A 56,963-nucleotide genomic window follows, 5' to 3' on the forward strand; every position below is an offset into this window, starting at 1 on the left:
GGTGAGACCTCCCCGCCGGGGCAACCGTCCCCGCACAGCTGACCGGTCCGCCGCCCTCACGATCCATCAAATCGTGACGGCGGCAGCCGTGTCGCCAGTAGCGTCTCGGTTACCGATATCCGGCGACAGTGGAGAACCGTATGACCTCGGACAACATCGGAACCCGCCGCTTCCCCGCCGGCGTCGCAATCGTTGCCGGGTTGGCCGGCCTGGTGCTCGGCGCGCTCGCGGCCTTCGCGATCACCGGGTTGGTCTGGACGGTGCGGGTTCAGCTTCCGCCGCCGCCCTACCCGCCGCCGCTGTCGTCCCAGTCGGGCGGCGGGTGCGTCTACTCGTCCCCGCCCCCACCGACGCCCGCGCCGGGCGTCGTCCCCGCGCCCCCGCTGCCGCCGGCACCGCACGCCTGAGGTCAGGGCGGCGGCTGGCCAGCGATGTAAACGATCGTTTACAATAGTAAACGTGCATTCACCACCACTGCCGGACGACCGCACTGCCAGAGCGCGGATCCGCGACGAAGCGCTGCGACTGATCGCCGAGCGTGGCCCCGACGCGGTCACCCTGCGCGACATCGCGACCGCGGCGGGCGTCTCACCGGCCCTGCTCATCAGGCACTATGGCTCGAAGGACGGGCTGATCGAGGTCGTCGACAGTCACGTCGTCGCGACCTTCGAAGCGTTGCTGACCCGGATGACCGAGCAGACCGCCATGGTTGGGCTCGAGCCCACCGCGGTGCCGAGCCTGCTCGACGGCCTGGCCACCTACCTGCCCCCGGACTCGGCGATCCCGGCGTACCTGAGCCGACTGTTGATCACCGGGGGCCGCGCGGGCTCGGCATTGTTCGACCGGCTCTTCCGGCTCAGCCGCGCCACTCTGGACGCGATGGTTGCGGCCGGAACGGCCAGCCCCGGCGCGGACGCCGAGGTGCGCGCGGCGTTCCTACTCGTCAATGACCTCGCGGTGCTTACGCTGCGCCCCCGCCTGGCCGAAGTCCTCGGCACGGATCCGCTCTCGGATGCGGGAATGCGGCGGTGGGCCGGCGAGGTGTTTGCGATCTATCGCGACGGACTCAGCAGCGGTTGACCGAGAAATGGAGGTAAAGGTGTCCAGCACAACATTTTTCGCCAGCGCCGGCGCGCACCTGCTGCGCTCGCGTCGACTCATGCGCGCACCCGTCTGGCTCTATAAGGCCCGCGCCGGCGCGCTGTTCGGCTCGCGCTTGCTGATGCTCGAGCACATTGGCCGCAAATCGGGCGCGCCGCGCTATGTGGTGCTGGAGGTGGTCGGTCACCCCGCACCGGAGACCTACGTCGTCGCCTCCGGTTTCGGCCGAAAGGCGCAGTGGTTCCGCAACATCGAGGCCAACCCGCGGGTCCGTGTCTACGCCGGCAGCCGCGCGCCCCGGCGCGCCATCGCGCGCATCCTCGACCAACAGGAGGCCGACCGCGCGCTGGCCGCCTACGTCAGCCGTCATCGCAAGGCCTGGGAACAGATGCGGCCGGTCCTGGAGGAAACGCTCGGGCTTCCGATCACCGAGACCGACACACCGCTGCCGCTGGTCGAGTTGCGCCTCGACTAGTTGCGGTCGGGCCCCTTCGCCGTCATCACGGCGAACGTGGCCAGGAACATCGCCGCGGGGAGGGCGTTGACGACCTTGTCGCGCACCCGGATGTGCGCGCCGAGCGCCAAGACGAAATAGACCGTCAGCATCAACGTCGTCACCCGCGCCAGGACGGGGAACCGGGTGACCGACAGCAGGCCCACGGCGGCTGCCCCCTTCACCGCCGGCAGCACCGGCCGAACGTTCTCCGGCAACCCGACGTCATCGAGAACCTTCCTGATGGGCGCCACCTGGACGCCGCACAAGACGGCGTCCACGGCGTGGAAGGCGCCGAGCGCCACGTAGGTCTTCGGCGAAGTGAAAAGGCTCATCGGGCAATCCTATTGGGCCAGTTGCGGCGGCGTGCCGTCCACCGGTTGGCGGGCGCTCGCTTCGGCCTTGGCCACCGCCTGGGCGATCGCGGGATCGGTCTCGGTGGAGAACCAGTCGGCGATCTCCGCGTCATCCGATTCGGCGGCGTGTTGAGGTGTGTCGTCGACCGGGGAGGGCTCGAACCGGAACACTCCGTCCTGACCCGGGGTGCCCAGCATTCTGGTGAACCCCTGCAGCGCCGCGTTGAAGTCGCTCGGCACCACCCACACCTTGTTGGCGTCACCGCGCGCCATCTCCGGGAGGGTCTGCAGGTACTGGTAGGCCAGCATCTCCGGGGTGGGCCTGCCGGCCTTGATCGCGGCGAACGTCTTCTCGATGGCCTTGGCCTGCCCCTGTGCCCGCAGGTACGCCGCGGCGCGCTCACCCTGCGCGCGCAGCATGCGGGACTGCCGGTCGGCCTCGGCGGCCAGGATCGCGGCCTGCTTGGCACCCTCGGCGGCCAGGATCTGCGCCTGCTTGGCGCCTTCGGCCTGTGTGATCGCGGCCTGCCGGTTCCCTTCGGCGGTGAGGATCATCGCCCGCTTCTCGCGGTCGGCCTTCATCTGCTTTTCCATCGACGCCTGGATGGACGGCGGCGGGTCGATGCTGCGCAACTCGACCCGGGCGACCCGCAGGCCCCACCGGCCGGTCGCCTCGTCGAGCACGCCGCGCAATTGACCGTTGATCTGATCGCGTGAGGTCAGCGTCTGCTCGAGCGTCATGCCGCCCACCACGTTGCGCAGAGTCGTGGTGGTGAGCTGCTCGACGCCGACGATGTAGTTGCTGATCTCGTAGACGGCCGCCTGCGGGACGGTGACCTGGAAGTAGACCACGGTGTCGATGTTGAGGGTCAGGTTGTCCTCGGTGATCACCGGCTGCGGCGGGAATGACACCACCCGCTCACGGAGGTCCACCCGCGCGCGGACCCGGTCGATGAACGGCACCAACAACGTCAACTGACCACTGACCGTCCGGCTGTATCGACCCAGCCGCTCGATCACCGCGGCCTCCGCCTGCGGTATCAGGGCCACCGACTTGGCGACCACGACAATGGCGAATATCACCAGGACGACCAACAACACCAAACCAGCAACCGCACCTTGCACGGCAGTTCCTTTCTCTACCAGGGTCTCTGGCGACGTCCTCGCACGGCCGTTATGGACCGCTCTTGAAGACCACCGCCGTGGCGCCGTCGATCTGCAAGACGGTCACCGACTCCCCCGGTTCGTAGACATCCCCCTCGTTGAGCGGACGCGCGGTCCACACCTCGCCGTCGAGCTTCACCCGCCCATCGTCGCGGGAGATCCGCTCGAGCACCAGCGCGTTTTTACCCTGCAGCGCCTCGATGCCCAGTTGCGTCGCGGGCGGGGGTGTCAGTCGTCGCCGCAGCGCGGGCCGGACCAGCACCAGCAACAGGACGGAGACGACGAGGAACACGATCCCGTCCGCCCAGCCGGGCCAGTCCGTCAGCCAGCTTGTGATTGCGGCGGCCAGCGCACCGCCGCCGAGCATCACCAAAAACATATGGCCGGTGAGCGCCTCCGCACCGGCAAGCACCAGCGCGAATATTAGCCAAAGCACCGCGGCGTGCATGCGGCCAGAATACGCGTGATCCGCCTTTGCCGGGCAAAACAACTACACTGCGGAATCGTGTGGTGTCCCAGTGTCTCGCTGTCCTTGTGGGCCAACGCCTGGCTCGCAGGCAAGGCCGCGCCCGACGACGTCTTGGACGCGTTATCGGTATGGGCGCCAAAGCAATCGGTCACCGCGTATGATGCGGTCGCCGCCGGTCACACCGGGCTGCCGTGGCCCGATGTGCACGACGCCGGAACGGTGACGCTGCTGCAGACGCTGCGCGCCGCGGTCGGCCGGTCGGCGCCCACTCCGGACGGCCCGGGCCGGTTGCGCGGGACGATCAACATGCTTTTGCCCGTGCCCGGCGACGTGCGCGGGCTTGCCCCGGGAACACAGTTCGAGCGCGACGCCCTGGCCGCGGGTGAGGCGATCATCATCGCCAACCCACACGATCCCGCCACCGCCGTCGGGCTGGTCCCCGAGTTCTCCTACGACGAAGAGCCGGAGGACTTCCCTGAACTGTGCGCATTGTCCTGGACGGTGTACTCGCTGCCGGGCGCGCCGGTTCTCGACCACTACGAGCTCGGCGACGCGGAATACCAACTGCGGTCGGCCGTGCGGTCGGCCGCCGACGCGCTTGGCGCCATCGGGCTGGGAACGGCCGCGGCCGACATCGACGATCCGCGGGGACTCGTCGAGCAATTGCTGGAATCCACACGGCAGCACCGGGTTCCCGAACACGCGCCGACCCGGGCGCTGCGGGTGCTGGAGAACGCGGCGCACGTCGACGCCATCATCGCGGTCAGCGCCGGACTCAGTCGATCACCCGACTCCCCCGAGCGGTTCACCGCTCCGGTCGTCGCCGGTCCGGAGCCGTTTGGCACCCAATCCTCTTCCGAGGCCCAAATCGCCAGCGACGCGCTGCGGCCGCTGACCGGAGTGGTGCGTTCGGCGCGGATGGCGGCCGTCACCGCGATCTTGCACTCGGCGTGGGGCTGACTAGCCGAATTCGGACGCGACGCAATGCGGCGGACGGCACGGCGCGCCGTCGACGCTGGCCAGACAACCGGGCACCGGGTCGGGGCCGGCCACCCGGGCCGGCTCCCGGCCGGTGCGCAGTTCATCGATGAGATCGGCGGCCAGCCGGGCGAATCGGCGATCGGCATTGGGTGTGGCGGCCCTGGCGAACACCAGCCCCGCCGCGTCGGCTTGGGCGCGCAACTCCTCGTCGAGATCCCAGACCACCTCGATGTGGTCGGCGACGAACCCGATCGGGCAGACGATGACGGCCTCGGTGCCCGCCGCAGCCAGCGCCGTGAGATGGTCCTCGACGCTGGGCTCCAGCCACGGCACCTGCGGTGGGCCCGAACGCGACTGCCAGGCCAGATCGAAATCGGAATAACCCGCCGCGGCCGCGACAAGCCTTGTGGCATAGGCGACTTGACGGCTGTAGAGCCTCGGGCCGAGGCGCTGGTCAGCGGCCACCGGAACCGAATGGGCGGTGAACACCAGGCGTGCGCCATCGGGCACGCTCCGCGCCGCGTCCGCGACAGCACCGGCGAACATCTCGACGAAGAGCGGGTGGTCGAAATATCGCCGCAGCTTGACCAGCTCGGGCGCGCCGGGTCCGGCGGCGCTGCGCGCCCGGGCGATGTCTTCGGTGTACTGCGTGCAGCCGGAGTAGCCGCTCCACGCCGACGTGGTGAACACCGCGGCCCGCCGAACACCGTTGTCGCGCATGGCCGCAACCGCGTCTTCGACGTAGGGATCCCAGTTGCGGTTGCCGAAGTAGATCGGTAGATCCAGTTCCGCCCGGAGCTCGGTGATCAGGGCGCGGTTGATCCCATTGATCGGTGACACCCCACCGAAATGCAGGTAGTGCTCTGCGACCTCGTCCAGGCGTTCGGGCGGCACGTTGCGCCCGCGGGTGACGTTCTCCAGGAACGGCCGCACCTGCTCGGGCCCCTCCGGCCCGCCGAAGGACAGCAGCAGGACGGCATCGAAATCCATTGCAGCCTAGAGTAACTGGGTGCTGGCGCCGCCGTCGGCGAAAATGATGGTGCCGGTGGTGGCCGGCAGCCAGTCCGAGAGCAGGGCGCACACCGTCTTGGCGACCGGCGTGGGGTCTTTCATGTTCCAGCCGATCGGGGCGCGCTGGTCCCAGCCCTCTTCCAGCAGCTGCATCTGGGCGCCGGCCTCCTCACCGAGCGCACCGCCGACGATCGCGCTCATCGCCAGCGTCCGGATGGGGCCCGCCGCAACGAGATTCGAGCGCACCCCGAACTTGCCCGCCTCGCGGGCGACGAACCGGTTGACCGATTCGAGCGCGCTCTTGGCCACCGTCATCCAGTTGTAGGCCGGCATGGCCCGGCTGGGGTCGAAGTCCATGCCGACGATGGACCCGCCGGGGTTCATGATCGGCAACAGCGCCTTGGCCAGCGACGCATACGAATACGCGGAGATGTGGATGCCCTTGGAGACGTCCTCATACGGCGCGTCGAAGAACGGGTTGATGCCCATCCCGGTCTGCGGCATGAAGCCGATCGAGTGCACCACGCCGTCCAGCTTGTTGCCCTCACCGATCTCGGCGGTGACCCGCTCGGCGAGGCTGTTGAGGTGCTCCTCGTTCTGCACGTCGAGTTCGATCAGCGGGGCCTTCTCCGGCAGCCGGTCGGCGATGCGCTGAATCAGGCGCAACCGGTCGAACCCGGTCAGCACCAACTGCGCCCCCGCCTCCTGGGCCGCCTTGGCGATGTGAAACGCGATCGACGAGTCGGTGATGATCCCGGAGACCAGAATCCGTTTGCCGTCGAGCAGTCCTGCCATGTCCGTCCTTAATGTCTTCGTGGTTGAACTCAGTGGCCCATGCCCATGCCGCCGTCGACCGGGATGACCGCGCCGGCGATGTAACCCGCATCCTCGGATGCCAGGAAGCTGACCGCCCCGGCGACGTCCTCGGCGGTGCCGACCCGCTTGGCCGGGATGAATTCCAGTGCGCCCGCCTGGATCCGCTCGTCCAGCGCGCGGGTCATCTCGGTGTCGATGTAGCCCGGGGCCACCACGTTGGCGGTCACCCCGGCCTTGGACAGCTCGCGGGAGATCGAGCGGGCCATGCCGATCAGGCCGGCTTTGGCGGCCGCGTAGTTGGACTGGTTGCCGATGCCCCACATCCCGGACACCGACCCGATGAAGATGATGCGGCCGAACCGCTTGCGCTGCATGCTGCGCGACGCCCGCTGGGCCACGCGGAACGCCCCGGTGAGGTTGGCGTTGATGACCTCCTCGAAGCGATCCTCAGTCATTCGGATGAGGAAGGCGTCCTTGGAGATGCCGGCGTTGGACACCAGCACCTCGACCGGACCCTGGTGCTCCTCGACCTCTTTGAACGCGCGGTCGACCGCGTCGTTGTCGGTGACGTCGCACACCACGCCGAACAGCCCCTCGGGCACCCCGGATCCGCGATGCGTGACGGCGACCTTGTGGCCGTCGGCCGCCAGCCGCCGCGCGATCGCCAGACCGATTCCCCGGTTTCCGCCCGTCACCAGGACCGAACGGGATACGAATGCGGGTTTGCCGCCGTCGGCGGCACTTTCGGTGGTGTTCTCGGTGGCCGTGTCAGTCACCCCGCCAACCTAGCGCCTGGGCTTCGCGTGGTTGAAATCGCCTCGTCCGCGAGCGCAATGACACTGCGAAATTCTGGGCCGAAAAGAGCAGTCTGACTACTCTCGCGCGCCGGGGCCGACGAGCAAGACAACTACGTCGGCAGGCGGCGGTTGATGAGCAGCGCCGCCAGCGCCGCCAACGCCAACACCAACGCACCCAACCGCACCCAGCCCACGCTGGCGTCGCCTTTGATCGTCTCGTAGCCGATCTGCTGCTGCAGCGTCGCGTACACGTTTTTCAGCTCGGCCAAACTACCGGCGCTGTACCAGCTCCCGCCGGAGAGCTCGGCGACCTTCTTCATCGTGGAATCGTCGACGGGCACCGGCTGGCGCTGGTCATTGATCTCGACGAAGCCATACGGGGTGCCGAACGAAATCGTCGAGATGGGCACACCCTGGTCTTTGGCCGTGCGCGCGGCCGTGAACGCGCCCTTCGGGTTGTCCGGGTTGGTCGGCATCGTCTCCTTGCCGTCGGAGAACAACACGATGCGCGCCGGCGGCGGCTTGTCGCCTCCCCCGATCACCGCGCCCACCGTCGCGATGGCCTGCAAAGCGGTGAAGATGCCCTCGCCCGTGGCGGTGCGGTCGGCGAACTGCAGCTTGTCCAGCCCGTTCTTGGTCGCGTCCCGGTTGGTCGTCGGTTGCACCAGCACGGTGGCGGTCCCCGCATACTCGATCAGCCCCAGGTTGATGCCCGGGGTCAGCTCGTCGGCGAACTGCTTGGCCGCCTCCTGTGCGGCCGCCATCCGATTGGGCTGCACGTCGGTGGCTCGCATCGACTGCGACACGTCGATCACCAGCATCACCACCGCGCGGTTGCGCGGAATGCGGACGTCGTGCGTCGGCCCGGCCATCGCGATGGTGAACAGCACCAGCGACGCCACCAGCAGCATCGCCGGGACATGCCGCCAGCGCGAAGGCCGTTGGGGCGCAACGCTTTCCAACAGCTCCATGTTGGCGAATCGCAGCATCCGGCGCTGTCGCGCCAGCTGCATGAGGACGTACATCGCGGCGAGCCCGGCGACGACGAGCAGGAACAGAAAGAACCACGAGTGTTCGAAGCCCGACAAGGACATCGGGCCGAGGAGCGGCAATGTCACTGCCGCCCCGCCAATGCACCGCGCCGGCGGGACTCGACGAAGCGGACGATGTCGGCGATCCAATCGCGGTCGGTGCGCAGCGTCAGCACCGGGGCCCCGCAGCTGCGGATGGTGCGGGCCACCTCGGCGCGGTGCGCCGCGGCCGCCTTGGCGAAATCGTCACGCAGCTGCGCGTCGATGGTGAATTCGCGGGTCACGCCGGACTCGGCGTCCTGCAGCACGACGTCGCCGATGTCGGGCAGTTCGACGTCGCGCGGGTCGAGCACCTCGATGGCAAGCACCTCGTGCCGGGCCGCGATCGCCCGCAGCGGGCGCATCCAGTTGATCGGACCGAGGAAGTCGCTGATGATCACCGCCATGCCGCGACGGCGTTCCGGGCGGCGCAACGCGTCGATGGCCATCGCCAGGTCGCCGCGCACCCCGACCGGGGCCCTGGGGGTGGTGGCGATGGTGCGCAGCAGCGTCTGCTCGTGCTGACGCCCGGAGCGCGCCGGAACCCGGACCATCGTCTCGCCGTTGGCGATCAGCGCGCCGAGCCGGTTGCCGCCACCACTGTTGAGGAACGTGATCGCGGCCGCGGCCGCCACCGCCAGGTCCCGCTTCTCGCACCCGACGGTGCCGAAGTCCAGGCTGGCCGACATGTCGACCACCATCCAGGTCTCCAGCTCGCGGTCGGCGATCATCTGCCGGACGTGGGGGTGCATGGTGCGCGCGGTCACGGCCCAGTCCATCCGCCGTACGTCGTCGCCGGGCTGGTACTCGCGCGACTCCCCCGGCTCGGAACCCGGTCCCGGGATCAGGCCGAGGTGGTCGCCGTGCAGGACACCGTCGAGCTTGCGCTTGACCGTCAGCTCGAGTTGCCGCAGCGCCGCCGCCAGCTTCGGGTCGACGATCTGCCCGCGCTGCATCGACGGCGGGTGTGGCACCGCCGGCTGCTGGGGGTCCGTCACCGACCGCTGGCCGCGCCGGCGGCCTGCATCACCGGGGGTACCGACTGCCCCTGCTGCGGAACGGCATTGACCTGAGGCAGGGCAACCGTCTGCAGGACCCGGTTGATGACGATCTCCGGCGAGATCTCGTCGGCCAGCGCGTCGTAGGTGAGCACCAGGCGGTGCCGCAGCACGTCGGGAATGACGTCCACGACGTCCTGCGGGATCACGTAGTCGCGGCCGCGCACCAGCGCCAGCGACCGGGACGCGGCGATGATGCCCAGCGACGCACGCGGGGACGCACCGAACGAGATCCACGACTTGACGTCGTTCATCCCGAGCTGCTCGGGATGGCGGGTGGCCGTCACGACGCGCACCACGTAGTCGACCAGCGCGTGGTGGACGAAGTTGTTGGCCGCGATCTCCTGCAGGCGCAGCAGGTCGCCGGTGTTCAGGATCTGCTTGGGCTCCGGCGGCCGCACGCCCATCCGGTAGATGATCTCCCGTTCCTCTTCCGGCGACGGGTAGCCGACGTTGATCTTGAACAGGAAGCGGTCGCGCTGGGCCTCGGGCAGCGGGTACACGCCCTCGTGCTCGATCGGGTTCTGCGTTGCCATCACCAGGAACGGGTTGGGCAGGTCGAAGGTCTTGCCGCCGATCGAGACGTGGCGTTCCTGCATGACCTCCAGCAGCGCCGACTGCACCTTGGCCGGCGCGCGGTTGATCTCGTCGGCGAGCAGGAAGTTCACCACCACCGGGCCGAGCTCGGTGTCGAATTCTTCCTTGCCCTGTCGGTAGATGCGGGTACCGATGATGTCGGTGGGCACCAGGTCGGGGGTGAACTGGATGCGGGCGAATGTGCCGCCCACGACCTTGGCGAAGGTCTCGACGGCCAACGTCTTGGCCACGCCGGGGACACCCTCGAGCAACACGTGCCCCTTGGAGAGCAGACCGACCAGCATGCGCTCGACGAGCTGATCCTGACCGACGATGATGCGCTTGACCTCGAAGATGGCGCGCTCCAGGGTGTGGACCTCGGCGGCCAGGCCATTGCCGCCGCCGGACGGCGCGTCATGGGCCGGCGAGCCGGAAGGGCCACCCGGGCCCGAGTAACCGCTGGCGCCCGGAGGCGGCCCACCTGCTGCTGTCATCAATAACCCTCCACAGCTCAATCGGACACGACTGCTTGCACCACGACTGTCGTGGGGCCGCGACGTGCCCGCGTCCAACTATTCCAGGCCCGCCGGATTCCGTCGACGCTGGTGGTTCGCCCCCGGGATCCCGCCGGGCGAACACACCTGGATCAGTACTCGATGATCCTAGTCAGGAACGGCGTCATGCCGGGCTTGCGAACCGGGCTGATGGTCACCTTGCCGGCGAGGCTGGACGCCTCCAGCATCTGGCCGTTGCCCAGATACATCGTGACGTGCTGGCCGCCGTTCGGCCCGTAGAAGATCAGGTCACCGCGCCTGGCCTGGTCCTGCGGGATGTGCCGGCCCGCGTTGTATTGGTCGCCGGAGAACCGCGGGATCAGCACGCCGACCCCGGCGAAGCCGTAGCGCATCAGCCCCGAGCAGTCGAAGCCGTTGATGTTGGCGCCGTCGCCGACGCCCTTGCTGGGACCGTCCAGCGAGCCACCACCCCACGAGTACGGCACGCCCATCTGGGAGCCCATCCGCTTGATCACGTACTCGATGGCCTGCCGGCCGTAGACCCGCGGGATCTTGCCGCCGGGATTGGTGGGGGTGGCCGCGGCCGGAGCCGGATCCCCCAGGATGTTGATTCCGAGGCCGCCCAGGAATTGCCTGCCCAGGTCCATCGTCGTTTGGGTGGCCTGCGCGGTGGCCTGCAGCGACGCATTGGCGACGGCGAGCGGATCACCAGGGGCGCCCGCGCTGATCGTCGCCGGCAGAGTCGGATCCCACGCGCCGCCGGGGTCGGCCGTGGCGGGGGTGGCCCCGGAAATGGCCGAAGACAACATCAGCCCGGTCACCACGGTGGTGATCCAGGCGAAGTTGATCAGACGAATCCGCTTGCGGCGCATGGCTCCCCGTTCAGTTCTCATTCGTTCACCACTCGATGTAGCGGACCACGTAGGGCGTCATACCGCTGGTGCGCACCGGCGCGACGCGGACTTTCAGACCGATGTCCGGAGCCTCGAGCATTTGGCCGTCACCGAGGTAGATCGTCACGTGCTGGCTGCCGCCGGGGCCGTAGAAGATGACGTCGCCGCGGCGCATCTGCGACGACGGGATCTTGCGGCCCAGGTTGTACTGCGAGCCCGAGTAGTGCGGCAGCTTGATGCCCACTCCGGCGAACGAATAGAGGACCAGGCCCGAACAGTCGAAGCCGGTGATGCCGGCCCCGGAGTCGATGCCCTTGCTCGGCCCGGCCGCGTTGCCGCCGCCCCAGGAGTAGGGCACGCCGATCTGCGACATCCCGCGCCGGATCACGTACTCGGTGGCCTGGCGCCCGTAGACCCGGGGGATCCGCCCGGACGTCCCGCCCGGGGCCGCGTTGGTGATGCCGGTGTCGTCGGGCTTGAGAATGCCGAGCTGCTGCAGGAAGTTGCGGCCCAGCCCGGCGGTGACCTGCGTCGAGGTCGCCGAGATGCCCAGCACCTGGTTGATGACCGCGATCGGGTCACCCGGGACGTTCGCGCTGGGAATCATCGGCAGGGTGGGGTCCCAGGCGCCGTCCCAGCGGCGGGCCCCGGCCTGCGGCGCGGGCGCGCCCGCTGAGCCGGTCTCCCACCGGTCGCCCGACGCCGGCGCAGCGGGTCCGCCGCCCGGACCGGAAGCCCACTGCCGTTTGGCCGCTTCGAGCTTGGCCTGAGCCTCGTCGCGTTCGGCGGCCAGGCCGGCGATTTGGTCGCGCTGTTCGTCGAACTTGCGCTTGGAGTCGGTCAGCGCAGCCACCGCGGCGTCCTGGCTGCCCTTGGCGTCGGCCGCGGCCTTGTCGGCCTTCTGCTTGGCCAGCCGCGCCGCCGATTCCTTGTTCACCTGTTCGGTCCGCGCCCGCTGCAGCTTGGCCATCACCGTCCGGGAACTCGACGACAGCGTCTGGGCGGCGGCCTCGGTGGCGATGATGTCGTCCGGGCTGCTGGCGGTCAGGTAACCGCTCGACGGGCCATTCATATAGGTGGCCGCCGCGAATGTGTCGAAGCGCTGCTGCGCCGCGGCGATCGCGGCGTTGGCGTCCTTGACCGACTGCTGGCTGGTCTCGAGGTCGTGTTGGGCGGCGGCGGCGTTGTCCCGGGCGGTCTCGACGTCGACCAGGGCCTTGTTGACGCTTTCCTGTTCCGTCTGAATCTCGGCGCTCAGATTTTCCAGGCGTTGGTTGGCCTTGGCGACGTTGGCGATCAACCCGGCCAAGCTGTCCGCGGCGGGGTCACCGTGTGCCAGCCCGGGCGTGCAGAGCAGCAGGGCCACGCTCACGACCGACGGCACGACAGGCCGGGCCAGCCTTGAGGCCGGCCGCGCAGTGGAGCCCCGGCGTATGCGTCTCATTCGACTCAGGTCTCCTACGGCTCAACGCGACGGGCGGCGCCGACCACAGAGTTCGTCAAGGGCGCCAAAGACAACACCAGCATCATTTGCACCGTACGTCACACTATTAGGCGTGCAAACGCTCCACAGAAATCGCACTCTCTACGTGCGTTTAATGTGACCGAACGGTTATCTACCGGGTTTGCCGGGACGATGCCCCAGAGCCCGACCGACGGAGCCGGCCGGGGCGGATACGGGTGGCTAGGCCGTGTTGGTGGGCGTCACTTCCTGCGCCCCCGCCGATTCCTCCGGGGTTGCTGAGCGGCGGCTGCGCACCTGCAGCATTCGGGTCCCGACGGCCGCCGCGAACACGGCGAGCAACAGGAAGATGGTCAGGCCCGTCCAGGGAAATTCCGGGGTGCTCAGCTCGTTGACGAAGTGTTGCGCCGAGACCACCGGGTTACCCGTCTTGGCGATGTCCTCGCCGGCCTCCAGCGTGACGCGCGGGAACTGGGTGCTGTAGCTGCCGACGTAGCTGGGGCTCAGCGTCAAGACCGTCGAGTCGTGGTAGTCGGCGCCGACCACTGTGGAGATGTCGCGCAGCGGGGTGTCGTTCGGAGGGTTGTGATCGAGCAGCACGATCTTGAGGTTGATCCCCTTGGCATGGGCCTCGTCGACGATGTGCAGCAGGCCGGGCATGTCCGCCGCCGGCGCGCTGACGCCGGTGGCGGCGACCTGCGCCTTGACCGCGGTCATGTCGACGTCTTGCGGGATGTAGACGGGTAGGACCGGATGCAAGGTCATGATGTCCCTCCTGCCCTCTGACGGCGAATGCGCTACAGGCACCGTACGCGACTTCGTTTCGGGGGGTTTAAACCGTCGACTTACGCGACAAGACTGGGACTACGGGCGCCCCGCCGTAATGCAGGACAAGCGTACTGTTAAAGTAACATCGCACCGCCGGCACGGCCCGTCGGCGGAAGAACTTAATCCCGGGAGTTGAAGTGACTAAAGAAGATTCTGTGAACTCATTCGGAGCACGCGACACCCTGAAGGTCGGCGACAAGAGTTATCAGATCTATCGTCTCGACGCCGTTCCCAACACCGAGAAACTCCCCTACAGCCTCAAAGTCCTCGCCGAGAACTTGCTGCGCAACGAGGACGGCAGCAACATCACCAAGGACCACATCGAGGCCATCGCGAACTGGGATCCCAAGGCGGAGCCCAGCATTGAGATCCAGTACACGCCCGCCCGCGTCGTGATGCAGGACTTCACCGGGGTGCCGTGCATCGTCGACTTGGCCACCATGCGCGAGGCCATCGGCGACCTGGGCGGCAAGGCGGAGAAGGTGAACCCGCTGGCGCCGGCCGACCTGGTGATCGACCACTCGGTGATCGCCGACCTGTTCGGCACCGCCGACGCCTTCGAGCGCAACGTCGAAATCGAGTACCAGCGCAACGGGGAGCGCTACCAGTTCTTGCGTTGGGGCCAAGGCGCTTTCCGCGACTTCAAGGTGGTGCCGCCGGGCACCGGCATCGTCCACCAGGTGAACATCGAATACCTGGCCAGCGTGGTGATGGACCGCGACGGCGTGGCCTACCCCGACACCTGCGTGGGCACCGACTCGCACACCACGATGGTCAACGGCCTGGGCGTGCTGGGCTGGGGCGTGGGCGGCATCGAGGCCGAGGCCGCGATGCTCGGTCAGCCGGTGTCGATGCTGATCCCGCGGGTCGTCGGGTTCAAGCTGACCGGTGAGATCCAGGCGGGCGTCACCGCCACCGACGTCGTGCTGACCGTCACCGAGATGCTCCGCAAGCACGGCGTGGTCGGCAAGTTCGTCGAGTTCTACGGCGAGGGCGTGGCCGAGGTGCCACTGGCCAACCGCGCCACCCTGGGCAACATGAGCCCCGAATTCGGCTCCACCGCAGCGATTTTCCCGATCGACGAGGAGACCATCTCCTACCTGCGGTTCACCGGCCGCAACGAAGAGCAACTCGCGCTGGTTGAGGCGTACGCCAAAGAGCAGGGCATGTGGCACGACCCCAAGCACGAGCCGGCCTTCTCCGAATACCTCGAACTCAACCTGTCCGACGTGGTGCCCTCGATCGCCGGGCCGAAGCGTCCGCAGGACCGGATCGCGTTGTCGGAGGCCAAGTCCACCTTCCGCGGGCAGATCGGCGACTACGTCGGCGACGACCCCGACAAGAAGGAGTACTCCAAGCTCGACGAGGCGGTCGACGAGTCCTTCCCGGCCAGCGACCCCGGCGCGCTGGAGAACGGTCATGCCGACGACGCCCCGAAGTTCGAATCGGCTGCGGCACATGCCAAGGGCCGGGTGAGCAACCCGGTGCGGGTGCGCTCCGAAGACCGCGGCGAGTTCGAGCTCGACCACGGCGCGGTGGTGATCGCGGCCATCACGTCGTGCACCAACACCTCCAACCCCGAGGTGATGCTGGGTGCGGCGCTGCTGGCCCGCAACGCCGTAGAGAAGGGCCTGACGTCCAAGCCGTGGGTGAAGACGACCATGGCGCCAGGCTCGCAGGTGGTCCACGACTACTACGACAAGGCCGGCCTGTGGCCGTATTTGGAGAAGCTCGGCTTCTACCTCGTCGGCTACGGCTGCACCACGTGCATCGGTAATTCCGGTCCGCTGCCCGAGGAGATTTCCAAGGCGATCAACGACAACGACCTGTCGGTGTCGGCGGTGCTGTCCGGTAACCGCAACTTCGAGGGGCGCATCAACCCCGACGTGAAGATGAACTACCTGGCGTCCCCGCCGCTGGTGGTCGCCTACGCGTTGGCCGGGACCATGGACTTCGACTTCGAAAAGCAGCCGCTGGGCACCGACAAGGACGGCAACGACGTCTTCCTCAAAGACATCTGGCCGTCGCAGAAGGACGTGTCGGACACCATCGCCTCGGCGATCAGCCAGGAGATGTTCACCAAGAACTACGCCGACGTGTTCAAGGGCGACGAGCGCTGGCGCAACCTGCCCACCCCGAGCGGCAATACCTTTGAGTGGAACCAGGATTCGACCTACGTGCGCAAGCCCCCTTACTTCGAGGGGATGTCCGCCGACCCGGAACCGGTGAAAGACATCACCGGCGCCCGGGTGCTGGCGCTGCTCGGCGACTCGGTGACCACCGACCACATCTCCCCCGCCGGTGCCATCAAGCCGGGGACGCCCGCGGCGCAGTACCTCGACGAGCACGGCGTCGATCGCAAGGACTACAACTCCTTCGGCTCCCGGCGCGGCAACCACGAGGTGATGATTCGCGGCACCTTCGCCAACATCCGGCTGCGTAACCAACTGCTCGACGACGTTTCCGGCGGCTACACCCGCGACTTCACCCAGGACGGTGCCCCGCAGGCGTTCATCTATGACGCCGCGCAAAACTATGCGGCGCAGGACATTCCGCTGGTGGTGCTGGGCGGTAAAGAATACGGGTCCGGCTCCTCACGCGACTGGGCGGCCAAGGGCACGCTGCTGTTGGGCGTGCGGGCGGTGATCGCCGAGTCGTTCGAGCGCATCCACCGCTCCAACCTGATCGGCATGGGCGTGATCCCGCTGCAGTTCCCCGAAGGCAAGTCCGCCAAGGAGCTGGGGCTGGACGGCACCGAGGTGTTCGACATCACCGGCATCGAGGCGCTCAACGACGGCAAGACGCCAAAGACGGTGCGCGTCAAGGCCAGCAAGGACTCGGGCGACCCGGTCGAGTTCGACGCGGTGGTGCGCATCGACACGCCGGGAGAAGCCGACTACTACCGCAACGGCGGCATCCTGCAGTACGTGCTGCGCAACATGCTGAAGTCCGGCTAGTCCCCAGTCGTGCCCAAGGTAAGCGAGGGCCATCTGGCGGCACGCCGCCGCCAGATCCTCGACGGTGCCCGCCGCTGCTTCGCCGAATACGGCTACGACAAGGCCACGGTGCGCCGGCTGGAACAGGCGATCGGGATGTCGCGCGGTGCGATCTTCCACCACTTCCGCGACAAGGACGCGCTGTTCTTCGCGCTGGCGCACGAGGATGCCGAGCGGATGGCCGACGTGGCGTCGCGCGCGGGCCTCATCCAGGTGATGCGCGACATGCTCGCCGCGCCCGACCAGTTCGACTGGCTGGCGACCAGGTTGGAGATCGCGCGCAAGCTGCGCAACGACCCGGAGTTCAGCCGCGGCTGGGCGGAGCGGTCCGCGGAATTGGCGGCGGCGACGACCGATCGGTTGCGCCGGCAGAAGGAGGCGCACCGGGTGCGCGACGACGTTCCCGGGGACGTTTTGCAGTGCTACCTGGAGTTGGTGCTCGACGGCCTGGTGGCCCGGCTGGCGTCAGGCGAAGACCCGCGCCGGTTGTCCGCCGTGCTCGACCTGGTGGAGAATTCGGTGCGCCGCAACGACTCTGGGCCGCAGGCGTAGCGCCACTGCGAACAAGGGGACGTGATTTCGCAGTGACGCTATACCCGCGAGGATCGCGAGGTGTGGTTGGGCCCGCCCCGGCCGCGCATCGTGGCACCGGCCTGCAGCAGCATGCTGTGTACCGATCCGTACGACCTGCCGGTGGACGCGGCCAGCGTGCGGATGCTGGCCCCGCCCTCATAGGCGCTGCGCAGCTCGAACAGCAACTGTTCGCGGGTCTGCTTCGACCTTTGCGGTGTCCTTTTCATGGATGCCCTCCGCGCCCGAACACGATCGACAAGCACCCAGAGTAAGAACCCGCCGTCGGCCGCGGGCGGAATTGGCGAAAAGCACCCAGAAGTCAGGCGAGCTCGATCAGGTCCCGGTATTCGTCGGACCAGAAATCCTCGGTGCCGTCGGGCAGCAGCACAACGCGCTGCGGGTCGAGGGCTTCGGCGGCACCGGGGTCGTGCGTTACCAGCACCACCGCACCCTGGTAGCTGCGCAGCGCGTCCAGCACCTGTTCGCGCGAGGCGGGATCGAGGTTGTTCGTCGGCTCGTCGAGCAGCAGGACGTTCGCCGTGGACGCCACCAGGCCCGCGAGCGCGAGCCGGGTTTTCTCACCGCCCGACAGGGTGCCCGCCGGCTGATCGAGTTGGGGCCCGCTGAACATGAACGCGCCGAGCAGGCCGCGCAGGTCCTGCTCGCCCGTGTCGGGAGCGGCGTGCCGGATGTTCTCCCAGACGCTCGCGTCGTTGTCGAGCGTGTCGTGCTCCTGCGCGAAATAACCCATGCGCAAACCGTGTCCGGGCTCCAGCCCGCCGGTGTCGGGCTTCTCGGTGCCGGCCAGCAGCCGCAGCAGAGTGGTCTTGCCAGCGCCGTTGAGCCCCAGCACCACCACCCGCGAGCCGCGGTCGATGGCCAAATCGACACCGCTGAACACCTCCAGCGACCCGTATGACTTGCTCAGTCCCTTGGCGACCAGCGGGGTGCGCCCGCACGGGGCGGGGGTGGGGAACTTGATGCGGGCCACCTTGTCGGCGACCCGCTCCTCGTCGAGCGCGGCCATCATCCGGTCCGCCCGACGCAGCATATTCTGTGCCGCAACGGCTTTGGTGGCCTTGGCGCCCAGCTTGGCGGCTTGCGTGCGCAAGGCGGCGGCCTTGCGTTCGGCGTTGGCGCGTTCGCGACGGCGCCGCTGTTCGTCCGTGGCCCGGGCGTCCAGGTACTTCTGCCAGCCCATGTTGTAGACGTCGACCTCTCCCCGCACGGCGTCCAGGAACCACACCCGGTTCACCACATCGGCGAGCAACTCGACGTTGTGGCTGATGATGACCAGGCCGCCCGTGTGCGACCGCAGGAAATCGCGCAGCCAGCCAACCGAATCCGCGTCCAGGTGGTTGGTCGGCTCGTCGAGCAGCAGCGTGGTCGACGAGCCCGCCCCGGTGTCGGACGCGGCGAACAGGATGCGCGCGAGCTCCACCCGGCGGCGCTGCCCGCCGGACAGCGTACGCAGCTTCTGCGTCAGCACCCGGTCCGGCAGCCCGAGGCTGGCGCAGATGCGGCTCGCCTCGCTCTCGGCGCCGTAGCCGCCCAACGCTACGAACCGCTCCTCCAGCTGTCCGTAGCGGCGGATGGCGCGGTCCCGGGCGTCGTCGTCGGCGACCTCGGCCATCAACGCCTGCTGCTTTTCCAGATCGGTGAGCAGGACATCCAGGCCGCGGGCCGACAGGACGCGGTCGCGGGCCAGCACCTCGAGATCGCCTTCTTTGGGATCCTGTGGCAGATAACCGATTTCACCGGCGCGTGCGACCGCTCCTGCGTACGGCTCGGTCTCCCCCGCCAGGATGCGCAGCGTCGTCGTCTTGCCCGCACCGTTGCGGCCGACCAGCCCGATGCGGTCGCCGGGCTGCACGCGCAGGTCCGGGCCGTCGGGTGAGAGCAGGATGCGCGCCCCAGCGCGGACCTCGAGGTCCGTGGCCGTGATCACATCTTCTCCCTAATGCTTGCGGCTATTTGTCGTCGGTGAATACCGGCGGGCGTCGTTCGGCGCGCGCGGCAACCGCTTCTTCGAAGTTGGCGGTGAGCAAACGAACGAACAGCTGACCCAAGCCTTCGGCTTGCATGTGCCCTTCCAGGCTACCGGCGTCTAGTCCACTCCACAGTGTGCGCTTGGTCAACTCGATTCCCGGCCGTGAGAACGCCGCTATGCGTGCGGCGATCGCGTAGCAGGTGTCGAGCAGCTGCTCGTCGGGCACCTGGCACGACACCAGCCCGATGCGCTCGGCCTCCTCCGCGGTGATGTCGCGGCCGGTCAGCATGATTTCGAACGCCCGCGACGAGCCGATGGCCCGGGGCAACAGGTAGCTCAGCCCCAGCTCGCTGGCGGTCAGGCCGTTGTTGATGCCGGCGGCGCGAAAGTACGCGCCGGTCGAGGCGACCCGGATGTCGGCGGCCAGCGCCAGGCACAGGCCGCCGCCGATGGCCGGGCCGTTCACCGCGGCGATCACCGGCTGATGCAGGCGCCGCAGCCCCAGGATGACCTCGTCGAGGATCTCCATCGAACGCAGCGCGTAGGTCGGACGGGTCAGCCCCTCGACGTGGGGCACCGAGCCCGCGGACTTGTGGTCGGCGCCCGAGGAGAACCCCCGGCCCGCCCCGGTCAGCACGACCACGCGCACCGAATTGTCGTACCTGACCTTCTCCAGGGCCTCTTTGAGCGGCACCATGACGTCGAACGCCATGGAGTTCATCCGCTCGGGCCGATTGAGGGTTATCAGCGCGACGCCGGGCCGCGGGTGCTCTACCAGTACCAGACTCACCCAAGCAACCTAGCGCGTAGGCGGGCGCCACCCTGCCTGCGCCGCGATGTGGGGGCTATTCGCCTTGACCGGCCTGGGCCGCGTCGACGTCGAACGCCTTGATTTGCTGCACCAGGTCTTCGAGAGCGGCCGGCGGCAGCGCCCCGGCCTGGTTGAAGAGCAGCTTGCCCTTCTTGAAGGCCATCAGCGTGGGGATGGAGCGGATCTGGGCGGCCGCGGCCAGCTGCTGCTCGGCCTCGGTGTCGACCTTGGCGTGCACGATGTCGGGGTGCTTCTCCGCGGACGCCTGGAAGGTGGGTCCGAACTGGCGGCACGGCCCGCACCAGGACGCCCAGAAATCGACGAGCACGATGTCGTTGCCCTCGATGGTTTCGTTGAACTTCTCAGCGGTGAGATCCAGTGTTGTCACATTTGCTCCAACGCCGGACCGCGACGTGGTGTTCCCGGGCTACCGCAGGGCCGGGGTTCGTCCCGACGACATCGACGCGTTACCGGGCCGCGGCCCACCGTAGGTTACGGTTGCGTACGTTTTCCCACGTCGGACACACTGATGCGGACGATTCGCCGCCTCAGGGACCAGTGAGGAAATCGCGTTGGGCCACTACATCGCTAACGTCCGTGATCTCGAGTTCAATCTGTTCGAAGTGCTCGACGTGGGAGCGGTGCTGGGCTCCGGAAGCTATAGCGACCTCGACGTGGAAACGGCGCGAACGATCCTGGCCGAAGCCGCCCGCCTGGCGGAGGGCCCGGTGGCCGAATCCTTCGCGTTCGCCGACCGCAACCCGCCGGTCTTCGACCCCGCCGAGCACACGATCAGCGTGCCGGACGAGTTGGTGAAGACCGTGCAGGTCATCAAGGAGGCCGGCTGGTGGCGGCTGATGCTCGACGAAGAGATCGGCGGCATGGCCGCACCCCCACCGCTGGCGTGGGCGGTCAACGAAATGATCATCTGCGCGAACCCTTCCGCCAACTTCTTCTGCCTCGGCCCGTTGATGGCCCAGGCGCTGTACGTCGAGGGCAACGAGGAACAGCGGCGCTGGGCGGCGGAGGGCGTCGAGCGCGGCTGGGCGGCCACCATGGTGCTCACCGAGCCCGACGCGGGCTCCGACGTCGGCGCCGGTCGGGCCAAGGCCATCGCACAGCCCGACGGCACGTGGCACATCGAGGGCGTCAAGCGGTTCATCTCCGGCGGAGACGTGGGCGGCACCGCCGAAAACATCTTCCACCTGGTACTGGCCCGGCCGGAGGGTGCCGGCCCCGGCACCAAGGGGCTCAGCCTGTTCTACGTCCCGCAATTCCTGTTCGACCCGGAAACGTTCGAGATCGGCGCGCGCAACGGGGTCTTCGCCACCGGGCTGGAACACAAGATGGGGATCAAGTCCTCCCCGACATGCGAATTGACCTTCGGCGCAACGGATTTGCCCGCTGTCGGGTACCTGGTCGGCGACGTGCACAACGGGATCGCGCAGATGTTCACCGTGATCGAGCACGCGCGCATGACGATCGGAGTGAAGGCCGCCGGCACCCTGTCCACGGGCTACCTCAACGCGCTGGCGTTCGCCAAGGAGCGGGTGCAGGGCGCGGATCTGACGCAGATGTCCGACAAGACCGCGCCGCGAGTCACCATCATCCATCACCCCGACGTGCGCCGCAGCCTGATGACGCAGAAGGCCTACGCCGAGGGTCTGCGGGCGCTGTACCTGTATGCCGCCGCGCATCAGGATGATGCTGTCGCGCAGCATGTTTCGGGAGCGGACCACCAGATGGCGCACCGCGTCGACGACTTACTGCTGCCGATCGTGAAGGGCGTGAGCTCCGAACGGGCCTACGAAGTGCTGACCGAGTCACTGCAGACGCTGGGCGGTTCGGGCTTCCTGCAGGACTATCCCCTCGAGCAATACATCCGCGACTCCAAGATCGATTCGCTCTACGAGGGCACCACCGCAATCCAGGCGCTGGACTTCTTCTTTCGCAAGATCGTTCGCGACCGCGGCGAGGCCCTGCAGTTCGTGACGGCTCAGATCACCGAGACCATCGACGGCTGCGACGAGGCCCTCGAGCCGCAGGCCCAACTGCTGCAGACCGCGCTCGACGAGGTGATGGCGATGACGGGCGCGTTGACCGGATACCTGATGTCCGCCGCCCAACATCCGGCCGAGATCTACAAAGTGGGCCTCGGATCGGTGCGCTACCTGCTCGCGGTGGGTGATCTGCTCATCGGCTGGCGATTGCTGGTGCAGGCGGGTGTCGCGCACGCGGCGTTGGCCGACGCGGCGCCGACCGACGCCGCCTTCTATCGGGGCAAGGTGGCGACCGCGGCGTTCTTCGCCAAGAACATGCTTCCGAAGCTCACGTCCCTGCGCAAAGTCATCGAGTCCATTGACGGCGAGATCATGCGCGTTCCGGAACAGGCGTTCTGACCGCCCCGGATTACACACAGGTTAGCTACAGCTTCGACGGGTAATACCCATTCCGTTGCGTCCAAACACGATTGGAGAACGTTGATGTCCGCCAGCTGTCCAACCTCCCGGCGTACCCGGTTCGCCGTCCTCGCGGTCACCGGGGTCGCCGCGTTGTCCGTCGCCGCGTGCAGCTCGTCCAACAAAGCGGGCCCGAGCACGTCGACCTCGACGTCCACCTCGGTGGTGACCTCGACGACCACGTCGCCCGCCCCGGCCAGCGGCGAAGCCCGGCTCAGCGGCCTGATCGCGTCGGTCGCGGGCAACTCCATCCAGGTCACCAAGGAAGACAAGTCCACCGCCGCCGTCAACTTCACCTCGACCACCAAGATCACCGAGACGACGCCCGCCGCGCTGACCGACGTCACCTCCGGCAGCTGCGTCACCGTGCGGCCGACCCAGCCGGCCCAGGGCGGGCAGCCCGTCACCGCGGCGTCCGTGAAGGTCAGCCCCTCGGTCAACGGCGCCTGCCCGGCCAAGCCGGCGGGGCAGGGTTCGGGACCGAGCTCGACCACCCCGCCGCCCCCGGGCTCACCCGCGCCGGCCCCCAAGCCGGCCCCGGTCCGCGGCTCGGTGGCGTCGGTGTCGGGTAACACCATCAATGTCACCGGCACCGACCCCAGCGGCAACACCACGCAAACCGCGGTGACGGTCGACGACAAGACCAAGTACAGCAAGCAGGCCACCGCGACCACCGACGCGATTGCGCAGGGTAAGTGCCTGTGGGCGCGCGGAACGATGGACAACGGCACGCTGCAGGCGACCAGCATCAACGTGCGGCAGGCCAATGACGGCAAGTGCGGCAAACCCAAGTAGCCCGGCCAGGGAGGCTGAGCGCGGCTGAGGCCGGCTGAGATTACCGTCACTCCAGGCGAGCGCGGCCGTGATAACCGCGCTCGCCTGGGTATTCGGTGGCGACGGCTTACCGCGCGATCGGAGATGTGACGATGTCCGCCACCTGGGTCAAACCCCGGCTCGCCCGGCTCGCGCTCGTCGCCGTCGTCGCCGTGATCCTGCTGTTGGTCGCCATGTGCCGTTCGAGCGACACGAAATCCAGCAGCCCCGCGGCGCCCTCGGTGCCGGCGGCCGCCGCACGCAGCGCGCCGCCGAGCGCGGCCCCGCCACCGCCACCCCCGCCGCCCGCGCCGAAGGACTACGTCGAGGGCATGGTCCAGTCGGTGGCCGGCGACAAGATTCAGCTCAGAACACGCGGCGGTTCGGCGACCGTCGACTTTGCCCCTGCGACACCCGTCTTCCAGGTTGCCCCGGCCACGCTGCCTGATGTCACCCCGGGCAGCTGCGTCAACGTACGAGCCACCCCGCAAAGTTCACCCGCGGCTGGCGTCACCGCGCAGACCGTCATGATCACGGCGGCCGTTGACGGCAAGTGCCCACCACCCGCCGGCTTCTATGGCACGGTCGCATCGGTGTCGGGAAACACCATCGCCGTCAACGGGATTGGGCCCGGCGGCCCCACCACGGTGACGGTCACCGACGTGACGTCCTACAAGAAGCAGACGATCAGCAACCCTCAGGCGATCACGAACGGCACGTGCATGGGGGCTCAGGGAACGAACGACGGCGGGGCGCTGCAGGCGATGACCATCAGTCTGGAACAATGCCCGCCGATGGGGCACCCGCACCACCACCTGCACCTGCCGCACCTGCCCTTCCACCTCTAGCGGCGATCGCAAGCGCGGCGAAGCCGGGCGCGGCGGGTCGCCGCCATAGGGCTAGCGGCGATCGCAAGCGCGGCGAAGCCGGGCGCGGCGGGTCGCCGCCGTAGGGCTAGCGGTGGGTGGCCTTGGCCGAGTCAGACAGTGAAACCAAGGGCACGCAGCTGTTCGCGCCCGTCTTCGGTGATCTTGTCGGGCCCCCACGGCGGGTTCCACACCCAGTTGATGCGCAGCTCGTCGACCAGTCCGCTGCTGACGAGCGCGCTGCGGGACTGGTCCTCGATGACGTCCGTCAGCGGGCAGGCCGCCGAGGTCAACGTCATGTCGATCAGGGCGACGGTTCCCTCGTCGCCCTCTTCCACGTTGAGGCCGTAGACCAGTCCGAGATCGACGACGTTGATACCCAATTCGGGGTCGACGACGTCGCGCATCGCCTCCTCGAGATCGGCAAGGAATTCGTCATCCGGTGCGGCGGTCTCGCTCATTTTCTTCCTCCTCGAAGTCCGCGCCCCTGTCAGTGCAAGCCTGGGCCAGTGCGTCCTTGAACGCCATCCATCCCAGCAGTGCGCATTTCACCCGGGCCGGGTATTTGGCCACTCCGGCGAACGCGATCCCGTCGCCGAGGATGTCCTCGTCGCCCTCGATGGTGCCGCGCGAAGACACCATTTCGGTGAACGCGGCGACGGTCTGCAGCGCCTCGGGCACCGTCTGACCGATCACCTGCTGGGTGAGCACCGAGGTGGCCGCCTGGCTGATCGAACAGCCCTGCCCGTCATACGAGACGTCCGCGATGCGCCGGCCGTCGTCGGACAGCGTGACCCGCAGCGTCACCTCGTCGCCGCAGACCGGGTTGACGTGAGAGACCTGCGCGCCGAAAGGCTCCCGCAGCCCGCGGTGCTGCGGATGCTTGTAGTGGTCGAGGATCACGTCCTGATACATCTGCTCCAGGCGCACGGTCATTGTCTCCCAAAGAATTCCAGCGCGCGCCGCACTCCGGCGACCAGCCGCTCGACCTCGTCGGGGGTGTTGTACACGGCGAATGATGCCCGGGCGGTGGCCGCCACGCCGAATCGGCGGTGCAGCGGCATCGCGCAGTGATGCCCCACGCGCACCGCGACGCCCTCGTCGTCGAGCACCTGGCCGACGTCGTGCGCGTGCACGCCGTCGACGACGAAGGAGACGGGCGAGCCCCGGTTTTCCATGGTGGCCGGCCCGACGATCCGCACGCCGTCGATGCCCGACAGGCCCTCGAGGGCCACAGTGACCAGCTCACGCTCGTGCGCCTCGACGGCGTCCATGCCGACGGCGCCCAGATAACGCGCGGCCGCGCCCAGCCCGACCACCTGTGAGGTCATCGGCGTGCCGGCCTCGAACCGTTGCGGCGCAGGCGCGTAGGTCGACGCCTCCATCGTCACCGTCTCGATCATCGACCCACCGGTGAGGAACGGCGGCAGCTGCGACAACACCTCGCGACGGGCGTAGAGCGCGCCGACCCCGTTGGGGGCCAACATCTTATGGCCGGAGAAGGCGGCGAAGTCGACTCCGAGCGCGTGCAGGTCGACCGGCTCGTGGGGCACCGACTGGCAGGCGTCCAGCACCGTCACCGCGCCCACCGCGTGAGCGCGGCCGACCAGTTCGGCCACCGGCGAAACCGCGCCGGTCACGTTCGAATGATGGCTGAAGGCAACAACTTTCACACGCTCGCTGAGCTCCAGCGAGTCGAGGTCGATGCGCCCGTCGTCGGTCACGCCGTACCAGCGCAGGGTGGCGCCGCTGCGGCGGGCAAGCTCCTGCCACGGGACGATGTTGGCGTGGTGCTCCAACTCGGTGGTGACGATGACGTCACCCTCGCCCACGGCCCGGTCGAACCGCTTGTCGCCCAGCACGTATGACGCCAGGTTCAGCGCCTCGGTGGCGTTGCGGGTGAACACCAGCTCGTCGGCATCGGCGCCGACGAACGCGGCGATGTCCGCGCGGCCCTGCTCGTAGGCGTCGGTCGCCTCCTCCATCAGCTGGTGCGCACCGCGATGCACCGCGCCGTTGGAGGTGATCAGGAACTCACGTTCGGCATCGAGCACCTGCAGCGGGCGCTGGGACGTCGCGCCGGAATCCAGGTACGCCAACTGCTTCCCGCCGCGCATCACGCGCTTCAAGATCGGGAAGTCGGCGCGGATCGCGTCGACGTCCAGTGCTGTCCGCGTCATGCTTACGCCCCTGCGGCCGCCGCTCGCGGTGATCGCAAGCTCGGCGAAGCCGGGCGCGGCGGGTCGCCGCCATCGGTCTGCGTGAAGCGCACGTAGCCGCTCTCCTCGAGTTCGTCGGCCAGCTCCGGCCCACCCGATTCGACGATCCGGCCGCCGACGAACACGTGCACGAACTGCGGCCGAATGTAACGCAGGATCCGGGTGTAGTGGGTGATCAGCAGGATGCCGCCGTGCTCTGCCTCGGCGTAGCGATTCACGCCCTCGCTGACCACGCGCAGCGCGTCCACGTCCAGACCGGAGTCGGTCTCGTCGAGGATGGCGATCTTGGGCTTGAGCAATCCCAGCTGCAGGATCTCGTGGCGCTTCTTCTCGCCGCCGGAAAACCCTTCGTTCACACTGCGTTCGGCGAAAGCCGGGTCGATGTCGAGGTCACTCATGGCGGCCTTGACCTCCTTGACCCAGTGCCGCAGTTTCGGCGGCTCGCCGCGAACGGCGGTCGCCGCGCTGCGCAGGAAGTTCGACATCGACACGCCCGGCACCTCGACGGGGTACTGCATGGCCAGGAACAGTCCGGCGCGGGCGCGCTCGTCGACGCTCATGTCCAGAACGTTCTGGCCGTCCAGCGTGATCGACCCGGACGTCACCCGGTACTTCGGGTGACCGGCGATCGCGTAGGACAGCGTGGACTTGCCCGAGCCGTTGGGGCCCATCACCGCATGCGTCTCACCGGAATTCACCGTCAGGTTTACGCCGTTGAGGATAGGGATCTCGCGGCTTCCCTCGGGCGCGTTCGGGTCTTCGACGCTGACGTGCAGGTCTTTGATTTCCAATGTCGTCATGACGCTGTTGTCTTCTCCGTGATTTCCAGTTCGTGTTCGATGGCGGCGGTCAGGCGCTCCCGGATGTCGGGCACGGCGATCTTCGAGATGATCTCCCCGAAGAAGCCGCGCACGACCAGCCGGCGCGCCTGGTCTTCGGGGATGCCGCGGGCACGCAGGTAGAACAGTTGCTCGTCGTCGAATCGTCCGGTGGCGCTGGCGTGCCCGGCGCCGACGATTTCGCCGGTCTCGATCTCCAGGTTGGGCACCGAGTCGGCGCGCGCCCCGTCGGTGAGCACCAGGTTTCGGTTCACCTCGAAGGTGTCGGTGTCGGTGGCTTCCGCGCGGATCAGCACGTCGCCCACCCAGACGGTGTGGGCGTCGGGCCGCTGCGATGCCGGGTCCCCTTGCAGCGCACCCTTATACAGCACGTTCGACTTGCAATTGGGTTGCGCGTGGTCGACCAGCAGCCGCGACTCCAGGTGCTGCCCGTCGTCGGCGAAGTACAGCCCCAGCAATTCCGCGTCCCCGCCCGGGGCGGTGTACCGCACGTTGGCCGACATCCGCACCACTTCGCCGCCCAGGGTGACGGCGACGTGCCGCAGCACCGCGTCCTTACCCAGCCTGGCGTGCTGCGCGGACAGGTGAACCATGTCGTCGGCCCAGTCCGCGATCCACACAACGGTGAGGCGGGCGGCATCGCCGACGATGAATTCGACGTTGTCGGCGTAGGTTCCGCTGCCCTGGTGGTCGATCACCACGACCGCCTCGCCCAGTTCGGACACGTTGACCTGCAGGTGCCCGTACGCGACCGCGCCGGCGCCGGGGCCCGTCACGGTGATGTTGATCGGCTCGGCGATCTGCGTGTCGCGCCCGATGCTCACCAGCGTCGCGGAGTTGAACGACGAAAACGCTTGCGCCGCAACGCGGTCGGTGGGTACACCGGCACGGCCGAGCCGTTCGTCGCCCCGGCGGACCGTCTCGACCTGCACGCCCGGCTGTTCGCTGACGCTGATCTGCGCCTTGCCGGTCGTTTGCGCCGAGCCGTCGTGCAGGCCGCGCAGCCGACGCAGCGGGGTGAACCGCCAGATTTCGTCGCGCCCGCTGGGCACCTCGAACGCGTCCACGTCGAAGGACGCGAACAACTCGCCCTTGTTCAGCGCAGCAGCAGCAGAAGAAGCGGTCATCCGACCGCGCCCTCCATCTGCAATTCGATGAGCCGGTTGAGCTCCAGGGCGTACTCCATAGGCAGTTCCTTGGCGATCGGCTCGACGAAGCCGCGCACCACCATCGCCATCGCCTCGTCCTCGGTAAGTCCGCGGCTCATCAGGTAGAACAGCTGGTTGTCGCTGACCTTGGACACGGTGGCCTCGTGGCCCATCGTGACGTCGTCCTCGCGGATGTCGACGTAGGGGTAGGTGTCGCTGCGGCTGATCGTATCGACCAGCAGCGCATCACATTTCACGCTGGAGCGCGAGCCGTGGGCACCCTTGTTCACCTGCACCAGGCCGCGGTAGGAGGTACGGCCGCCGCCGCGGGCCACCGACTTGGACACGATGTTGCTCGACGTGTTCGGCGCCAGGTGCAGCATCTTGGCGCCGGCGTCCTGGTGCTGGCCCTCCCCGGCGAAGGCGACCGACAAGACCTCACCCTTGGCGTGCTCTCCGGTCATCCACACCGCCGGGTACTTCATGGTCACCTTGGACCCGATGTTGCCGTCGACCCACTCCATGGTGGCGCCGGCCTCCGCGCGGGCGCGCTTGGTGACCAGGTTGTAGACGTTGTTCGACCAGTTCTGGATGGTGGTGTAACGGCAACGGCCACCGGGCTTCACGATGATTTCCACCACCGCCGAGTGCAACGAGTCCGACGTGTAGATGGGCGCGGTGCAGCCCTCGACGTAATGCACGTAGGCGTTTTCGTCGACGATGATCAGCGTCCGCTCGAACTGGCCCATGTTCTCGGTATTGATGCGGAAGTAGGCCTGCAGCGGGATGTCGACGTGCACGCCCGGCGGGACGTAGATGAACGAACCGCCACTCCACACCGCGGTGTTGAGCGCGGAGAACTTGTTGTCGCCGGCCGGGATCACGGTGCCGAAGTACTGCTTGAAGAGGTCCTCGTGCTGACGCAGGCCGGTGTCGGTGTCGACGAAGATGACACCCTGAGACTCCAGGTCCTCGCGAATCTGGTGATAGACAACCTCGGACTCGTACTGGGCGGCCACACCTGCGACCAGGCGCTGCTTCTCGGCCTCCGGGATACCCAGCCTGTCGTAGGTGTTCCGGATGTCCTCGGGCAGGTCATCCCAAGAGGCGGCCTGCTTTTCGGTGGAGCGCACGAAGTACTTGATGTTGTCGAAGTCGATGCCCCCGAGGTCCGAACCCCACGTCGGCATCGGCTTGCGCTCGAAGATGCGCAACGCCTTCAGCCGCGTCTGCAGCATCCAGTCGGACTCGTTCTTCTTCGCCGAGATGTCGCGGACCACCGCCTCGGACAGCCCGCGCTGGGCGCTGGCCCCCGCGACGTCGGTGTCCGCCCAGCCATAGCCGTAGCGGCCCAGCGAGGCGATCGTCTGCTCCTGGGTCAACGGCTCGGCTTCTCCCGCTTTAAAGGCCTTTTGGGCCTCTGGCGTGAGGGTCATAACGACGCTCCTTCGATGCTCGTGGTGTCGCGACGCGGGCTGGGCGCCGGGGTCAGTGGTACGTGGGTGGTGCAGGCGCAGTCCCCGTTGACGATGGTCGCCAACCGCTGCACGTGGGTCCCGAGCACCTCGGCCATGGCCTGCTGCTCGGCCTCGCACAGCTCCGGGAATTCCTCGGCGACGTGCGAAACGGGGCAGTGGTGCTGGCAGATCTGCACGCCGTGGATCGGTCCCCCGACCCGTGTCGTGGTGGCGACGTAGCCGGCTTTGGTCAGCGCGCCGGCAACCCGTTCGGCGGCCGCCTCGACCTCGGCGTCGTCGTCGCTGTCCGCCGCGGGCACGCCGGCCAGGATCGCGTCGATCCGCTGCCGGGCGAAGGTGCGGACGGCGTCCTCCCCGCCGATCTCCCGTAGCTGGCGCATGGCCGCCGACGCGAGGTCGTCGTAGGCGTGCTCGAGCTTGGCGCGGCCCGCCGCGGTGAGCCGGAAGCGCTTGGCGGGGCGCCCGCGCCCCACCTGCTGCCAGGACGCGGCGGGCACCGACTCGGCGTCGCCCGCCTCGATCAGGGCGTCGAGATGGCGCCGCACACCGGCGGCCGCCAACCCGAGCCGGTCGCCGATCTCGCCGGCGGTGATCGATCCGGACTCCACCAGCAGGCGCACGATGGCGCGCCGGGTGTGGCCGTCCCGAACCGCGGCGGCCGCTGCACCCACGGCAGCGTCGTCGAGATCGGTTCGGATTTTCACAACACCAGTGTGACGCAATTCCAGGGATCGGTCTACCAAGGGTGCCCTGAGCGGGCGTTGCGCTGGTCACACTCGCACATTGGGCGGCACATCCCCCGCAAGCGGGTGGGGTGCCGGGACGCCCCGGCGGCTACGCTGCTCTGATGGCAGCCCGCCACCACGTGCTGAGCTCGTCGATCGCCAGCTTGCATGGCGACGAGCAGGCGGTGGGCACGCCGCTGAACGATACCGAGCTCACCGCGCTGCAACGCACCCGCCTGTTCGGGGCCACCGGCACCGTCCTGATGGCGATCGGCGCGCTGGGCGCCGGGGCCCGGCCCGTCGTGCAGGACCCCACGTTCGGGGTGCGGTTGCTCAACCTGCCGTCGCGGATCCAGACGGTGTCGTTGACGATGACCACGACCGGCGCGGTGATGATGGCGCTGGCCTGGCTGATGCTCGGCCGGTTCGCGTTGGCCAGCAGGCGGATGTCGCGCGGCGACCTGGACCGCACCTTGCTGCTGTGGACGCTGCCGCTGCTGATCGCGCCGCCGATGTACAGCAAGGACGTCTACTCCTACCTGGCCCAGAGCCAGATCTCCCTGGAAGGACTCGACCCCTACCGGGTCGGTCCGGCGTCCGGACTAGGCCTGTCCCACGTCTTCACGCTGTCGGTCCCCACCCTGTGGCGGGAGACCCCGGCGCCCTACGGCCCGCTCTTTCTGTGGATCGGGCGCGGCATCTCGGCGATCACCGGCGAGAACATCGTCGCCGCCGTGCTGTGTCACCGGCTGGTGGAGCTGATCGGCGTGGGCTTGATCGTGTGGGCGACCCCGCGGCTGGCCCGGCGCTGCGGCGTCGCCGAGGTCAGCGCGCTGTGGCTGGGCGCGGCCAATCCGCTGCTGATCATGCATCTGGTCGCCGGCGTGCACAACGAGGCGTTGATGCTCGGGCTGATGCTCGCGGGGGCCGAGTTCGCCCTGCGGGGCATCGATTCTCCGCGACTGTTCCCGGCCTCATGGCGGCCCGGCCCCGACTGGGAGCCGTTGGGCATGCTGCTGGCTGGCGCGATCCTGATCACCTTGTCGTCGCAGGTGAAATTGCCGTCGCTGCTGGCGCTCGGGTTCGTCACTATGGCGCTGGCCTACCGCTGCGGGGGCAACCTGCGGGCGCTGCTGCTCGCGGGCGGCGCGATGACGACGTTGTCGCTGGCGGTGATGGCGGCGGTCGGCTGGGCCAGCGGCCTCGGGTTCGGCTGGATCTACACGCTCGGCACCGCCAACGTCGTGCGCAGCTGGATGTCGCCGCCCACCCTGCTCGCACTGGGCACCGGGCAGGTGGGGATCCTGCTGGGACTCGGCGATCACACCACCGCGGTGCTGGGGCTCACCCGCGCCATCGGCGTGCTGATCATCATGGTCATGGTGGGCTGGCTGCTGCTGGCCGTCTTCCGCGGCCGGTTGCACCCGATCGGTGGCCTGGGCGTGGCGCTGGGCGTCACTGTGCTGCTGTTTCCCGTCGTGCAGCCCTGGTATCTGTTGTGGGCGATCATTCCGCTGGCCGCCTGGGCGACCCGCAGCGGATTCCGGGTGGCGGTCATCGTCATCACCCTCGTCGTCGGCATCTTCGGCCCGACCGCCAACGGGGACCGCTTCGCGCTGTTCCAGATCGTGGACGCCACGCTGGCCAGCACCGTCATCGTGGCGGCGCTCATCGCGCTGACGTACACCCGCCTGCCCTGGCGGCGGCTCCCGGGCGAGGACGCCGGAACGCCCGAAGCGGTCGTTGAAACCGCACCCACACCCGAGACGCCCCAGACCCCCCTGGCCACCCCGCGTTCCGAGGCGGTGCCCGACGCCTACGCTGATTCCACGTGAGCTCGGACGTTCCTGAAACAGTCGTGCGACTTCGCGGGGTGAGCAAGCACTACGGATCCACCACGGCCGTCGCCGATCTCGACCTCGAGGTGCACGCCGCCGAAGTGCTCGCCCTGCTGGGCCCCAACGGCGCCGGCAAGACCACGACGGTCGAAATGTGCGAGGGTTTCGTGCGCCCGGACGCCGGCACCATCGAGGTGCTCGGGCTGGACCCGATCGCCGACAACGCCCGCCTGCGCACCCGCATCGGGGTGATGTTGCAGGGTGGCGGCGGCTATCCCAGCGCCCGCGCGGGGGAAATGCTCAACCTGGTCGCCTCCTACGCCGCCGACCCGCTGGACCCGGCGTGGCTGCTGGACACCCTGGGCCTCACCGATGCCGCCCGCACCACCTACCGACGCCTCTCCGGTGGGCAGCAGCAGCGGCTCGCGCTGGCGTGCGCGCTGGTCGGCCGCCCGGAACTGGTCTTCCTCGACGAACCAACCGCGGGCATGGACGCGCACGCCCGGCTGCTGGTGTGGGAACTGATCGACGCGTTGCGCCGCGACGGCGTGACGGTGCTGCTGACCACCCACCAACTCAAGGAGGCCGAGGAGCTGGCCGATCGGCTGGTCATCATCGACCACGGCGCGACCGTCGCCGCGGGTACGCCGACCGAGCTGATGCGCGCCGGCGCGAAGGACGAGCTGCGGTTCACCGCGCCGCCGCGGCTCGACCTGTCGCTGCTGACCGCCGCCCTGCCCGAGGAGTACAAGGCATCCGAGGTGACGCCGGGCGAGTATCTGGTCGAGGGCCCGGTCGACCCTCAAGTGCTGGCCACCGTGACGGCGTGGTGCGCGCGGATCGACGTGCTGGCCACCGACATGCGCGTCGAGCAGCGCAGCCTCGAGGATGTGTTCCTCGACCTCACCGGCAGGAAGTTGCGGCCTTGAATCTGGACAAGACCCAATCGAACGTCTTTCCCGCGGGGACCTTCACCCCCGACCCGCGGCCCAGCACCGTGCCGCGGATGCTGGCCGCGCAGTTCGGCCTCGAGCTCAAGCTGCTGCTGCGCAACGGCGAGCAGCTGCTGCTGACCATGTTCATCCCGATCACGCTGCTAGTCGGGTTGACGCTCTTGCCGTTTGGCTCCTTCGGGCACAACCGCGCCGCCACCTTCGTTCCGGCCATCATGGCCCTCGCGGTCATCTCGACCGCCTTCACCGGGCAGGCCATCGCGGTCGCCTTCGACCGCCGCTACGGCGCGCTCAAGCGGCTGGGGGCGACCCCGCTGCCGGTCTGGGGCATCATCGCCGGCAAGTCGCTGGCTGTGGTCACCGTGGTGTTCCTGCAGGCAATCCTGTTGGGCGCCATCGGGTTTGCGCTGGGCTGGCGACCCGCCCCCGCCGCGTTGGCGTTGGGTGCGGCGGTCATCGCTCTGGGCACCGCGGGCTTCACCGCCCTCGGGCTGTTGCTGGGGGGGACGCTGCGGGCCGAGATCGTGCTCGCGGTCGCCAACCTGCTGTGGTTCGTCTTCGCCGGCCTCGGTGCGCTGACGGTGGAATCCGGGATGATCCCGACGGGCGTCAAGTGGGCGGCCCGGCTCACCCCGTCGGGCGCGCTGACCGAGGCCCTGTCGCGGGCGATGGTCCTGTCGGTGGACTGGTTCGGTGTCGTCGTCCTGGCGGTGTGGGGCGCGGTGGCGGCGCTGGCGGCGCTGCGCTGGTTCCGGTTCACCTGACGGGCGGTTCGGCTCGGTTCGGGTTCGCGACACGTAAACCACGCACACGACACGCCGATGCGGCTGTGCGTGGTTTAAGTCTCGCGACGCGAGGGCTTACTACAGGACGTAGTTTTCCTTGGCCTACCATCGGGCCATGCCCGTGGGACGCACGCTGATGCGGTTGGTCGACCTGCTCCCCAACCCGAGCGTGCGCGTCCAGCGCCTCGTCGCCGCGGCCGTCATCCTCACCCAGGGCGGCATCGCCGTCACCGGCGCGATCGTCCGGGTCACGGCGTCGGGGCTCGGTTGTCCCACCTGGCCGCAGTGCTTTCCGGGTAGCTTCGTCCCGGTCGCGCACGCCGAGGTGCCGCGCGTCCACCAGGCGGTCGAGTTCGGCAATCGGATGATCACCTTCGCGGTGGTCGTCGCCGCGGCGCTCGCCGTGCTGGCCGTGACCCGGGCGCGCCGCCGCCGGGAAGTGCTGGTGTACGCGTGGCTGATGCCGGTGTCGACGGTGGTCCAGGCGGTCATCGGCGGCATCACCGTGCGCACCGGGCTGCTGTGGTGGACGGTGGCCATCCACCTGCTCACCTCGATGACGATGGTGTGGCTGTCGGTGCTGCTCTACGTCAAGATCGGCGAGCCCGACGACGGAGTGGTGCACCGGCGCGTGGCCCGGCCGCTACGCGCCCTGACCGCGCTGATCGGCCTGGACCTGGCCGTGGTGCTGGTCACCGGCACGCTGGTGACGGCCGCCGGCCCGCACGCGGGAGACCGCAGCCCCACCCGAACCGTCCCCCGGCTCAAGGTCGCCGTGGACACCCTGGTCCACGCCCACTCCTCGCTGCTGATCGCCTACCTCGCCCTGCTGGTCGGGCTGGGCTTCGGGCTGTTGGCGGTGGGCGCCGCCCGGCCCATCCTGCGGCGGCTGATCGTCCTGCTCGCCCTGGTGTGCGCGCAGGCCGCGGTCGGCACCGCCCAGTACTTCACTGGAGTGCCCGCCGCGCTGGTCGCCCTGCACGTGGCCGGGGCCGCGGCGTGCACCGCCGCGACCGCCGCGCTATGGGCGTCGATGCGAGAGCGGGCCGAGCCCGAGCCGCTCGCAGGCTGACTCCACGGCCAGCGCGAACTCGCGCTGTGCGCGCTCGCGGGTGGTGGCGTCCAGGTGCCGCCAGCCCAGCGAGGGCGCGACGAGGTCGAGCCGCACCAGCCGATCCCCGGCCACGTCGGCGCGCGCGTAGAGCAGGTCGCGGGCCGCGATTCCGGCGCGATCCGCGGCCGCCGCGAGCGCGGTGTAGCCGAGATCCCAAGTTTCGAACTCCGGCTCGTCCGGCCAGGCGTGCGACTGCTTGCCGGCCAGGAAGATCAACGCCGCCCCCGCCGTCCCGCCCGCCAGCGTCGGCACCCCGTGGTTCTCCAGGTCGCGCAGATACCGCTCGCCGAGGTTCCAAACGACCGCGTCGGGGGGGTTGAGCAGGTGGCGCACCCGCCGCGTCCAGGCCAGGAATTCGTCGCGCCGGTCCGGATCGTCCGCGGTCGCACGGAGGATGACCAGGTCGGCGCGCAGGGTCTCGGGGTCGTCCCAGGACCGCCAGCGGGCGTGCAGCCCACGAGTTCGCAACGCGGGCACCAGGCCGGCGTCGGCGGGGTCGCCGCCGGCGCGCCCGGGAGGACCCGCCAGCACGATGCGGGGATGGAAGATGTCCGGACGGGCGAGTTTCATGCCCGGGCATGATAAGCACATGCACGCAATCGAAGTCAGCGAAACCGGCGGCCCCGAGGTGCTGCGCTACATCGACGCGCCCCAACCCACGCCGGGGTCCGGCGAGGTGCTGATCAAGGCCGAGGCGATCGGCGTCAACTACATCGACACCTATTTCCGCTCGGGCCAGTACCCGCGTGAGCTGCCGTTCATCCTCGGTTCGGAACTGTGCGGCACCGTCGCCGCGGCGGGCGACGGCGTCGACGGGTTCCGCGTCGGCGACCGGGTGGTCAGCGCGTCGGCGTCGGGCGGTTACGCCGAATACGCCACAGCCCCAGCGACTTTGACGGCACACGTGCCGGACGGCGTGAGTTCAGACGTGGCGGCGTCGGTGCTGCTGAAAGGCTTGACCGCGCACTACCTGCTCAAGTCCGTGTATCCGGTGCAGGCCGGCGACACCATCCTGGTGCACGCCGGCGCGGGCGGGGTCGGATTGATCCTGACGCAGTGGGCCCATCTGCTGGGCGCCCGGGTCATCACCACGGTCTCCACGCCGGAGAAGGCCCGGCTGTCCCGGCGGGCCGGTGCCGACGAGGTGCTGTCCTACCCCGACGACGCGGACGAATTCGGCCGGCAGATTCGCGGGCTCACCGACGGCGCCGGCGTCGAGGCCGTGTACGACGGCGTGGGCGCCACGACGTTCGAGGCCAGCCTCGCCAGCCTGGCGGTGCGGGGAACGCTGGCGCTGTTCGGAGCGGCCAGCGGACCCGTTCCGCCGTTCGACCCGCAGCGCCTCAACGCCGCCGGCTCGGTGTTCCTGACCCGGCCGTCGCTGGCGCACTTCATCCGCACCGGCCAGGAATTCAGTTGGCGGGCAGAGGAATTGTTCGACGCGATCGCCGGCGGGGCCATCACCGTCGAGGTCGGCGGGCGCTATCCGCTGTCGGAAGCCACGCGCGCCCATCAGGACCTGCAGGGCCGCAAGACCGCCGGCTCCATCGTGCTGCTGCCCTGAGAGCGCAGCCGCGACGCGGGGCGTCAGAACAAATGCGGCAGCGCGATCACCGAGTCGACCGCCAACGCGCAGAACACCACTGCGAGGTAGTTGTTCGATTGCAGGAACAACCGCAGCGGCTTGACGGGCTCGCCGGCGCGAACCCCGGCGTGGAGCTGGTGGGCCATCGCCAGGAACCACACCCCGGCGACCACGGCGACCGCCGCGTAGAGCCAGCCGGTGGCCAGCGCCAGCGCCAGTGTCGCCGCGACCGTCAGCCAGGTGTAGATCAGGATCTGCTTGGTGACCTGACGCTCGGTCGCGACGGCGGGCAGCATCGGGACGCCGGCCGCTTTGTAGTCGTCCTTGTAACGCATCGCCAGCGCCCAGGTGTGTGGCGGCGTCCAGAAGAAGATGATCGCGAACATCACCAGCGCCGGCCAGCCGATGGTGCCGGTGACGGCCGACCAGCCGATCATCACCGGCATGCAGCCGGCGGCGCCGCCCCACACGACGTTCTGCGACGTACGCCGCTTGAGCAGCAGCGTGTAGACCAGCACATAGAAGGCGATGGTGGCGCCGGCCAGGTGTGCCGACAGCATGTTCGTCGTCCACCACAGCCAAAAGAACGACGCCACCGACAGCGCCAATCCGAACACCAGCGCGTGGCTGCGCGGGACCCTGGCGCTGGCCAGTGGCCGGCGCGCCGTGCGCTTCATCACCTTGTCGATGTCGGCGTCGGCCACGCAGTTCAGGGTGTTGGCTCCCCCGGCGGCCAGCATCCCGCCGACCAACGTGTTGAGGATCAGCAGCGGATTCACGGCGCCGCGGTGGGCAAGCAGCATGGCCGGAATGGTGGTGACGAGCAGCAGCTCGATTACCCGCGGCTTGGTCAGTGCCAGATACGCCAGCACCGTGCCCTGTATTCGGCTCGGTGCCCCTCGACTCGGGGCGACGCGCCCGCGAACGCTCACGCAATCACTCCTTGGGGTCGCAGCAGCGCGCAGCATCTACTACACACGATGGTAGACCGCGGCCCGCTTATGGCCCGCCCGCAGGGTCCATTCACCCAGACTTCTCCCAGATTTCCGAACTGAATGTTACGGGTCGACGGCCACCGCGTAATTTTCACACGGGCCGGCTGCGGGTACCCAAAACCTGCACTGCAAGAGCCGGCCCTCCCGCACTAGGGTGGGATTGATCAGCTTGATGACCCCAAGGACTGAGTCTGTGACCACACTCGAAGAGATCTCGACGCTGACCCAACCGCATCTCCCCGACGACTGGTCCGAGCTCGACTCGGCTGCCGTCGACACCGTTCGGGTGCTGGCCGCCGACGCGGTCCAGAAGGTTGGCAACGGACATCCCGGAACGGCGATGAGCCTGGCCCCGCTGGCGTACACCCTGTTCCAGCGCACGATGAAACACGATCCCAGCGACACCTATTGGCTCGGTCGCGACCGGTTCGTGTTGTCCTGCGGGCACAGCAGCCTGACGCTGTACATCCAGCTGTACTTGGGCGGGTTCGGCCTGGAGCTGTCCGACATCGAGTCGTTGCGCACATGGGGTTCCAAGACGCCCGGGCACCCGGAGTTCCGGCACACCAAGGGCGTTGAGATCACCACCGGTCCGCTCGGCCAGGGCCTGGCCTCAGCGGTGGGCATGGCCATGGCCGCGCGCTACGAGCGCGGGTTGTTCGACCCCGACGCCGCCGAGGGCACCAGCCCGTTCGACCACTTCATCTACGTGATCGCCTCCGACGGCGACATCGAGGAGGGCGTCACCTCCGAAGCCTCGTCGCTGGCCGCGGTCCAGCAGCTGGGCAACCTCATCGTGTTCTACGACCACAACCAGATCTCGATCGAGGACGACACCAACATCGCGCTGTGCGAGGACACCGCCGCGCGCTACGAGGCCTACGGCTGGCACGTGCAAAGGGTCGAAGGCGGCGAGAACGTCGTCGGCATCGAGGAGGCCATCGCCAACGCCAGGGCGGTCACCGACCGGCCGTCGTTCATCGAGTTGCGCACCATCATCGGCTTCCCGGCGCCGAAGTTGATGAACACCGGCAAGGCGCACGGCGCGGCGCTGGGCGACGAGGAAGTCGCGGCCGTCAAGGAGATTTTGGGCTTCGATCCCGAGAAGAAGTTCGAGGTGCGCGACGAGGTCATCGCCCACACCCGCAAGCTGGTGGACCGGGGCAAGGAAGCACACGAGAAGTGGCAGGCGGACTTCGACGCGTGGGCGGAGCGCGAACCCGACCGCAAGGCACTGCTGGACCGGTTGACCGCCGAGGAATTGCCCGACGGCTGGGAAGCCGACATCCCGCGCTGGGAACCCGGCGACAAGGCGCTGGCGACCCGTGCGGCGTCCGGCAAGGTGCTCAATGCCGTGGGTCCGAAGCTTCCGGAGTTGTGGGGCGGCTCGGCCGACCTGGCGGGCAGCAACAACACCACCATGGACAACGTCAAATCCTTTGGTCCGCCGTCGATTTCGACCAAGGACTACACGGCGGACTGGTACGGCCGCACGCTGCACTTCGGTGTGCGCGAGCACGCGATGGGCGCCATCCTGTCCGGCATCGTGCTGCACGGCCCGACCAGGGCCTACGGCGGCACGTTCCTGCAGTTCTCCGACTACATGCGCCCGGCGGTGCGGCTGGCCGCGCTGATGGACATCGACACCATCTACGTGTGGACGCACGACTCGATCGGGCTCGGCGAGGACGGACCGACACACCAGCCGATCGAGCACCTCGCGGCGCTGCGCGCCATCCCCAAGCTGTCGGTGGTGCGGCCCGCCGACGCCAACGAGACGGCGTACGCCTGGCGCACAATCCTCGCCCGCGGCAACGGCAGCGGCCCGGTCGGGCTGATCCTGACCCGCCAGGGCGTGCCGATCCTCGAAGGCACCAACGTCGAGGGCGTGGCGAAGGGCGGCTACATCCTCGGTGATCCCGGCGGCGACGAGCCGGACGTCGTCTTGATCGCCACCGGCTCAGAGGTTCAGCTTGCGGTTGAGGCCCAGAAGCTGTTGGCGGACAAGGACATTGTTGCACGGGTGGTGTCCATGCCGTGCGTGGAGTGGTTCGAATCCCAGCCCGAGGACTACCGCGACAGCGTGCTGCCCCCGTCGGTGTCGGCCCGGGTGGCCGTCGAGGCGGGCGTCGCGCAGCCCTGGCACAAGCTCGTCGGCGACACCGGCAAGATCGTGTCGATCGAGCACTATGGCGAATCCGCCGACTACGAGACTTTGTTCCGTGAATTCGGTTTCACCGCAGACGCCGTCGCGGCCGCTGCGGAACAAGTCGTGGATAACTGAGAAAGGGTGATTCACATGACTCAGAACCCAAACCTCGCGGCGCTGTCCGCCGCGGGCGTTTCCGTTTGGCTTGATGACCTGTCGCGCCAGCGGCTGCAGTCGGGCAATCTGCAGGAGCTGATCGACACGAAAAGCGTTGTGGGGGTGACCACGAACCCGTCGATCTTCCAGAAGGCGTTCGCTGAGGGCGACACCTACAACGATCAGATCGCCGAGCTCGCCGAGCGGGGCGCCGACGTCGACGCCACTGTCCGCACCGTCACCACCGACGATGTCCGCAACGCGTGCGACGTGCTGCGGCCGCAGTGGGAAGCTTCCGACGGCGTCGACGGCCGGGTATCCATCGAGGTGGACCCTCGCCTGGCGGCCGAGACCGACAAGACCACGGCGCAGGCCGTCGAGCTGTGGAAGATCGTCGACCGGCCGAACGCGTACATCAAGATCCCTGCGACCAAGGCCGGCATCCCGGCTATCACGGCCGTCCTGGCGGAAGGGATTTCGGTCAACGTCACGCTCATCTTCTCGGTGGAGCGGCACCGCCAGGTGATGGACGCCTACCTGGCCGGCCTGGAGAAGGCGCGCGAGGCGGGACACGACCTGTCCAAGATCCATTCCGTCGCATCGTTTTTCGTCTCCCGGGTGGACACCGAGGTCGACAAGCGGCTGGAGAAGATCGGTTCCGAGGAGGCGCTGGCGTTGCGCGGTCAGGCCGGGGTGGCGAATGCCCGGCTGGCCTACGCCGCCTACCAGGAGGTGTTCGAGGGCGGCGATCGCTACGAGGCGCTCAAGGGCGACGGCGCCCGCGTGCAGCGCCCGCTGTGGGCGTCCACCGGGGTCAAGAACCCCGACTACTCCGACACCCTCTACGTCACGGAGCTGGTCGCTCCGAACACGGTGAACACCATGCCGGAGAAGACGATTGACGCGGTCGCCGAGCACGGCGAGATCAAGGGTGACACCGTCACCGGCACCGCTTCGGGCGCCCAGGAGGTGTTCGACAAGCTGAGCTCGATCGGGATCGACTTGACCGACGTCTTCCAGGTGCTGGAGAACGAGGGCGTGGAGAAGTTCGTGGACTCGTGGACCGAGCTGCTGGAGGAGACGCAGAAACAGCTGGATTCCGCCTCGAAATGAGCCCGGCTCGTAACGCTGCACAATGGCATAACCCGTTACGGGACAAGCGCGACAAGCGGCTGCCGAGGATCGCCGGCCCATGCGGCATGGTCATTTTCGGTGTCACCGGCGACCTCGCCCGCAAGAAGGTGATGCCGGCCATCTACGACCTGGCCAACCGCGGGCTGCTGCCGCCGAGCTTCTCCCTGGTGGGCTTCGCCCGTCGGGACTGGGAGACCCAGGATTTCCGCAAGGTGGTCTATCAGGCCGTCAAGGATCACTGCCGGACGCCGTTCCGGGAGGAGAACTGGGAGCGGCTGGCCGAGGGATTCCGTTTCGTGCCAGGGTCTTTCGATGACGACACGTCGTTCGCCCGGCTGGCCGAAACCCTGGACAAACTGGACGCCGAGCGCGGCACCGGCGGCAACCACGCGTTCTACCTGGCCATCCCGCCGAAGTCCTTCCCGGTGGTGTGCGAACAGCTGCACAAGTCCGGGCTGGCCCGCCCGCAGGGCGATCGATGGAGCCGGGTGGTCATCGAGAAGCCGTTTGGGCACGACCTGGAGAGCGCGCAGGCGCTCAACCATGCGGTCAATGCCGTCTTCCCCGAGGAGGCGGTGTTCCGCATCGACCACTACCTGGGCAAGGAGACGGTCCGCAACATCCTGGCGCTGCGGTTCGCCAATCAGTTGTTCGACCCGATCTGGAACGCGCACTACGTCGATCACGTGCAGATCACCATGGCCGAGGACATCGGATTGGGCGGGCGCGCCGGTTATTACGACGGTATCGGCGCCGCCCGCGATGTCATCCAGAACCACCTGATGCAGCTGCTGGCGCTCACCGCGATGGAAGAGCCGGTCAGCTTCAATCCCGCGGCGTTGCAGACCGAGAAGATCAAGGTGCTCTCGGCGACCCAGCTGGCCGAACCGCTCGACGAGACCACCAGCCGCGGCCAGTACGCCGGCGGCTGGCAGGGCGGCGAGAAGGTCGTCGGGCTGCTCGACGAGGAAGGGTTCGCCAAGGACTCCACCACCGAGACGTTCGCCGCCATCACGCTGGAGGTCGACACCCGCCGCTGGGCCGGTGTGCCGTTCTATCTGCGCACCGGAAAACGCCTGGGCCGCAGGGTGACCGAGATCGCGCTCGTCTTCAAACGCGCGCCGCACCTGCCGTTCGACGCCACCATGACCGACGAACTGGGCACCAACGCCATGGTCATCCGGGTGCAGCCAGACGAGGGCATCACGCTGCGGTTCGGCTCCAAGGTGCCGGGAACCGCGATGGAGGTCCGCGATGTCAACATGGACTTCTCCTACGGCTCGGCGTTCGCCGAGGAGTCACCGGAAGCCTACGAACAGCTGATCCTCGACGTGCTGCTGGGCGAACCGTCCCTGTTTCCGGTCAACGAAGAGGTCGAATTGGCTTGGCAGATATTGGATCCCGTCCTCGATAATTGGGCGGCCGACGGCAAGCCCGAGCCGTACGAGGCGGGCACCTGGGGTCCGGATTCCGCGTTCGAGATGCTGCGCCGGACCGGCCGGGAATGGCGGCGGCCCTGATGATCATCGACATGCCGGACACCACCACCACCGCGGTCAACAAAAAACTCGAGGAACTGCGGGAGAAGGTCGGCGCCGTGACGATGGGCCGGGTGCTGACGCTGATCATCGCGCCCGACAGCGACGCCATCCTGGAGGAGTCGCTGGAGGCGGCCAACAACGCCAGCCACGAGCACCCCAGCCGGATCATCGTCACGATGCGGGGCGACCCGTATGCCGACGAGCCGCGCCTGGACGCGCAGCTACGCGCGGGCGGAGACACCGGGGCCACCGAGGTGGTGATCCTGAATCTGTCCGGGGCGCTTGCCGGGCACCCCGCCAGCGTGGTCACCCCGTTCCTGCTCCCCGACATCCCCGTGGTGGCATGGTGGCCCGACGTCGCGCCGGCGGTTCCGGCGCAGGACCCGTTGGGCAAGTTGGCGATTCGGCGCATCACCGATGCCACCAATGGAACCGATCCGTTGTCGGCCATCAAGGGTCGACTGCCCGGTTACACGGCCGGCGACACGGATCTGGCCTGGGCTCGCATCACCTACTGGCGGGCACTGTTGACGTCCGCGGTCGACCTGGCGCCCCACGAACCGATCGAGTCGGCCCTGGTGTCCGGATTGAAAACCGAACCGGCGCTTGACATCCTGGCGGGCTGGCTGGCCAGCTGCATCGACGGGCCGGTGCGCCGGGCGGTCGGCGAGCTCAAGGTGGAACTCGTACGCAAGAGCGAGACCATCGTCCTGAGCCGGCCCCAAGAGGGCAGAACGGCGACCCTGAGTCGCACCGCCAAGCCGGAGGCCCTGCTTCCCTTGGCCCGCAGGGAAACCGGCGAATGCCTCGCCGAAGACCTGCGGCGGCTGGATCCCGATGAGATTTATCAATTAGCGCTAGAGGGCATTGAGAAAGTGCAGTACGTGTGAGCACCATCATCGAAGTTTTTCCGGAAGCTCAGGCGCTGGTCGAGGCCGCGGCGAACCGACTGGCCGATAACATCCGCAACGCCGTGGCCGCCCGGGACCGAGCGCTCATCGTCCTGACCGGCGGTGGCAACGGCATCGGGTTGCTCAGGTCGCTGGCCGGGCAGGAGATCGCCTGGCCCAAGGTGCACCTGTTCTGGGGCGACGAGCGCTACGTCCCCGAGGACGACGACGAGCGCAACGACAAGCAGGCCAGGGAGGCATTGCTGGACCGGATCGACATCCCGTCCAGCCATGTGCACACGATGCCGGCCAGCGACGGCGAATTCGGCACCGACCTCGCCGCCGCCGCGCTGGCCTACGAACAGCTGCTGGCGGCTAACGCCGCACCCGGCCAGCCCGTACCGAATTTCGACGTGCATCTGTTGGGCATGGGGCCGGAGGGCCATATCAACTCGTTGTTCCCCGACACCCCCGCCGTGCTGGAAACGAGCCGCATGGTGGTCCCGGTGGAGGACTCCCCCAAGCCGCCTCCCCAACGAATCACTCTGACGCTGCCCGCGATCCAGCGTTCACGCGAGGTCTGGCTGATGGTGTCCGGCGCATCCAAGGCCGACGCGGTGGCCGCGGCCGTCGGCGGCGCCCCGCCGGTCTCGGTGCCGGCCGCCGGGGCGATCGGGCAGGAAACCACGCTGTGGCTGCTCGACGAGGAGGCCGCGGCCAAACTGCCCGCTCGCCCGGGTCAGCCAGGCTAACCCCCGCCCGGTTTGATCCGGGTGATAATGACGGTCATGGCAGACAGAACCGTGCGCGGTGGGCAAGAGCGAAGCCGGATCAAGACCCTCACCCAGGCTGCGCTGAACGCCGACAAGACGGTGGAGCAGGTCGAAGACGTCCTCGACGGCCTCAGCACGACCATGAAAGAGCTGAACACGTCCCTTTCCAACCTGAACGCCACGGTCGAGCGCATGGAAAGCGGCCTGGACCACCTGGACGGCACCTTGTCGCGGCTGGACGATCTGGCCAGGCGACTGATCGTGCTGGTCGAGCCCGTGGAGGCGATCGTCGGGCGGATCGACGACATGGTGAAGGTGGGCGAGACGATGATGACGCCCCTCGCGATGACCGAGCACGCCGTGCGCGGGGCACTGGACCGGCTGCGCAACCGCTGAGCTACATCTTCGTCGAGCGGGCCATCACGAAGCTGTACAGCCCGTAGGTGATGAGTCCCACGCCGGCCGCAATCAACAGCGCCGCCCCAAAGTGCTGAGCCCCGAGTGTCTTCAGTGCCCCATCGAGCCCGGTGGCCTTCTTCGGTTCCGAGCGACACGCGGCGATGATCACCAGCGCGCCCGTCAGGGTGATGACGACGCCCTTGCCGACATATCCGGCCACGCCGAGCCGTCGCACCCAGCCGCCCGACTTTCCCCGGAGGTCGTCGACGAAGTTGCGGCTGGCGCCCTTGTAGATGTGGTAGCAACCGACCACGACAATGATCAGCCCGCCCGCGATGAGCGCGATGGTGCCGGCGGTCGTCGCCATCAGGTGCGCGCTGAGGCTCGAATTCTGTTGATCCGCAGCCCTTCCGGCCCCCCGGGCGAAGCCGAACGCCGAGTACGCGAACGCGAGGTAGACCGCCGCCAGCCCAAGTGCCTTCGCCCGCGAGGCTGCATCCGACGACGAGCCCTCCGGCCCACGGTCGCATGATCGGCCAAGGGCGGTTTCGACCAGCCGCCACAGGCCCATCGCCAGCAGGGCGCCCGTAGCGATCCAGAGTGCCAGCGGTCCGCCCGGCTTGGACGCCAGCGTCGCCAGGGCGCCGGTTTGATCGGCGGTTCCTCCTTCGCCGCACGCGACCCGGATGGCGAGATAGCCGACGATCAGGTGCAGCACCCCGTTGACGACGTACCCGACGCGCGCGAGTCGTTCGAAGACGCCGTTCTGGGCCACTTGTGCCGCGGTGACGGGCGAAGCGGTATCGGACATGGCTTACTAATGCCCATCACCCGCTGTTACGTAACGCGCTGGCCAATCCATTCATCGTCAGCAGGATGCCGCGCTGCACCAGTTCGTCCTCATCGCCGGAGCGGTAGCGGCGCAGCAACTCCACCTGCAGGTGGTTCAGCGGCTCCAGGTAGGGGAAGCGGTTGAACACCGAGCGGGCCAGCGCGGGGTTGTCGGCGAGCAGGTCTTCGTGACCGGTGATGAGCTTGTGCATCGCGATGGTCCGCCGGTGCTCGTCCACGATCTTGTCGAACACCCGGTTCCGCAGTTCTTCGTCCTCGACCAGCTCCGAGTAGTGCGCCGCCAGGCCGAGGTCGCTCTTGGCGAGCACCTGAGCCATGTTGGAGAGTGCGCCCCGGAAGAACGGCCAGCGCTCGTACAGCTCGTGCAGGATCGCCACCCGCTCGGTTTCGCTTTCGGGCCCGGCCGCGATCCACTGCTCGAACGCCGACCCGGTGCCGTACCAGCCCGGAAGCATCACCCGGGACTGGCTCCACGCCAGCACCCATGGGATGGCGCGCAGGTCCGAGATCGATGAAGTGGGTTTGCGTGACGTCGGGCGGCTGCCGATGTTGAGCGAACCGATCTCGCTGACCGGCGTCGAGGCCATGAAGTAGTCGACGAAACCCGGTGTTTCGTGCACCAATTCGGCGTAGGCGCGCTGCGCCAGGGTGGCCACTTCGTCGAGCACCGCGTAGGCCGGCTCCGCAGCATCTCCCAGGCCCTCTACGTCGAGCAGCGTCGACTCCAGCGTCGCGGCCACCAAGCTCTCCAGGTTGCGCCGCGCCGCCTGCGGTTCGGCGTACTTGGCGGCGATCACCTCGCCCTGCTCGGTGAGCCGCAGCGAGCCGTTCACCGCGCCCGGGGGTTGCGCCAGGATGGCCTGATAGCTCGGCCCACCGCCGCGGCCGACGGTACCGCCGCGACCGTGGAAGAGCCGCAAGCGAATTCCGGCCTTGCGGGCCACCTCGACCAGCGCCAGCTCGGCGCGGTAGACGGCCCAGCTGGAGGCGAGGTAACCGCCGTCCTTGTTCGAGTCGGAGTAGCCGAGCATCACCTCCTGGCGCCCGTCCTGCGCGTCGACGACCGCCCGGTACAGCGGAAGCTGCAGCATCGCGTCCAGGATGGCCGCGCCGTTGTGCAGATCGTCGATCGTCTCGAAGAGCGGCGAGATGGCAACCGGGCAATACGGTTCCGGCCCGGAGGCGTCCAGCAGCCCGCCCTCTTTCAGCAGGATCGCCACCTCCAAGACGTCGGACACCGAGCGGCACATGGAGATGACGTAGTTGGGTACCGCCGCCGGGCCGTAGCGTCCGACGGCGTCCGCCGCGGCGCCGACGACCTCGAGCTCCTTGCGGGCCAACTCGGACAGGCCCCCACGGTCGCCGACCAGCGGGCGGCGGGTACTCAGTTCACCGGCCAGCAGCTCGACCCGCTCGTCCTCGGGCAGCGAAGCGTAATCTTGGTGCACCCCGGCCCAGGCCAACAGCTCCCCCACCACCTCTTCGTGGACGTCGGAGTTTTGCCGCATGTCCAGCCCGGACAAGTGAAACCCGAAGACGCTCACGCCTTCTCGCAGCAGGGCCAGGCGGTCGTCGGCCAACAGCGCACTGCCGTGTGCGCGCAGCGACTCGTCGATGGTGTCCAGGTCCGCCTGCAGTTCGGCCGGGCCGGAATACGGCGTCAGGCCGAGGTCCAGCTCGTGCTGCGGTCGGCTGTCCAGAATCTTCGCGCCCGTCGCGGTGAGCCGGGCGCGGATCACCCGCAGCGCCCGCCGGTATGGCTCGTCGGCGCGGGCCTGCTCCCCGCAGCCCTCGGCCAGCTCGGCCAGCGCCGCGGTGACGGGGACGAGCCGCGCCGACATCGACAGATCCTGCTCGAGGGCGGTGAGCTCGGCCAGGTAATGCGACAGCGCGGTGAACGCGGCGCTGCCGGTGGCCTGGCGTACCACCTCGCCGGTCACGTTCGGATTGCCGTCGCGGTCGCCGCCGATCCAGGAGCCGGGCCGCAGGATCGGTGCGGCGAGCAGGTCGGTGTCGGGCCACCGCGCCCGCAACGCATCCCGGACCTCGGCGTTGACCTGCGGAATGACCTGGAAGAACGCCGCGGAGTAATAACGCAGCCCGACCTCGATCTCGTCGGTGATCTGCAAGCGGGACAACCGGATCAGCGCGGTCTGCCACAGGGTGAGGACCTGGCGGCGCAACTCGCGCTCGATGTTGCGCCCGTCGTCGGTTTCGGTGTGCCCCTCGGCGTGCAACCGCATCAGCTGGGTGATGCGGTGCTGGGTGACGAAGACGGTGCGCCGCCGGGTTTCGGTGGGGTGGGCGGTGATCACCGGGGAGATCAAGGCACCTCGCAGCGCGTCGGCCACCGTGGCCGAATCAAGTTCGGCCCCATCGAGTTTGGCGTAGGTCGCGGCTAGGCTGCTGTCCTGCGGCGGCTCGCCGGCGGAGACGTGGATGGCGCGGCGACGCTCCCGGTGGATGTCCTCGGCCACGTTGGCCAGCAGCGCGAAGTGGCTGAACGCCCGGATGACCGGGATCGCTTGGTGAATGTCGATGCCGTCGAACATGCGCGCCAGGTCGACCCGGTCGATCTCGGAGCGGCGCACCCGAAACGACTCCACCCGCGCGCGCTCGACGAGGTCGAAAACCTCGTCCCCGCTCTGCTCGCGCACGGTGTCGCCGAGGATGGCGCCCAGCAGCCGGATGTCGGCGCGCATCGGCTCTGTCGCCTCGCGACCGACGAGCGTGCGTTGCACGGCGCCGATGGGTTCGAGCGCGATGTCGGAAACGTCAACCATGCGTCCCAGTATCGGTGCGGATCACGCGCTCCGCCCGCCGACGGGTCACCGGTACTTGATCAGCAGGGCCACCCCGATGATGGAGACCAGCCAGATGCCGGTGATGAACAGCGTCAACCGGTCCAGGTTCTTCTCCACCACGGTCGAGCCGGAGAGGCTGGACTGCACACCGCCGCCGAACAGTGTCGACAGGCCCCCACCCTTGGCGCGGTGCAGCAGCACCAGCAACACCACGAGCACGCTTGTGACCACCAGGGTGATCTGCAGGGCCAGCTCCATGACGCTAAAGCCTACCGGGTGGCGCTCGATGTGCCGCAAATGGCCCGCCGCGTGCTAGGGCAACCTTCCTTGCACTTTTTCAACATGCGTGTAACGATCAGCAATTAGATGCTCGGTGGAGAAATTCAACGTCGGCATCGAGCGATTTCTCGCAACCGTCGCTGTTTACCCTTTTGCACCTTTGCTACGTGCCAGACATTCGGACGTGGCGATGATTGCTGATTTCAGCGAAGTAAAAGACGACGATGCGGTTGTTCGGGCGTTGGCGGCCGGTTCGCCGCAGCGGATGGGAACATTCCGCTTCTATTTCGACGGGCAACGCTGGGAGTGGTGTGAGCAAGTAGCACGGCTTCATGGCTACGAACCGGGCACGGTGACGCCGACAACCGAGCTGGTGCTCGCGCACAAGCATCCCGACGATCGCAGGCAGATCGCGGCGACCCTGGATGACATCCGCCGCGACCACGGTCCGTTCAGCACGCGACATCGGATCATCGATGTGCAGGGCAACGTCCACCACGTTGTCGTGGTCGGCAACCAGCTCGTTGACGAGGCCGGCACCGTCGTTGGCACAGAAGGCTTTTACGTCGACGTGACGCCGACTGACCACATAAACCAGGAGGCCCTGACCGCCGAAGTCGAAAAGTTCAGCAAGAACCGCGCCATCATCGAGCAGGCCAAGGGCATGTTGATGGTGATCTACGGGATCGATGAAAAGACGGCATTCGCGTTGCTGACATGGCGATCCCAGGAGAACAACGTCAAGCTGCGCCCCCTGGCACGGCAAATCGTCACCGAATTTCTGGCACTCTCGCGCCGAGACGCACACCCGCTTCGAGCCGCTTACGACGACATCGTGCTGAGTGCCCATCTTCGGATCGGCACCCGACGCTGCTGACGCCCTACGGCAGGGGCCCGCCGGCGGCGATCGCCGCCAGCGTCGCGAACTGCTCACCGTCCAGGGACGCGCCGCCGACCAGGGCCCCGTCGATGTCGTCGCGGGCGATGAGGTCACCGATGTTCTTGGCGTTCACTGAGCCGCCGTAGAGCACCCGCATGGTGTCGGCGACCTGTGCCGAGGCGAGGGACCCCAGCGTCGCCCGGATCGCGGCGCACACCTCCTGGGCGTCGGCGGCGCTGGCCACCCGCCCGGTGCCGATGGCCCACACGGGCTCGTAGGCGATGACGACCTTGCCGATCTGCTCGGCGGACAGCCCGGCCAGCGAGCCGCGCAGCTGCTCCTCGCAGTGGGCGACGTGCGCGCCGGCCTCGCGGACGTCCAGGTGCTCGCCGATGCACACGATCGGGGTCAGCTCGTGCTTGAGGGCCGCGGCGGCCTTGGCGGCCGCCAGCGCGTCGTCCTCGTTGTGGTAGGTGCGCCGTTCCGAGTGGCCGACCACGACGAAGCTGCAGCCCAGCTTGGCCAGAAAGGCCCCGCTGATGTCACCGGTGTAGGCGCCCGAGTCGTGCTGAGAAAGATCCTGGCCGCCGTAGGTGAGCCGCAGCTTGTCGCCGTCGACCAGGGTCTGCACGCTGCGCAGGTCGGTGAACGGCGGCAAGACCGTGACGTCGACCTTGTCGTAGTACTTGTCCGGCAGCGCGAACGCGATCTTCTGCACCAGCGCGATCGCCTCGAAGTGATTGAGATTCATCTTCCAGTTGCCGGCGATCAGCGGCTTGCGGCTCACGCGTCTCCTCCACTTGGTTGCGGCCGCCCGAGAACCTCGATGCCCGGCAGCGTCTTGCCCTCAAGGTATTCCAGCGACGCGCCACCGCCGGTGGAAATGTGCGAGAAGTCGCCCTCCGGGATGCCCAGGGCACGCACCGCGGCCGCGGAGTCACCGCCGCCCACCACACTGAACGCGCCCTTGCCGGTCGCCGCGGCGATGGCCTCAGCGACGCCCCGGGTGCCCGTGGCGAATGCCGGGAACTCGAACACGCCCATGGGGCCGTTCCAGAAGACCGTGCGGGCGTTGGACAGCAGGGCCGCGAAGCGCTTCACCGATTCCGGGCCGATGTCCAGCCCGATCATGTCGTCCGGGATGGCGTCGGCGGCCACCGTCTGCGGTGGCGAGTCGGCGGCGAACTGCTGGGCGACCACGACGTCCCTGGGCAGCCGCAGCACGTCGACGTAGGTGTCCAGCAGCCGGCGGCAGGTGTCGACCATCTCCTCTTCCAGAAGCGACTTCCCCACCGAAAAGCCTTGTGCCGCAAGGAAGGTGAAGCACATCCCGCCGCCGATCACGATGCTGTCGGCCTTGGTCGCCAGCGACTCGATGACGCCGAGCTTGTCGGACACCTTCGACCCGCCGAGCACCACCGCGTAGGGGCGGGTGGTCGAGCTCGTCAACTGCTCCAGCACCCGGATCTCGTCGGCCACCAGCGTGCCGGCGTAGTGCGGCAGCAGCGTGGCCACGTCGTAAACCGAGGCCTGCTTGCGGTGCACCACCCCGAACCCGTCGGAGACGAAAGCCCCTCCGGGCGAGACCAATTCGGCGAGTTCGCGGGCGAGCGCGAGTCGCTCGCCGTCGTCCTTGCTGGTTTCGCGCGGATCGAAGCGGATGTTCTCCAGCAGCAGGACGTCGCCGTCCGTGAGTCCCTCGGCCCGGGCCAGCGCGTCGCCGCCGACTACATCACCGGCCAGCTGCACGTGCCGACCGAGCTGCTCACCGAGCGCCGCGGCGACCGGCGCCAGCGACAACTTCGGGTTCGGCCCGTCTTTCGGCCGCCCCAGGTGCGCGGTGACCACCACCTTGGCGCCGGCGTCGACGAGCGCCTGCAACGTCGGCACCGACGCGGTGATGCGGCCCGGGTCGGTGATGGCGCCTTCGTCGTCGAGTGGGACGTTGAGGTCGGAGCGCACCAGCACGCCCCGACCCGAAACACCCTCGGCCAGTAGGTTTTCGAGTGTAGGAACGGCCACGGCTACAGCGACTTGCCGACCAGTGCGACGAGGTCGATGAGGCGGTTGGAGTAGCCCCACTCGTTGTCGTACCAGGACACCACCTTGGCCTGGTTATCGATCACCTTGGTCAGGCCCGAGTCGAAGATCGAGCTGTGCGGGTCGGTGACGATGTCGCTGGAGACGATCGGGGCGTCGTAGTACTTCAGGATGCCCTTCAGCTTGCCCTCCGCCGCGGCTTTGAAGGCGGCGTTGATGTCTTCGGCGCTGGCGGATTTGGACAGCTCGGCGGTGAGGTCGGTCACCGAGCCGGTGGGGATCGGCACGCGCAACGCGTAACCGTCGAGCTTGCCCTTCAGCTCCGGCAGCACCAGCCCGATGGCCTTGGCCGCGCCGGTGGAGGTCGGCACGATGTTCAGCGCGGCGGCACGCGCCCGGCGCAGGTCCTTGTGCGGCCCGTCCTGCAGGTTCTGGTCCTGGGTGTAGGCGTGGATGGTGGTCATCAGCCCCTTGACGATGCCGAACTCGTCGTTGAGGACCTTGGCCAGCGGCCCGAGGCAGTTCGTGGTGCACGACGCGTTGGAGATGATGTTCTGGCTGCCGTCGTACTTGTCGTCGTTGACGCCCAGGACGATGGTGATGTCCTCGTCGGTGGCGGGCGCCGAGATGATCACCTTCTTGGCGCCGGCGTCCAGGTGGCCCTTGGCCTTGGCGGCGTTGGTGAACAGGCCGGTGGATTCCACCACGACGTCGACGCCCAGGTCGCCCCACGGCAACGCTGCCGGACCCTCCCGGACCTCGAGCGCCTTGATCTTGTGCGGGCCCACCACGATGGTGTCCTGGCCTTCCAGGCTGACGTCGTAGGGCAGCCGGCCCAGGATCGAGTCGAATTTGAGCAGGTGCGCCAGAGTGTGGTTGTCGGTGATGTCGTTGACCGCCACCACCTCGATGTCGGCGGTGCCCTGCTCCTGTTGGGCCAGTAGGGCCCGGTAGAAGTTGCGTCCGATTCGACCGAAGCCGTTGATGCCTACTCGGACCGTCACTTGATCTCTCCCTGTCTTGGCGATGTCTTTACTGAGTCCGCTGAATACGCGCTCGTGGTCAGCCTAGATGAGCAACATGCGCGGTTGCCGCCCCGGTTCCCGCGGACAATGTGACCTCAGTCGCGGCGGGTCTTCTTCAGCCATTTCAGCGCCGACTCGGCGGCGTGGTAACCACACAGGCCATGGATGCCGGCCCCCGGCGGCGTGGACTGAGAACACAGGTAGACGCCCGGAACGCCGGTGGCGTAGGGATCGACGGCGATGCGGGGGCGGAAGATCACCTGCAGCCCGTCGTTGGCGCCGCCGATGATGTCGCCGCCGATGAAGTTCGCGTTGTAGGCCTGCAGCTCGGCGGGCCCCTTGCTGACCGTCGCCAGGACGCGGTCGGAGAACCCGGGCGCAAACCGCTCGATCTGGCCGACGACGGCGGCGGTGGCGTCGCCGTCGTAGCCGAACGGCACGTGTGCGTACGCCCAGATCGGGTTGACGTTGCCGGCCGAGCGGGACGGGTCGCTCAGGTACTGCTGCCCGAGAAGCACAAAGGGCCGGTCGGCCATCTTCCCTTGCGCGCGTTGGCGTTCGGTGTCCGCCATCTCGGCGAAGGTGCCGCCCAGGTGCACGGTGCCCGCCCGGGCGCAGTCGGGGTTGGTCCACGGGATGTCGCCCTCGATGGCGAAGTCGACCTTGAACGCCGACGAGCCCTCGCGGTAACGCCGATACGACCGCCGGATCCGGCTCGGCATGGCGTCGCCGTAGATGGCGAGCGCCGCGGCCGGGCTGAGGTCGAGCATGACGATGTCGGCATCCGGGATGTCCTTGCGACTGCTGACGGTGACCCCGGTGGCCACCGAGCCGCTGTACTCCTGCAGGGCCGCGGACAGCGCTTGGCTGATCGACCCGGATCCCCCTTGCGCGACGGGCCAGCCGTAGCGGTGCCCGCTGGCCAGGATCATCAACCCCAGGGACGCGGTGAGCGGCCGGTCCAGCCGGGTGTAGACGTGCGCGGCCGCGCCGCCGAACAGCGCGCGCGCCTGCTCGGTGCGGAACCAGCGGGCCATGGTGGTGGCCGGCAGCAGCGCCCGCGGGCCGAAACCGGCCAGGCGCAGCGGGTGCCGCGGGATGCCCAGCACCGGCCCCATGAGATCCTCGGCCAGCTCGTCGAATCCCTCCGCGAGGTCGCCTATCGCCCGCCGCCACCGGGCGCCGTCGGCCCCCATCCGGGCCACGGTTTCATCGAGCGACTGATAGAGCACGCCGGCGGTGCCGTCGTCGAGCGGGTGCGCGCAGTCGACCTCCGGCCACTTCCACCGCAGCCCGTAGCGCTGCAGGTCGATCTCCTTCCAGAACGGCGAACCGACGCCCAGCGGGTGAAACGCCGAGCAGTGGTCGTGGATGACGCCGGCCATCGTCAGTTCGCCGGAGCGGGCTCCGCCGCCGACGGTGTCGCACGCCTCGAGCACCTGCACGTCGACGCCGTGCCGGGCGAGGTGGATCGCCGCGGCCAGGCCGTTGGGGCCGGCGCCGACCACCACCGCCCTGGTCATCGAGGGCTGCCCGGCGGGTCGTCGCCACTTAGCACATGCACGGGCAACTCGTCGCCGGGCTCCGGCCACGGCTGGCGGGCGAGCATGTCCTCGACGTTGACATAGCCTTCCTCGATCAGTCCAGCCTTGGCGTCGAAGATGCGGTACCACTGCTTCTGGATGTGGATGGGCTGTCCCTCGAGGACGATCACCCGCACGTCGCCGTCCTCGAAATGGCAACGGCGCTGCACGGCTTCGAGCAGCTGCTCGTTGTGCAGATGGCCCTCTCCGAAGTTCCAGCCGACGAGCGGCCCGGCGACGATTTCGCCCTCGCGGATCTTGTAATTGGCTTCGTCGGCCTCTCCCCCCAGGGCGCGAGGCACGAGGGCGTTGAGCGCGCGGCCGTGCAGGTGCATGGCCCGGAAGGCGGCGGTCTTGTCCGCCATGATCTCCGCGGTCTCGGGGTCGTAAAGCCGGGCCAGCTGGTTGACGACGAGGGCGGAGCTCTTGACGATCTCGGCGTCGATCTTTTCCTCCGCGCCGGCGCGGAAGCACCACACGCTGGACGCCCAGTTGCCGGCGTAGTACCTCATCGCGGGGAGGAACGAAATCTTCTCGGGGAACATGTTTCCCGCGATCACGAATGCCACTGCGGCGGCGACGAGGGCCCACAGCAGCGGCGAACGCAGGTCGGTGGCCTGGATCGAGGCGTAGTGCCCGAACAGATAGAACAGCGAGAAGATGAAGAAGACGTTCCACTCCAACGGAACTCCCATCGGGAGGTTGGAAATGATGTTGAGGTGAAAGATCACCATGAATCCGATCAGGAACCACCGCCACGGGTGATCGCCGGCGAAGAAGACCAGCACCGTCGGAACCACGAATTCGGCTGTGGTGCCGCCGACGTGGGCCATCATCTTCGGCAACCAGGTGGGACGCAGATCGTTGATGTGGTCGCGGTACAGCATGTGCTTGATCGGTGTGAACACTTTGGGCCGCAGCAGCGCGTTATTGCTCGTCATCACCGACACCACATACGGGAAGTGGTGGTTGAGCTTGGATGTTGCAGCGCCCCACCACAACAACAGCATGATGAGCTTGTATGCCGCGATCTGATCGGTGAACGGGAAGAAGAACACGAACAGCTTGAGCCAGTAGTGCTCGCCGCGCGCGGCCAGGAAAATGGTCTTGTCGCGCAGGCCCAGTACCGCCAGCGCGACGATCGTCGGGATGACGCGGACGGGGTCGATCAGGCCGACGTCGCCGGCCGCGGTGACCGGGCCGCCGTGGCCGGGCGACAGCAGCGCCCACACCCCGCCGGCCAAAACGATTGCGTACAGTGCGACGTCGACGACGGTGCGGCTGTCACCGGCGGTGAACGGCACCTTTCCCGGCCACGCCGGCAGCCGAATCGTGTTGGGCCGCAGCCAGTACAAGATTCCGCCGATGGGCGGCATGAACCGTCCGGTCAGCGGGCCCGACCCACAACCCAGGCCGGTCACCTCGAACAGCAGCGTGAAGACGATGACCTTCTGGTAGACGATCGGCTGCGTCCACCAGTCGCCGATGCGGCCGAGCCCGCCGAGGCCCGGGGTCAGCGAGATGATCGCGGCGGGAACGGCGATGTACAGGGCGATCTTGATCAGGTACAGCAGATAGACGGCATACGGTGTTCCGAAGCCCTGTTCCGCCCAGTGCCGCGTCACGACCTGCAGCCGGGTGGCCCGGGGCAGAGTCGGCCAGGTCTTGCGATCGACGTCGGGAAGGTCCGGGGTCATGAATCCCATGGGCGGCCTCGTTCGGTGTCGGAAGAAACCAGCTGGCCCGTCAAATGTATCGGCACCGCCAAGCGGGTGTGGCCGAATCGGCGCGCCCAACCCTGCGCCGGTCGCCCCAGCGACGAAAACCGCTGCGCCGTAGGCGAATAGCTACCGGACCGCGGACCGGGGCCGCGGGGAAAGGGCGGGTGGCTCGGCGGGTACCCGGCGGGCGAATCGGCGGCGCAACTTCTCGAGCATGCCGTCGAGATTGTCCCGGTCCTGTTCCTCGATGCGCGCCATGCGGCGAAGGCTGCAGACGGCGTCGACGTCGCCGCTGGCCTGCGCGGCGACGATCGCCTTCTGGTAGTCGTCGAGCCGCTGTTCGATGAGCCTGCGGTTCTGCGAGAGCAGCCGCACGAAGTAGTCGGCCTGGCGGTGGTCCGCCGCGTCCGGGTTGGCCGGATCGACGTCACCGGCCGGGCGGCCCGTGGTCGGTGCGGACGGCGACGGGCCCTGACCGCGATGGGCCGGTTCGGTGCGAACGACCCCGACGTGGGGCCGCCGGGCGCGGGGGGCACTTCTGCGCGCGGCGCCCGAGCGGGCGTTGCGCTCGGGGGACAAACCGGCAACGTCCATCGGGGTCCCGTTTCTCGAGATTTCACTGAGTGCGTCGTAACAATAGCGGCAGGGCCGGGCCGGCACCATATCGCGGAAGAGGAAAGAGATAAACACCATGACCGCCGCCGCGCCCCGGTCGCTACCATCGAGGAATTCGACGCGGCTCCTCATACCTAGGGCGGCCTCGCGGGAGCGTCTAAGGGAGGAACGTGACCGACAACGATCACTCCGATGTCGGCGACATCGGCAAATTCGACCCCGTCTTGACCCAGCGCCTGATGAGCGTGATGCGCCCGGCCATGAAGACATACTTCCGGTCGGAGGTGCACGGCCTGGAGTCGTTCCCGCCCGGCGGGGCGCTCGTCGTGGGCAACCACTCCGGCG

Annotated in this window: 56 protein-coding genes (1 of these 56 running past the window's edge); 22 read left to right on the forward strand and 34 right to left on the reverse strand. The window is 68.2% G+C overall.

The window, feature by feature from the left end:
* Positions 1 to 140 precede the first annotated feature (140 nt).
* The 3 genes from A5711_RS05045 to A5711_RS05055 all read left to right on the forward strand — a co-directional run bounded on the left by A5711_RS05045 (position 141) and on the right by A5711_RS05055 (position 1,576).
* Entirely contained in the window at positions 141 to 407 is a 267-nt protein-coding gene (locus A5711_RS05045) for a hypothetical protein (protein ID WP_067944552.1), read from the forward strand.
* Between the two features lie 52 nt (positions 408 to 459).
* Positions 460 to 1,080: a TetR/AcrR family transcriptional regulator gene (locus A5711_RS05050; RefSeq protein WP_067944553.1), complete on the forward strand. Its 621-nt coding sequence runs from the start codon at positions 460 to 462 to the stop codon at positions 1,078 to 1,080.
* Positions 1,081 to 1,159: 79 nt separating this feature from the next.
* Complete coding sequence (locus A5711_RS05055) at positions 1,160 to 1,576, forward strand: nitroreductase family deazaflavin-dependent oxidoreductase (RefSeq protein ID WP_082975651.1); 417 nt, start codon at positions 1,160 to 1,162, stop codon at positions 1,574 to 1,576.
* Here the strand turns inward: A5711_RS05055 and A5711_RS05060 are convergent.
* Genes A5711_RS05060 through A5711_RS05070 form a run of 3 tightly spaced genes read right to left on the reverse strand, consistent with a single transcriptional unit; the run spans position 1,573 to position 3,562 of the window.
* The gene (locus A5711_RS05060) at positions 1,573 to 1,929 is read right to left on the reverse strand and encodes a DoxX family protein (RefSeq protein WP_067944555.1); all 357 of its coding nucleotides are present in this window, start codon (positions 1,927 to 1,929) and stop codon (positions 1,573 to 1,575) included. The two genes, A5711_RS05055 and A5711_RS05060, sit on opposite strands and share 4 nt — an antisense overlap.
* A gap of 9 nt (positions 1,930 to 1,938) precedes the next feature.
* Positions 1,939 to 3,075, reverse strand: a complete 1,137-nt coding sequence (locus A5711_RS05065) for an SPFH domain-containing protein (protein WP_067944556.1) — start codon at positions 3,073 to 3,075, stop codon at positions 1,939 to 1,941.
* A 49-nt stretch (positions 3,076 to 3,124) separates the two neighbouring features.
* Positions 3,125 to 3,562: an NfeD family protein gene (locus A5711_RS05070; protein WP_067944557.1), complete on the reverse strand. Its 438-nt coding sequence runs from the start codon at positions 3,560 to 3,562 to the stop codon at positions 3,125 to 3,127.
* A 57-nt stretch (positions 3,563 to 3,619) separates the two neighbouring features.
* Here A5711_RS05070 and A5711_RS05075 point away from each other — a divergent pair, with 57 nt between their 5' ends.
* Positions 3,620 to 4,543, forward strand: a complete 924-nt coding sequence (locus A5711_RS05075) for a hypothetical protein (RefSeq protein ID WP_067944558.1) — start codon at positions 3,620 to 3,622, stop codon at positions 4,541 to 4,543.
* Here the strand turns inward: A5711_RS05075 and A5711_RS05080 are convergent, their stop codons facing one another.
* From A5711_RS05080 to A5711_RS05120, 9 genes are all read right to left on the reverse strand, one after another.
* Positions 4,544 to 5,554, reverse strand: a complete 1,011-nt coding sequence (locus A5711_RS05080; RefSeq protein ID WP_067944559.1) for a ferrochelatase — start codon at positions 5,552 to 5,554, stop codon at positions 4,544 to 4,546.
* A 6-nt stretch (positions 5,555 to 5,560) separates the two neighbouring features.
* The gene (gene inhA / locus A5711_RS05085; RefSeq protein WP_066958259.1) at positions 5,561 to 6,370 is read right to left on the reverse strand and encodes an NADH-dependent enoyl-ACP reductase InhA; all 810 of its coding nucleotides are present in this window, start codon (positions 6,368 to 6,370) and stop codon (positions 5,561 to 5,563) included.
* Positions 6,371 to 6,399: 29 nt separating this feature from the next.
* Complete coding sequence (fabG1, locus tag A5711_RS05090) at positions 6,400 to 7,167, reverse strand: 3-oxoacyl-ACP reductase FabG1 (protein ID WP_067944560.1); 768 nt, start codon at positions 7,165 to 7,167, stop codon at positions 6,400 to 6,402.
* Positions 7,168 to 7,298: 131 nt separating this feature from the next.
* A complete protein-coding gene (locus A5711_RS05095; protein WP_067944561.1) occupies positions 7,299 to 8,306 on the reverse strand; it encodes a VWA domain-containing protein in 1,008 nt (335 codons plus the stop codon).
* Positions 8,303 to 9,214, reverse strand: coding sequence for a DUF58 domain-containing protein (locus A5711_RS05100; protein WP_067741820.1), 912 nt, complete (start codon positions 9,212 to 9,214; stop codon positions 8,303 to 8,305). Before A5711_RS05100 ends, A5711_RS05095 begins: the two co-directional genes overlap by 4 nt.
* Before the next feature lie 38 nt (positions 9,215 to 9,252).
* Positions 9,253 to 10,386, reverse strand: a complete 1,134-nt coding sequence (locus tag A5711_RS05105; RefSeq protein ID WP_067944562.1) for a MoxR family ATPase — start codon at positions 10,384 to 10,386, stop codon at positions 9,253 to 9,255.
* 152 nt (positions 10,387 to 10,538) lie between these two features.
* Positions 10,539 to 11,279, reverse strand: coding sequence for an NlpC/P60 family peptidoglycan endopeptidase RipB (gene ripB / locus A5711_RS05110; protein WP_067944563.1), 741 nt, complete (start codon positions 11,277 to 11,279; stop codon positions 10,539 to 10,541).
* Positions 11,280 to 11,304: 25 nt separating this feature from the next.
* Positions 11,305 to 12,744, reverse strand: coding sequence for an NlpC/P60 family peptidoglycan endopeptidase RipA (ripA, locus tag A5711_RS05115; protein WP_067944564.1), 1,440 nt, complete (start codon positions 12,742 to 12,744; stop codon positions 11,305 to 11,307).
* 240 nt (positions 12,745 to 12,984) lie between these two features.
* A complete protein-coding gene (locus A5711_RS05120) occupies positions 12,985 to 13,527 on the reverse strand; it encodes a DUF6676 family protein (protein WP_067944565.1) in 543 nt (180 codons plus the stop codon).
* A gap of 200 nt (positions 13,528 to 13,727) precedes the next feature.
* Here A5711_RS05120 and A5711_RS05125 point away from each other — a divergent pair, with 200 nt between their 5' ends.
* Positions 13,728 to 16,547, forward strand: coding sequence for an aconitate hydratase (locus A5711_RS05125; RefSeq protein ID WP_197501075.1), 2,820 nt, complete (start codon positions 13,728 to 13,730; stop codon positions 16,545 to 16,547).
* A 9-nt stretch (positions 16,548 to 16,556) separates the two neighbouring features.
* A complete protein-coding gene (locus A5711_RS05130) occupies positions 16,557 to 17,138 on the forward strand; it encodes a TetR/AcrR family transcriptional regulator (RefSeq protein WP_067944567.1) in 582 nt (193 codons plus the stop codon).
* A gap of 38 nt (positions 17,139 to 17,176) precedes the next feature.
* Here A5711_RS05130 and A5711_RS05135 read toward each other — a convergent pair whose 3' ends face one another.
* The 4 genes from A5711_RS05135 to trxA are packed head-to-tail and all read right to left on the reverse strand — an operon-like array spanning position 17,177 to position 20,348.
* Entirely contained in the window at positions 17,177 to 17,422 is a 246-nt protein-coding gene (locus tag A5711_RS05135; RefSeq protein WP_255398162.1) for a helix-turn-helix domain-containing protein, read from the reverse strand.
* Positions 17,423 to 17,478: 56 nt separating this feature from the next.
* Complete coding sequence (locus A5711_RS05140) at positions 17,479 to 19,107, reverse strand: ABC-F family ATP-binding cassette domain-containing protein (protein WP_067944569.1); 1,629 nt, start codon at positions 19,105 to 19,107, stop codon at positions 17,479 to 17,481.
* 22 nt (positions 19,108 to 19,129) lie between these two features.
* Positions 19,130 to 19,939: an enoyl-CoA hydratase gene (locus tag A5711_RS05145; protein WP_067944570.1), complete on the reverse strand. Its 810-nt coding sequence runs from the start codon at positions 19,937 to 19,939 to the stop codon at positions 19,130 to 19,132.
* A 55-nt stretch (positions 19,940 to 19,994) separates the two neighbouring features.
* Complete coding sequence (trxA, locus tag A5711_RS05150) at positions 19,995 to 20,348, reverse strand: thioredoxin (RefSeq protein ID WP_067275529.1); 354 nt, start codon at positions 20,346 to 20,348, stop codon at positions 19,995 to 19,997.
* Between the two features lie 184 nt (positions 20,349 to 20,532).
* Between trxA and A5711_RS05155 the strand changes: the two genes are divergently transcribed.
* The 3 genes from A5711_RS05155 (at position 20,533) to A5711_RS05165 (ending at position 24,080) form a co-directional block, all read left to right on the forward strand.
* Positions 20,533 to 22,359, forward strand: coding sequence for an acyl-CoA dehydrogenase (locus A5711_RS05155; protein ID WP_067944571.1), 1,827 nt, complete (start codon positions 20,533 to 20,535; stop codon positions 22,357 to 22,359).
* 84 nt (positions 22,360 to 22,443) lie between these two features.
* Complete coding sequence (locus A5711_RS05160) at positions 22,444 to 23,214, forward strand: DUF5666 domain-containing protein (RefSeq protein WP_067944572.1); 771 nt, start codon at positions 22,444 to 22,446, stop codon at positions 23,212 to 23,214.
* Positions 23,215 to 23,345: 131 nt separating this feature from the next.
* A complete protein-coding gene (locus A5711_RS05165; RefSeq protein WP_067944612.1) occupies positions 23,346 to 24,080 on the forward strand; it encodes a hypothetical protein in 735 nt (244 codons plus the stop codon).
* A 131-nt stretch (positions 24,081 to 24,211) separates the two neighbouring features.
* Here A5711_RS05165 and A5711_RS05170 read toward each other — a convergent pair whose 3' ends face one another.
* The 7 genes from A5711_RS05170 to A5711_RS05200 are packed head-to-tail and all read right to left on the reverse strand — an operon-like array spanning position 24,212 to position 30,525.
* The gene (locus tag A5711_RS05170; protein ID WP_066958214.1) at positions 24,212 to 24,559 is read right to left on the reverse strand and encodes a metal-sulfur cluster assembly factor; all 348 of its coding nucleotides are present in this window, start codon (positions 24,557 to 24,559) and stop codon (positions 24,212 to 24,214) included.
* On the reverse strand, positions 24,534 to 25,034 hold the full coding sequence (sufU, locus tag A5711_RS05175; RefSeq protein ID WP_156744788.1) for a Fe-S cluster assembly sulfur transfer protein SufU: 501 nt from the start codon (positions 25,032 to 25,034) through the stop codon (positions 24,534 to 24,536). The genes A5711_RS05170 and sufU overlap by 26 nt, the downstream gene beginning before the upstream one ends.
* The gene (locus A5711_RS05180) at positions 25,031 to 26,278 is read right to left on the reverse strand and encodes a cysteine desulfurase (protein ID WP_067944573.1); all 1,248 of its coding nucleotides are present in this window, start codon (positions 26,276 to 26,278) and stop codon (positions 25,031 to 25,033) included. The genes sufU and A5711_RS05180 overlap by 4 nt, the downstream gene beginning before the upstream one ends.
* Before the next feature lie 2 nt (positions 26,279 to 26,280).
* The gene (sufC, locus tag A5711_RS05185; RefSeq protein WP_067944574.1) at positions 26,281 to 27,117 is read right to left on the reverse strand and encodes a Fe-S cluster assembly ATPase SufC; all 837 of its coding nucleotides are present in this window, start codon (positions 27,115 to 27,117) and stop codon (positions 26,281 to 26,283) included.
* Positions 27,114 to 28,283, reverse strand: coding sequence for a Fe-S cluster assembly protein SufD (sufD, locus tag A5711_RS05190; protein WP_067944575.1), 1,170 nt, complete (start codon positions 28,281 to 28,283; stop codon positions 27,114 to 27,116). Before sufD ends, sufC begins: the two co-directional genes overlap by 4 nt.
* The gene (sufB, locus tag A5711_RS05195) at positions 28,280 to 29,740 is read right to left on the reverse strand and encodes a Fe-S cluster assembly protein SufB (RefSeq protein ID WP_067944576.1); all 1,461 of its coding nucleotides are present in this window, start codon (positions 29,738 to 29,740) and stop codon (positions 28,280 to 28,282) included. Before sufB ends, sufD begins: the two co-directional genes overlap by 4 nt.
* Entirely contained in the window at positions 29,737 to 30,525 is a 789-nt protein-coding gene (locus A5711_RS05200; protein ID WP_082953168.1) for a metalloregulator ArsR/SmtB family transcription factor, read from the reverse strand. Before A5711_RS05200 ends, sufB begins: the two co-directional genes overlap by 4 nt.
* Before the next feature lie 104 nt (positions 30,526 to 30,629).
* On the opposite strand from A5711_RS05200, the gene mptB reads away from it, so the two are divergent.
* The 4 genes from mptB to A5711_RS05220 all read left to right on the forward strand — a co-directional run bounded on the left by mptB (position 30,630) and on the right by A5711_RS05220 (position 35,155).
* Positions 30,630 to 32,342 carry a polyprenol phosphomannose-dependent alpha 1,6 mannosyltransferase MptB gene (mptB, locus tag A5711_RS05205; RefSeq protein ID WP_067944578.1) on the forward strand — a complete coding sequence of 571 codons (1,713 nt, stop codon included), beginning with the start codon at positions 30,630 to 30,632 and terminating at the stop codon, positions 32,340 to 32,342.
* Positions 32,339 to 33,274, forward strand: coding sequence for an ABC transporter ATP-binding protein (locus A5711_RS05210; RefSeq protein ID WP_156673017.1), 936 nt, complete (start codon positions 32,339 to 32,341; stop codon positions 33,272 to 33,274). Before mptB ends, A5711_RS05210 begins: the two co-directional genes overlap by 4 nt.
* A gap of 77 nt (positions 33,275 to 33,351) precedes the next feature.
* Entirely contained in the window at positions 33,352 to 34,062 is a 711-nt protein-coding gene (locus tag A5711_RS05215; protein WP_231971926.1) for an ABC transporter permease, read from the forward strand.
* Positions 34,063 to 34,219: 157 nt separating this feature from the next.
* Positions 34,220 to 35,155, forward strand: a complete 936-nt coding sequence (locus tag A5711_RS05220) for a heme A synthase (RefSeq protein WP_197520743.1) — start codon at positions 34,220 to 34,222, stop codon at positions 35,153 to 35,155.
* Here the strand turns inward: A5711_RS05220 and A5711_RS05225 are convergent.
* Positions 35,105 to 35,767 carry a hypothetical protein gene (locus A5711_RS05225; protein WP_067944581.1) on the reverse strand — a complete coding sequence of 221 codons (663 nt, stop codon included), beginning with the start codon at positions 35,765 to 35,767 and terminating at the stop codon, positions 35,105 to 35,107. The two genes, A5711_RS05220 and A5711_RS05225, sit on opposite strands and share 51 nt — an antisense overlap.
* A 19-nt stretch (positions 35,768 to 35,786) precedes the next feature.
* Between A5711_RS05225 and A5711_RS05230 the strand changes: the two genes are divergently transcribed.
* Positions 35,787 to 36,761, forward strand: a complete 975-nt coding sequence (locus A5711_RS05230; RefSeq protein ID WP_067944582.1) for a quinone oxidoreductase — start codon at positions 35,787 to 35,789, stop codon at positions 36,759 to 36,761.
* A gap of 23 nt (positions 36,762 to 36,784) precedes the next feature.
* Here A5711_RS05230 and A5711_RS05235 read toward each other — a convergent pair whose 3' ends face one another.
* On the reverse strand, positions 36,785 to 37,714 hold the full coding sequence (locus A5711_RS05235) for a heme o synthase (RefSeq protein ID WP_067944583.1): 930 nt from the start codon (positions 37,712 to 37,714) through the stop codon (positions 36,785 to 36,787).
* Positions 37,715 to 37,970: 256 nt separating this feature from the next.
* On the opposite strand from A5711_RS05235, the gene tkt reads away from it, so the two are divergent.
* From tkt to A5711_RS05265, 6 genes are read left to right on the forward strand one after another with little or no spacing between them, the layout of a single operon-like run.
* Positions 37,971 to 40,061, forward strand: a complete 2,091-nt coding sequence (gene tkt, locus A5711_RS05240) for a transketolase (protein ID WP_067944584.1) — start codon at positions 37,971 to 37,973, stop codon at positions 40,059 to 40,061.
* Between the two features lie 15 nt (positions 40,062 to 40,076).
* A complete protein-coding gene (tal, locus tag A5711_RS05245) occupies positions 40,077 to 41,195 on the forward strand; it encodes a transaldolase (protein ID WP_067944585.1) in 1,119 nt (372 codons plus the stop codon).
* Complete coding sequence (zwf, locus tag A5711_RS05250; protein ID WP_067944586.1) at positions 41,192 to 42,736, forward strand: glucose-6-phosphate dehydrogenase; 1,545 nt, start codon at positions 41,192 to 41,194, stop codon at positions 42,734 to 42,736. The genes tal and zwf overlap by 4 nt, the downstream gene beginning before the upstream one ends.
* A complete protein-coding gene (gene opcA, locus A5711_RS05255; RefSeq protein WP_067944615.1) occupies positions 42,736 to 43,647 on the forward strand; it encodes a glucose-6-phosphate dehydrogenase assembly protein OpcA in 912 nt (303 codons plus the stop codon). Before zwf ends, opcA begins: the two co-directional genes overlap by 1 nt.
* Positions 43,644 to 44,399 carry a 6-phosphogluconolactonase gene (gene pgl, locus A5711_RS05260; RefSeq protein WP_067944587.1) on the forward strand — a complete coding sequence of 252 codons (756 nt, stop codon included), beginning with the start codon at positions 43,644 to 43,646 and terminating at the stop codon, positions 44,397 to 44,399. The genes opcA and pgl overlap by 4 nt, the downstream gene beginning before the upstream one ends.
* A 27-nt stretch (positions 44,400 to 44,426) precedes the next feature.
* A complete protein-coding gene (locus tag A5711_RS05265) occupies positions 44,427 to 44,816 on the forward strand; it encodes an ATPase (protein ID WP_067944588.1) in 390 nt (129 codons plus the stop codon).
* Between the two features lies 1 nt (position 44,817).
* On the opposite strand, the gene A5711_RS05270 is transcribed toward A5711_RS05265, so the two are convergent.
* Genes A5711_RS05270 through secG form a run of 3 tightly spaced genes read right to left on the reverse strand, consistent with a single transcriptional unit; the run spans position 44,818 to position 48,733 of the window.
* Positions 44,818 to 45,630, reverse strand: a complete 813-nt coding sequence (locus A5711_RS05270) for a DUF1206 domain-containing protein (RefSeq protein WP_067944589.1) — start codon at positions 45,628 to 45,630, stop codon at positions 44,818 to 44,820.
* A 16-nt stretch (positions 45,631 to 45,646) separates the two neighbouring features.
* A complete protein-coding gene (gene ppc, locus A5711_RS05275) occupies positions 45,647 to 48,454 on the reverse strand; it encodes a phosphoenolpyruvate carboxylase (protein WP_067944590.1) in 2,808 nt (935 codons plus the stop codon).
* Between the two features lie 45 nt (positions 48,455 to 48,499).
* On the reverse strand, positions 48,500 to 48,733 hold the full coding sequence (gene secG, locus A5711_RS05280; protein ID WP_040624202.1) for a preprotein translocase subunit SecG: 234 nt from the start codon (positions 48,731 to 48,733) through the stop codon (positions 48,500 to 48,502).
* 211 nt (positions 48,734 to 48,944) lie between these two features.
* Between secG and A5711_RS05285 the strand changes: the two genes are divergently transcribed.
* Positions 48,945 to 49,631 carry a PAS and ANTAR domain-containing protein gene (locus tag A5711_RS05285; protein ID WP_067944616.1) on the forward strand — a complete coding sequence of 229 codons (687 nt, stop codon included), beginning with the start codon at positions 48,945 to 48,947 and terminating at the stop codon, positions 49,629 to 49,631.
* 4 nt (positions 49,632 to 49,635) lie between these two features.
* Here the strand turns inward: A5711_RS05285 and tpiA are convergent, their stop codons facing one another.
* From tpiA to A5711_RS05315, 6 genes are all read right to left on the reverse strand, one after another.
* Entirely contained in the window at positions 49,636 to 50,421 is a 786-nt protein-coding gene (tpiA, locus tag A5711_RS05290) for a triose-phosphate isomerase (RefSeq protein ID WP_067944591.1), read from the reverse strand.
* Positions 50,418 to 51,656 carry a phosphoglycerate kinase gene (pgk, locus tag A5711_RS05295; protein ID WP_067944592.1) on the reverse strand — a complete coding sequence of 413 codons (1,239 nt, stop codon included), beginning with the start codon at positions 51,654 to 51,656 and terminating at the stop codon, positions 50,418 to 50,420. The genes tpiA and pgk overlap by 4 nt, the downstream gene beginning before the upstream one ends.
* Positions 51,657 to 51,658: 2 nt before the next feature.
* Positions 51,659 to 52,678 (reverse strand): type I glyceraldehyde-3-phosphate dehydrogenase, encoded by a 1,020-nt coding sequence (gap, locus tag A5711_RS05300; protein ID WP_067944593.1) that lies wholly within the window; start codon positions 52,676 to 52,678, stop codon positions 51,659 to 51,661.
* Positions 52,679 to 52,794: 116 nt separating this feature from the next.
* On the reverse strand, positions 52,795 to 54,222 hold the full coding sequence (locus A5711_RS05305) for an NAD(P)/FAD-dependent oxidoreductase (RefSeq protein ID WP_067944594.1): 1,428 nt from the start codon (positions 54,220 to 54,222) through the stop codon (positions 52,795 to 52,797).
* Positions 54,219 to 55,988 carry a DUF3556 domain-containing protein gene (locus tag A5711_RS05310; protein ID WP_067944595.1) on the reverse strand — a complete coding sequence of 590 codons (1,770 nt, stop codon included), beginning with the start codon at positions 55,986 to 55,988 and terminating at the stop codon, positions 54,219 to 54,221. Before A5711_RS05310 ends, A5711_RS05305 begins: the two co-directional genes overlap by 4 nt.
* Before the next feature lie 141 nt (positions 55,989 to 56,129).
* A complete protein-coding gene (locus A5711_RS05315; RefSeq protein WP_067944596.1) occupies positions 56,130 to 56,597 on the reverse strand; it encodes a hypothetical protein in 468 nt (155 codons plus the stop codon).
* 260 nt (positions 56,598 to 56,857) lie between these two features.
* Here A5711_RS05315 and A5711_RS05320 point away from each other — a divergent pair, with 260 nt between their 5' ends.
* On the forward strand, positions 56,858 to 56,963 hold the 5' portion of the coding sequence (locus tag A5711_RS05320) for a lysophospholipid acyltransferase family protein (protein ID WP_156744789.1). It continues 635 nt past the right edge of the window; the window shows 106 of its 741 coding nt (coding positions 1-106); the start codon lies at positions 56,858 to 56,860; its stop codon lies beyond the right edge, outside the window.

Source organism: Mycobacterium sp. E2238 (genome assembly GCF_001672665.1).
Classification (GTDB): Bacteria; Actinomycetota; Actinomycetes; order Mycobacteriales; family Mycobacteriaceae; genus Mycobacterium.

Bases quoted from the DNA above. Each gene is read 5' to 3' on its own strand.
- A5711_RS05045 (WP_067944552.1), top strand. From the start codon at position 141: ATGACCTCGGACAACATCGGAACCCGCCGCTTCCCCGCCGGCGTCGCA.
- A5711_RS05055 (WP_082975651.1), top strand. From the start codon at position 1,160: ATGCGCGCACCCGTCTGGCTCTATAAGGCCCGCGCCGGCGCGCTGTTC.
- A5711_RS05060 (WP_067944555.1), bottom strand. From the start codon at position 1,929: ATGAGCCTTTTCACTTCGCCGAAGACCTACGTGGCGCTCGGCGCCTTC.
- A5711_RS05070 (WP_067944557.1), bottom strand. From the start codon at position 3,562: ATGCACGCCGCGGTGCTTTGGCTAATATTCGCGCTGGTGCTTGCCGGT.
- A5711_RS05080 (WP_067944559.1), bottom strand. From the start codon at position 5,554: ATGGATTTCGATGCCGTCCTGCTGCTGTCCTTCGGCGGGCCGGAGGGG.
- inhA (WP_066958259.1), bottom strand. From the start codon at position 6,370: ATGGCAGGACTGCTCGACGGCAAACGGATTCTGGTCTCCGGGATCATC.
- A5711_RS05100 (WP_067741820.1), bottom strand. From the start codon at position 9,214: ATGCAGCGCGGGCAGATCGTCGACCCGAAGCTGGCGGCGGCGCTGCGG.
- A5711_RS05105 (WP_067944562.1), bottom strand. From the start codon at position 10,386: ATGACAGCAGCAGGTGGGCCGCCTCCGGGCGCCAGCGGTTACTCGGGC.
- ripB (WP_067944563.1), bottom strand. From the start codon at position 11,279: ATGCGCCGCAAGCGGATTCGTCTGATCAACTTCGCCTGGATCACCACC.
- ripA (WP_067944564.1), bottom strand. From the start codon at position 12,744: ATGAGACGCATACGCCGGGGCTCCACTGCGCGGCCGGCCTCAAGGCTG.
- A5711_RS05120 (WP_067944565.1), bottom strand. From the start codon at position 13,527: ATGACCTTGCATCCGGTCCTACCCGTCTACATCCCGCAAGACGTCGAC.
- A5711_RS05160 (WP_067944572.1), top strand. From the start codon at position 22,444: ATGTCCGCCAGCTGTCCAACCTCCCGGCGTACCCGGTTCGCCGTCCTC.
- A5711_RS05165 (WP_067944612.1), top strand. From the start codon at position 23,346: ATGTCCGCCACCTGGGTCAAACCCCGGCTCGCCCGGCTCGCGCTCGTC.
- A5711_RS05170 (WP_066958214.1), bottom strand. From the start codon at position 24,559: ATGAGCGAGACCGCCGCACCGGATGACGAATTCCTTGCCGATCTCGAG.
- sufU (WP_156744788.1), bottom strand. From the start codon at position 25,034: ATGACCGTGCGCCTGGAGCAGATGTATCAGGACGTGATCCTCGACCAC.
- A5711_RS05180 (WP_067944573.1), bottom strand. From the start codon at position 26,278: ATGACGCGGACAGCACTGGACGTCGACGCGATCCGCGCCGACTTCCCG.
- sufC (WP_067944574.1), bottom strand. From the start codon at position 27,117: ATGACGACATTGGAAATCAAAGACCTGCACGTCAGCGTCGAAGACCCG.
- sufD (WP_067944575.1), bottom strand. From the start codon at position 28,283: ATGACCGCTTCTTCTGCTGCTGCTGCGCTGAACAAGGGCGAGTTGTTC.
- sufB (WP_067944576.1), bottom strand. From the start codon at position 29,740: ATGACCCTCACGCCAGAGGCCCAAAAGGCCTTTAAAGCGGGAGAAGCC.
- mptB (WP_067944578.1), top strand. From the start codon at position 30,630: ATGGCAGCCCGCCACCACGTGCTGAGCTCGTCGATCGCCAGCTTGCAT.
- A5711_RS05215 (WP_231971926.1), top strand. From the start codon at position 33,352: ATGCTGGCCGCGCAGTTCGGCCTCGAGCTCAAGCTGCTGCTGCGCAAC.
- A5711_RS05220 (WP_197520743.1), top strand. From the start codon at position 34,220: ATGCGGTTGGTCGACCTGCTCCCCAACCCGAGCGTGCGCGTCCAGCGC.
- A5711_RS05225 (WP_067944581.1), bottom strand. From the start codon at position 35,767: ATGAAACTCGCCCGTCCGGACATCTTCCATCCCCGCATCGTGCTGGCG.
- A5711_RS05230 (WP_067944582.1), top strand. From the start codon at position 35,787: ATGCACGCAATCGAAGTCAGCGAAACCGGCGGCCCCGAGGTGCTGCGC.
- tal (WP_067944585.1), top strand. From the start codon at position 40,077: ATGACTCAGAACCCAAACCTCGCGGCGCTGTCCGCCGCGGGCGTTTCC.
- zwf (WP_067944586.1), top strand. From the start codon at position 41,192: ATGAGCCCGGCTCGTAACGCTGCACAATGGCATAACCCGTTACGGGAC.
- opcA (WP_067944615.1), top strand. From the start codon at position 42,736: ATGATCATCGACATGCCGGACACCACCACCACCGCGGTCAACAAAAAA.
- A5711_RS05265 (WP_067944588.1), top strand. From the start codon at position 44,427: ATGACGGTCATGGCAGACAGAACCGTGCGCGGTGGGCAAGAGCGAAGC.
- A5711_RS05270 (WP_067944589.1), bottom strand. From the start codon at position 45,630: ATGTCCGATACCGCTTCGCCCGTCACCGCGGCACAAGTGGCCCAGAAC.
- ppc (WP_067944590.1), bottom strand. From the start codon at position 48,454: ATGGTTGACGTTTCCGACATCGCGCTCGAACCCATCGGCGCCGTGCAA.
- secG (WP_040624202.1), bottom strand. From the start codon at position 48,733: ATGGAGCTGGCCCTGCAGATCACCCTGGTGGTCACAAGCGTGCTCGTG.
- A5711_RS05285 (WP_067944616.1), top strand. From the start codon at position 48,945: ATGATTGCTGATTTCAGCGAAGTAAAAGACGACGATGCGGTTGTTCGG.
- A5711_RS05305 (WP_067944594.1), bottom strand. From the start codon at position 54,222: ATGACCAGGGCGGTGGTGGTCGGCGCCGGCCCCAACGGCCTGGCCGCG.
- A5711_RS05310 (WP_067944595.1), bottom strand. From the start codon at position 55,988: ATGGGATTCATGACCCCGGACCTTCCCGACGTCGATCGCAAGACCTGG.
- A5711_RS05315 (WP_067944596.1), bottom strand. From the start codon at position 56,597: ATGGACGTTGCCGGTTTGTCCCCCGAGCGCAACGCCCGCTCGGGCGCC.